General features: G+C 73.9%; 35 protein-coding genes. 16 read left to right on the top strand and 19 right to left on the bottom strand.

Going from position 1 to position 40,931, the window contains the following annotated elements; genetic code table 11:
- Position 1: 1 nt before the first annotated feature.
- The 6 genes from RM540_RS12670 to RM540_RS12645 all read right to left on the bottom strand — a co-directional run bounded on the left by RM540_RS12670 (position 2) and on the right by RM540_RS12645 (position 5,939).
- Complete coding sequence (locus tag RM540_RS12670; RefSeq protein ID WP_311664653.1) at positions 2-388, bottom strand: hypothetical protein; 387 nt, start codon at positions 386-388, stop codon at positions 2-4.
- A 62-nt stretch (positions 389-450) separates the two neighbouring features.
- Complete coding sequence (locus tag RM540_RS12665; protein WP_311664652.1) at positions 451-897, bottom strand: hypothetical protein; 447 nt, start codon at positions 895-897, stop codon at positions 451-453.
- Between the two features lie 273 nt (positions 898-1,170).
- Positions 1,171-2,754 carry an SLC5/6 family protein gene (locus RM540_RS12660; RefSeq protein ID WP_311664650.1) on the bottom strand — a complete coding sequence of 528 codons (1,584 nt, stop codon included), beginning with the start codon at positions 2,752-2,754 and terminating at the stop codon, positions 1,171-1,173.
- A gap of 144 nt (positions 2,755-2,898) precedes the next feature.
- A complete protein-coding gene (locus RM540_RS12655; protein WP_311664648.1) occupies positions 2,899-3,804 on the bottom strand; it encodes a penicillin-binding transpeptidase domain-containing protein in 906 nt (301 codons plus the stop codon).
- Between the two features lie 83 nt (positions 3,805-3,887).
- Positions 3,888-5,246, bottom strand: coding sequence for a hemolysin family protein (locus tag RM540_RS12650; RefSeq protein ID WP_311664646.1), 1,359 nt, complete (start codon positions 5,244-5,246; stop codon positions 3,888-3,890).
- A 165-nt stretch (positions 5,247-5,411) separates the two neighbouring features.
- On the bottom strand, positions 5,412-5,939 hold the full coding sequence (locus RM540_RS12645) for a single-stranded DNA-binding protein (RefSeq protein WP_311664644.1): 528 nt from the start codon (positions 5,937-5,939) through the stop codon (positions 5,412-5,414).
- Between the two features lie 531 nt (positions 5,940-6,470).
- Between RM540_RS12645 and mazG the strand changes: the two genes are divergently transcribed.
- Positions 6,471-7,370, top strand: coding sequence for a nucleoside triphosphate pyrophosphohydrolase (gene mazG, locus RM540_RS12640; protein WP_311664642.1), 900 nt, complete (start codon positions 6,471-6,473; stop codon positions 7,368-7,370).
- Positions 7,371-7,397: 27 nt separating this feature from the next.
- Here the strand turns inward: mazG and RM540_RS12635 are convergent, their stop codons facing one another.
- A complete protein-coding gene (locus RM540_RS12635; RefSeq protein ID WP_311664640.1) occupies positions 7,398-7,808 on the bottom strand; it encodes a hypothetical protein in 411 nt (136 codons plus the stop codon).
- A 377-nt stretch (positions 7,809-8,185) separates the two neighbouring features.
- On the opposite strand from RM540_RS12635, the gene RM540_RS12630 reads away from it, so the two are divergent.
- Positions 8,186-9,685, top strand: a complete 1,500-nt coding sequence (locus tag RM540_RS12630) for a SulP family inorganic anion transporter (protein WP_311664638.1) — start codon at positions 8,186-8,188, stop codon at positions 9,683-9,685.
- Between the two features lie 96 nt (positions 9,686-9,781).
- Here RM540_RS12630 and RM540_RS12625 read toward each other — a convergent pair whose 3' ends face one another.
- The 3 genes from RM540_RS12625 to RM540_RS12615 form a co-directional block, all read right to left on the bottom strand.
- Positions 9,782-11,221: a rhodanese-like domain-containing protein gene (locus RM540_RS12625; RefSeq protein WP_311664636.1), complete on the bottom strand. Its 1,440-nt coding sequence runs from the start codon at positions 11,219-11,221 to the stop codon at positions 9,782-9,784.
- Between the two features lie 88 nt (positions 11,222-11,309).
- On the bottom strand, positions 11,310-11,903 hold the full coding sequence (locus RM540_RS12620) for a YeeE/YedE family protein (RefSeq protein ID WP_311664634.1): 594 nt from the start codon (positions 11,901-11,903) through the stop codon (positions 11,310-11,312).
- Positions 11,904-11,907: 4 nt separating this feature from the next.
- Complete coding sequence (locus RM540_RS12615; RefSeq protein ID WP_311664632.1) at positions 11,908-12,474, bottom strand: YeeE/YedE family protein; 567 nt, start codon at positions 12,472-12,474, stop codon at positions 11,908-11,910.
- Between the two features lie 110 nt (positions 12,475-12,584).
- Between RM540_RS12615 and RM540_RS12610 the strand changes: the two genes are divergently transcribed.
- Complete coding sequence (locus RM540_RS12610; protein ID WP_311664629.1) at positions 12,585-12,908, top strand: ArsR/SmtB family transcription factor; 324 nt, start codon at positions 12,585-12,587, stop codon at positions 12,906-12,908.
- Between the two features lie 129 nt (positions 12,909-13,037).
- Here the strand turns inward: RM540_RS12610 and hisB are convergent, their stop codons facing one another.
- Positions 13,038-13,634, bottom strand: a complete 597-nt coding sequence (gene hisB, locus RM540_RS12605) for an imidazoleglycerol-phosphate dehydratase HisB (protein WP_311664627.1) — start codon at positions 13,632-13,634, stop codon at positions 13,038-13,040.
- A 38-nt stretch (positions 13,635-13,672) separates the two neighbouring features.
- Between hisB and RM540_RS12600 the strand changes: the two genes are divergently transcribed.
- The 3 genes from RM540_RS12600 (at position 13,673) to RM540_RS12590 (ending at position 17,808) form a co-directional block, all read left to right on the top strand.
- A complete protein-coding gene (locus RM540_RS12600) occupies positions 13,673-13,801 on the top strand; it encodes a hypothetical protein (protein WP_311664625.1) in 129 nt (42 codons plus the stop codon).
- 263 nt (positions 13,802-14,064) lie between these two features.
- Entirely contained in the window at positions 14,065-16,284 is a 2,220-nt protein-coding gene (locus tag RM540_RS12595) for a RecQ family ATP-dependent DNA helicase (RefSeq protein ID WP_311664623.1), read from the top strand.
- 363 nt (positions 16,285-16,647) lie between these two features.
- Entirely contained in the window at positions 16,648-17,808 is a 1,161-nt protein-coding gene (locus RM540_RS12590) for a nicotinate phosphoribosyltransferase (RefSeq protein ID WP_311664621.1), read from the top strand.
- Between the two features lie 72 nt (positions 17,809-17,880).
- Here the strand turns inward: RM540_RS12590 and RM540_RS12585 are convergent, their stop codons facing one another.
- Complete coding sequence (locus tag RM540_RS12585; RefSeq protein ID WP_311664619.1) at positions 17,881-18,819, bottom strand: SDR family NAD(P)-dependent oxidoreductase; 939 nt, start codon at positions 18,817-18,819, stop codon at positions 17,881-17,883.
- Between the two features lie 284 nt (positions 18,820-19,103).
- Here RM540_RS12585 and RM540_RS12580 point away from each other — a divergent pair, with 284 nt between their 5' ends.
- Genes RM540_RS12580 through RM540_RS12570 form a run of 3 tightly spaced genes read left to right on the top strand, consistent with a single transcriptional unit; the run spans position 19,104 to position 21,541 of the window.
- Positions 19,104-21,062 (top strand): DNA gyrase/topoisomerase IV subunit B, encoded by a 1,959-nt coding sequence (locus RM540_RS12580; RefSeq protein WP_311664617.1) that lies wholly within the window; start codon positions 19,104-19,106, stop codon positions 21,060-21,062.
- Positions 21,055-21,345, top strand: coding sequence for a hypothetical protein (locus tag RM540_RS12575; protein WP_311664615.1), 291 nt, complete (start codon positions 21,055-21,057; stop codon positions 21,343-21,345). Before RM540_RS12580 ends, RM540_RS12575 begins: the two co-directional genes overlap by 8 nt.
- On the top strand, positions 21,332-21,541 hold the full coding sequence (locus RM540_RS12570) for a hypothetical protein (RefSeq protein ID WP_311664612.1): 210 nt from the start codon (positions 21,332-21,334) through the stop codon (positions 21,539-21,541). Before RM540_RS12575 ends, RM540_RS12570 begins: the two co-directional genes overlap by 14 nt.
- A 17-nt stretch (positions 21,542-21,558) precedes the next feature.
- Here the strand turns inward: RM540_RS12570 and RM540_RS12565 are convergent, their stop codons facing one another.
- Positions 21,559-22,419 carry a DUF3667 domain-containing protein gene (locus tag RM540_RS12565; RefSeq protein WP_311664610.1) on the bottom strand — a complete coding sequence of 287 codons (861 nt, stop codon included), beginning with the start codon at positions 22,417-22,419 and terminating at the stop codon, positions 21,559-21,561.
- Positions 22,420-22,549: 130 nt separating this feature from the next.
- On the opposite strand from RM540_RS12565, the gene RM540_RS12560 reads away from it, so the two are divergent.
- The 5 genes from RM540_RS12560 to lepB (RM540_RS12540) all read left to right on the top strand — a co-directional run bounded on the left by RM540_RS12560 (position 22,550) and on the right by lepB (RM540_RS12540) (position 28,515).
- The gene (locus tag RM540_RS12560; protein ID WP_311664608.1) at positions 22,550-23,155 is read left to right on the top strand and encodes a Uma2 family endonuclease; all 606 of its coding nucleotides are present in this window, start codon (positions 22,550-22,552) and stop codon (positions 23,153-23,155) included.
- A 241-nt stretch (positions 23,156-23,396) separates the two neighbouring features.
- The gene (gene lepA / locus RM540_RS12555) at positions 23,397-25,193 is read left to right on the top strand and encodes a translation elongation factor 4 (protein WP_311664606.1); all 1,797 of its coding nucleotides are present in this window, start codon (positions 23,397-23,399) and stop codon (positions 25,191-25,193) included.
- Between the two features lie 132 nt (positions 25,194-25,325).
- Positions 25,326-26,078 carry a hypothetical protein gene (locus tag RM540_RS12550; protein WP_311664604.1) on the top strand — a complete coding sequence of 251 codons (753 nt, stop codon included), beginning with the start codon at positions 25,326-25,328 and terminating at the stop codon, positions 26,076-26,078.
- A 115-nt stretch (positions 26,079-26,193) separates the two neighbouring features.
- Positions 26,194-27,321: a signal peptidase I gene (lepB, locus tag RM540_RS12545; protein WP_311664602.1), complete on the top strand. Its 1,128-nt coding sequence runs from the start codon at positions 26,194-26,196 to the stop codon at positions 27,319-27,321.
- A gap of 75 nt (positions 27,322-27,396) precedes the next feature.
- Complete coding sequence (gene lepB, locus RM540_RS12540; protein WP_311664600.1) at positions 27,397-28,515, top strand: signal peptidase I; 1,119 nt, start codon at positions 27,397-27,399, stop codon at positions 28,513-28,515.
- A gap of 243 nt (positions 28,516-28,758) precedes the next feature.
- Here lepB (RM540_RS12540) and uvrC read toward each other — a convergent pair whose 3' ends face one another.
- A complete protein-coding gene (gene uvrC, locus RM540_RS12535; RefSeq protein WP_311664598.1) occupies positions 28,759-30,612 on the bottom strand; it encodes an excinuclease ABC subunit UvrC in 1,854 nt (617 codons plus the stop codon).
- A 184-nt stretch (positions 30,613-30,796) separates the two neighbouring features.
- A complete protein-coding gene (locus RM540_RS12530; protein ID WP_311664596.1) occupies positions 30,797-31,966 on the bottom strand; it encodes a VOC family protein in 1,170 nt (389 codons plus the stop codon).
- 271 nt (positions 31,967-32,237) lie between these two features.
- Here RM540_RS12530 and RM540_RS12525 point away from each other — a divergent pair, with 271 nt between their 5' ends.
- Both RM540_RS12525 and RM540_RS12520 read left to right on the top strand, forming a co-directional pair.
- Positions 32,238-33,341, top strand: coding sequence for a cation diffusion facilitator family transporter (locus RM540_RS12525; protein WP_311664594.1), 1,104 nt, complete (start codon positions 32,238-32,240; stop codon positions 33,339-33,341).
- Between the two features lie 42 nt (positions 33,342-33,383).
- Positions 33,384-34,754, top strand: a complete 1,371-nt coding sequence (locus RM540_RS12520) for an FAD-dependent oxidoreductase (protein WP_311664592.1) — start codon at positions 33,384-33,386, stop codon at positions 34,752-34,754.
- A 56-nt stretch (positions 34,755-34,810) separates the two neighbouring features.
- Here the strand turns inward: RM540_RS12520 and RM540_RS12515 are convergent, their stop codons facing one another.
- The 4 genes from RM540_RS12515 to RM540_RS12500 all read right to left on the bottom strand — a co-directional run bounded on the left by RM540_RS12515 (position 34,811) and on the right by RM540_RS12500 (position 40,578).
- Positions 34,811-36,118, bottom strand: coding sequence for a SpoIID/LytB domain-containing protein (locus tag RM540_RS12515; protein WP_311664590.1), 1,308 nt, complete (start codon positions 36,116-36,118; stop codon positions 34,811-34,813).
- Positions 36,119-36,229: 111 nt separating this feature from the next.
- Complete coding sequence (locus RM540_RS12510) at positions 36,230-37,060, bottom strand: LytR/AlgR family response regulator transcription factor (RefSeq protein WP_311664588.1); 831 nt, start codon at positions 37,058-37,060, stop codon at positions 36,230-36,232.
- Between the two features lie 64 nt (positions 37,061-37,124).
- Complete coding sequence (locus RM540_RS12505) at positions 37,125-39,785, bottom strand: histidine kinase (protein WP_311664586.1); 2,661 nt, start codon at positions 39,783-39,785, stop codon at positions 37,125-37,127.
- Positions 39,786-39,933: 148 nt separating this feature from the next.
- Complete coding sequence (locus tag RM540_RS12500; RefSeq protein WP_311664584.1) at positions 39,934-40,578, bottom strand: hypothetical protein; 645 nt, start codon at positions 40,576-40,578, stop codon at positions 39,934-39,936.
- Between the last annotated feature and the right edge of the window lie 353 nt (positions 40,579-40,931).

The following is a 40,931-nucleotide window of genomic DNA, read 5'->3' as shown; positions in this document are numbered from 1 at the left end:
CCTACAGCTCGATCAGCAGCGCCGCCAGCAGCACGCCGAGGGCGTCGGCGGCCAGGTCGCGCCACGAGAACAGCGGGTGGACCTCGCGGTTCACGTCGGCCGTCTCCTTGAGGAGCCCGAGGCCCAGCGCGACGCCGGCCGAGACCGGCAGCGCGCCGTCGTCCGACAGCCCCGCCTTGTTTACGAGGACGTACTGACCGCCCAGCGTGAGCAGGAAGGATGCGCCGGCGTGGAGCGCCTTGTCGCGGCCGAGCCAGTCGTCCGCCGGGCGGGGCGGTGGGGGCGCCGCGCTCGCCGGGGCGGGGCGGCCCGTGGTGTCGGCCAGCACCTGCGCCGCGGCGCCTGGGGCGCCGACCGCCCCGCTCGCGAGGAGCGCGGCGAGAAGCACGGCGCGGGCGGGGCGGCCGGGCGTGCGCGCTCGGTCGTTCGCCGGTCCCGCCCCGCCCCGGCTCACGTGTCCGGCCGGAGCGCCGGGTCGACCTCGATCCGGTGGCCGTCCGAGAGCAGCGCGCGCATCGAGACGGCGGCGCCGCCGAACAGGACGAGCCCCGCGAGCACCATCACGACGAGGCCGGCGAGCGGGGCGGACCGGAACCGGACCGACAGGTTCTGCGACGCCTTGCCGGCGGCGACCGACACCACGCCGGCTCGGTCGGGCGTGAACTCGAAGGCCGCCGTGCCCGGCGTGAACGTCTCGCTCACGGCCGAGATCGCGCCCGGTCGGTACACGACGGTGACCGAGTCGACGGGCTCCGAGAACGTGACGTAGACAGGCTCGCCGACCGTCGGGGCCTCGGGCTCGACCGAGACCACGCTCTGGGCCAGCGCGGGCGGGGCGGCCAGGCTCGCCCCGAGGGCGACGAGGAGGACGGCGAGCAGGCGGGCGGGGTGGCGCATGGAGGCCAGGTTAACACCGCCGCCCCGCCCCCCGCTACTCCGCCCCGCCCGGGCGGTCGGCGCCCCGCCCACATCGACTGCGGGCGGGGCGGTCGACGCGAAAGAGCCAGCCTGCCGTGCAGAGAGCGGGGTGGGCCAACGCACGGGCACCGCCCCGCCCGCTAGAGCTAACGTGCAGGTAGGTACAGGGTACTCGGTACGGGGTACGTGTGCACCGAGGTCAGATCGGTCCGTACCTCGTACTCGGTACCCTGTACCCACCCGAAGGGTGCCCTAGTGCTCGAACTGGGCCACGGCCGGCTCGGCCGGCTCCGGCGCCGAGTCGCGCGACGTGAAGTACGTCGCCACGGCCAGCGTGCCCACGATCCAGGCCAGCGGGATCACGACCGGGAACCAGTCGACGGCACCCAGCGGGTAGGTCGACCCGTAGAGAGGGCCGTCGACGAGGTCGATCCACAGGTTCCACACGATGACCGTCGCCAGGATAGCCGGGATGACGAACTTGAGCAAGACGTCGAACCACGCGCCGAGCTGGAGCGCGGCGTGCTCGTTCACGAACGCCCGCAGGTTCGCGGCCCCGAACACCCACCCGAGCAGGATCGTCTCGATCAGCCCGACCGTGAGCAGGCTGTAGCCGAACGCCCAGTGGTCGAGGATGTCGAGGAAGTTGAGGCCGACCGTCCCGTTCTCGCCGAGGCCCGGGTCGACGATCATCGGGAGCGTGGCGATGAGCGAGCCGACCACGCCCGGCACGGCCACGCACGCGAGGGCCGTCGCGCGCGGCGCGCCCGTCTTGTCGATGATGGCCGAGGCCATCCCCTCGACGAGCGAGATCGCGCTCGTCACGCCGGCCATGACGATGAGGAAGAAGAACGCGAACCCAAACGCCTTCACCGCGAACGGGAACGCCGAAATCCCCTGCGGGATGACGAAGAACGAGAGCGAGATCGAGGAGCCGGCCGGGTTGAGCGAGAACGCGAAGAGCATCGAGAAGATGGCGATGCCGGCGATGTACTCGAACCCGCAGTTGAGCAGGCTCACCATGAACGAGTTGTTGACCTGGTCCGAGTCCTTGGGCAGATAGCTCGCGTAGGCCGTCATGGTGCCCAGGCCCAGCGAGAGCGAGAAGAACATCTGGCTGAAGGCGCCCTTCCACACGTCGGGCTTCGAGATGCCGGAGAGGTCGGGCGTGAACAGGTACATCACGCCGTCCGTGCCGCCCGGCAGCGTCACGCCGCGGACGATGAGGACGATCATGAACAGCCACATGAGCGGGACCGCCACGCGGACCGTCTTCTCGATCGTCTCGGTCCCCTTCCAGAGCGCCAGGAGCGTCATCGCCCAGATGGCGATCACGGCCAGCATGGGCCACCACGTGGCGAGGATCTTGAAAAAGTAGACCTGCGCGTTCGGCCCGGCCGTCGGCTCCAGGAACGGCTCGAACGGGGCCGTCGCCCCGGGCTCCATGAGCCCGCCCAGCGCCGCGACCATCATGCACAGCGCCCACCCCAAGAGCGCCACGTAGTACATCGTGATAAAGAGCGCGCTCGTCAGTGACCACCACCCGACGAACTCGCCCCGCTTGCCGACGAGCGCCCGGAGCGCCATCGGGAAGCTCCGCCCGGTCCGCGTCCCGATCGAGAACTCGGCGATCATCACCGGGATGCCCATCACGAAGAGGGCGATGAAGTAGGGGAGGTAGAACGCCCCGCCCCCGAACTGGTAGGCGTTGGAGGCGAAGAAGACGATGTTGCCGAGCCCGATCGCCGAGCCGCTCGCGGCGAGCACGAACCCGAGCTTCGAGGACCAGATGCCGCGGTCGGCGGCGTCGGACGGGGGCGGGGTGGAGTCGGCCACAGGCAGCGTGTTGTCGGAGCGTGAAGCCCGAAGCTAGCACGCCGCCCCGCCCCCGGCGGCCCGTCGTCTGCCGCCCCGCCCCGGCGCCGAGGGCGGGGCGGGCTCCCGGCCGGTCTCGGCGGGTGCTACCGGTCTCGGCGGGCGCTACCGGGCGGGGCGGGGCAGGAGCCCCTCGCCCTCCAGGATCTCGCGGGCGACGGCCAGCCGCGCCGGGACCAGGTCGGCGGCGCCCGCTCCGGCGGCCTCGGCGTTGAGCGCGAACACGACGTCGCCGTCCGGCCGCTCGACCCATCCGATGAGCCAGCCGAGGTCGGGCCGCCCCGCCCGGAGCGCGAGGCCCGTCTTGGCCCGCAGCCGCACGCCGGCCGTGTCGACGAGCACCGGCGCCAGGTCGCGGACCGCCGCCTGCGTCTCGGGCGAGAACGCGAGGGCGCCGCGGCGGAGGCCGTCCACGAACGCCACCTCCTCGTCAGCCGAGACCGCGAGCGGGCCGAGCAGCCAGAACGTCTCCACGGAGTCGCCGACGAGGCCGTTCCCGTAGGGCTCGCGCGCGAACGCCGCCCGGTACCGCCCCGCCCCGACGCGGCGCGCGACGCGCTGGTAGAGCCAGACCGTCGAGTTTCGCATCCCGTCCCGGAGCGACTGGTCGCGGTTCCACGCCGGCACGCTGCGCTCGACGCCGTCCCACGCGAACGCCGAGTCGGGGTCGCCCACGACGCCCGTTTCGAGGGCTACGAGCGCGTTGTACAGCTTGAACGTCGAGGCCGGCACGAACCGCTCGGCCGCCCGGTCCGGGTTGTAGCGGCTGGTCCGCCCCGGCGGGTTGCGCCCCGGCGGGTTGCGCCCCGGCGGGTTGCGTCCCGCTCCGGGCTCGTAGAGCACGAACGTGCCCGTGAGGCCGCGGCGCTCGAACGCCCCGCCCCAGTCGGCGCGGACCGTGTCGGCCACCCCGCCCGCTGCGGCGTGAGCCGCGGGCGGGGCGGTCGCGGGCTCGGGGCGGGGCGGCGACCCGCAGGCGGCGATAATCAGGGCGGTGAGCAGAAGACGCACGGCGGGCGGGGCGGGGTGGAGGCGACAAGCTCGTCACCCGTCATCCGTCACCCGTCATCCGTCACCCGTCACCCGTCACCCGCTCACGAGCCCTCGGGCTCCGGCACGGGCAGGACCTCGACGCGGACCTCGCCGATCCGGTTGTCCTCGACGGCCGTGACCCGGAGCCGGAGCCGCTCGTAGTCGACCTCGTCGCCGGCCGAGGGGATGTCGCCGACGAGGTGGAGGATGAGGCCGCCCAGCGTCTCGAAGTCGAACGCGCCCGTGTCCAGGTCGACGCCGACCACCTCGGCCAGGTCGTCCAGGTCGACGCGCCCCTCGGCGCGCCAGACGCCGGGCTCGACGGCGTAGACGAGCGTGTCGTCCTCGGGGCTGTCGAGCTCGTCGCGGATCTCGCCGACCACCTCTTCCAGGAGGTCCTCGAGCGTGACCAGCCCGGCCGTCCCGCCGTACTCGTCGACGGCGATCGCCATGTGCGTGTTCGTCCGCTGGAAGTCGGCGAGCATGTCGTCGAGCGGCTTGGTCGGGGGCACGTAGAGCGGCTTCCGCGCCAGGGCCACCCAGTCGGGGACGGTCGCCGCCCCGCCCTCGCCGTCGACGTGGGGGAGCAGGTCCTTGGCGTAGACCACGCCGAGCACGCTGTCGAGGTGGTCGCGGTAGAGCGGGAACCGGCTGTGGCCGCTCTCGCGGATCATGTCGAGCGCCTCGTCGAGCGAGGCGTCGGCGCTCAGCGCCGTCATGTCGACGCGGCTGACCATGACCTCGCGGACGGTCGTCTCGCCGAACTCGACGATGGAGTGGATGAGCGCCCGCTCCTCCTCCTCAAGCGAGCCCTGCGCCTCGCCCACGTCGGCCATCGTCTTGATGTCGCTCGACGAGAGCGGCTCGGCCTCGGACCGGAACCGGGCCTGGAGCCCCGAGGCCATGTTCGCGAGCAGGTCGGCGAGCGGGGCGACGGCGGCGACGAGCGGGGTGAGCAGGCCGGCCACGCGCTCGGCGAACCACACGGGCTGCCGGCTGGCGACCAGCTTTGGGGCCACCTCGCTGACGACGAGGAGGACGAACGTGAGCCCGACCACGTTGGCCACGATCGCGGCCGTCGGGCTCCACCCGAACCCCGTCGCCGCCGCCAGGACGAGCTGCGTCGACAGGATGGCCGCGCCCACGTTGACGACCGTGTTCAGGAGCAGGACGGCCACGAGCAGCCGCCGCGGCCGGTCCAGCAGCCGCGCCACGCGCGCGGACGCCGAGGACCCCGACTCGAGGAGCCCCTCGCGCTCACCGGGCGTGATCGAGAACAGCGCCACCTCGGACCCCGAGAACAGGGCGGAGAAGACGAGGAGGAGCACGAACACGCCGATCTGCACGGCCAGCGCGACGGGGCTGGGGAGCGCGTCGGCGAGGAGGGCGGCCGCGAGGGCCGGACTAGAGGCGGGGTCCAAGGCGGGAGGACCGGGCAGTGCGACGGTCGGCCCGGGGCGCGGGTGCGGCCCTGGGCGGGGTGGGGCAAACCAACCTAGCGCCGAGAGGTTCGGGCGGGGCGCCCGAACAGACGCCGGGCGGCCGCCCGGAGGCCGCCGCCCAGCGAGAGCGCGTGTCCGGCCGGATCAGAAGGGGAGGTCGTCGTCGGGCTCGAACGAGTAGTCGTCGCCGCCGCCGGCCGGGGCCTGCTGCTGCTGGGGCCGGCCGCCGCCCTGCGGGCGCCCGCCGCCGTTGCCCTGGGCGTTGCCCTGGGGCTGGCGCTGCGGGCGGGGCGACTGGTCGTAGCCGTCGTTCGAGTCGTAGCCGCCGCCACCGCCGTCGCGGCCCCCGAGCATGGTCATCTCGCGGACCTTGACCTCGGTCGTGTACCGCGAGTTGCCGTCGCGGTCCTCCCACTGTCGGGTCTGGAGCTGGCCCTCGAAGTAGACCTGGGAGCCCTTCTTGAGGTACTCGCCGCAGATTTCGGCCAGCCGCGCCCACGCGACGACCGTGTGCCACTCGGTGTTTTCGACTTGGTTGCCGTCGCGGTCCTTGTAGGACTCGGACGTGGCCAGGCGCATGTTGCAGACGGCCGTGCCGCTGCCGGTGTACCGGAGCTCGGGGTCCTGCCCGAGGTTGCCGATGAGGATGACTTTGTTGACTCCGCGTGCCATGAGGCTGGGGGGGTGCGGGGGCGGGGTGGCGCTCCCTGGAACATGAATCCGCCGGTCCGTACGTCGGCCGGCCGTTCGGGCGCCGCGGTCGGTCGACCGCGGCGGGCAAGGATAGACACCGCCGGGGCGGCGGGGTAACCGTGCGTCGGCGAAAATACCGAGCGCGGGTGCCAGCGGCGCGTCACCGCTCGAGTCCCGCCGCCCCGCCCGGGACCGCCCCGCCCGTGGCGTCGTGCGCCACCGGGCGAATGCGGACACCACGCGTGGTGTCCCTACGAATCCGCCCCGCCCGACGGTGCTGCCCGGCGGCGTTGCGTGCAACGCCGCTACGGCGGCCGCCCCGCCCCGCCCTCGCGTTCTACGGGCGGGGTGGGGCATCTTCTGCCCGCTGCCCGCTGCCCGCTGCCCGCCGACATTCCGGCCGTCTCCCGCCCCGCCCGCGTGCCGTGACCGGGCGGGGTGGGCATCTTCCGCCTTCCGCCTTCCGCCTTCCGCCTTCCGCCTTCCGCCTTCCGCCTTCCGCCTTCCGCCGTGCCCACGCCGTTCCCCTACGACCTCGACGCCCTCGGGCTGAGCGACGCCGACCGCGCCGCGGCCCACCCCGCCCTCTACGCCGACTTCGTGGCCATCGTCCGGCGGCTCCGGCGCGAGTGCCCGTGGGACCGTGAGCAGACCCACGACAGCGTAAAGCACCTGACGATCGAGGAGGCCTACGAGTTCGTCGACGCCGTCGACGCCGGCGACCCGGCCGAGATGCAGAAGGAGCTGGGCGACCTGTTCCTCCACGTCCTCTTCCACGCCCACATCGCCGAGACCGAAGGGACGTTCGACGTGGCCGACGTGATGCGGGCCGAGATGACCAAGCTCGTCCGCCGCCACCCGCACGTCTTCGGCGACGAGGTCGTGGGCGGGGCGGGCGACGTGGCCCGCACCTGGGAGGCCGTCAAGCGCGCCGAGCGGGCCGAGGCCGCGGGCGGGGCTGCCAATGGGGGCGGGGCGGAGGCGCCGTCGGCGCTCGACGGCGTGCCCGACGCGCTCCCGGCCCTGCTCCGCGCCGAGCGGGTCCAGGCCAAGGCCGCCGCCGTCGGGTTCGACTTCCCCGACGCCGAGGGCGCGTGGGCCAAGGTCGACGAGGAGGCCGCCGAGGTCCGCGCGGCGGAGACGGCGGACGCGCTCGAGGACGAGGTGGGCGACCTCCTGTTCGCCGTCGTCAACTACGCCCGGCTCCGGGGCGTCGTGCCCGAAACGGCGCTCCGCCGGACGGTCGCCAAGTTCTCGCGGCGGTTCCGCCACGTCGAGGCCGCCCTCGCCGAGCGCGGCGCCCGCCCCGCCCAGGCCGGGTTGGACACGATGGACGCGCTGTGGGACGAGGCCAAGGCCGCCGAGCGGCGGGGCGCGGCCACGGAAGGCGCCGCGGGCGGGGCGGGGTGAGGCGGGCGGCGCCTAGCGCGCGCGGAGCTAGCGCGCCCGGAGGTCGGGGAGCGCGTCGACGCCGAGGAGCGCCGCCGCCGCCTGCGACGAGTCGGCGGCGACGACCGTCCGCCCCAGCGGCTTGACGAGGCGGGCGTAGAACTTGACCGAGAACAGGATGAGCGGCCGCGTGGCGACGATGACCGTCGTGCTCCCGTCGAGCGCCTCCCGCGTCCTCCGCTCGACGTCCAGCATCGTCGGGACGTCTTTCGGGACGAGGTCGACGCTCTCGGCGAAGCGGACGTCCCAGACCTCGGTAAACCCGGGGCGCCAGTCGGCGTGGCTCGTCAGGGCGAGGCTGAGCGCGACGATGTCCGGCGCCTGCACGCGGCCCGTCGGCTGGGCGATGCCGTACTCGTGGAGCGGGAACACGGCCGTCTCGGCGTCTCGGGAAGTCACGGGCCGAAGGGGGCGGGGCGGGAAAGGGGCAAGCAGGGCGCTCCCGTAAGTACGGAGCCTGGGCGGCTCTCCCAACGGGGGACGCGTGGAGACTGCGCGATTGAAAGGCCAAGGGACGGGAAAGCGCCCGCCGCCCCGCCCCACGGTTCGGCGTGACACGCTCCTGGAAGCGCTTCGGCCGGCGTAGTGTGCGGCAACGCGTTAAGACTACGCGTCGTGCCAGTCAAAGGTGGAGGAATATGCCCGGGCGGGGTGGACGTGGCCGTCTGGGACCATAGGTTCTGCTCCAGCCGCCGATACCCCCGTCGGCGCCCGGGACGCGCACCGTGTGCGCGTCCCGCTCTTGTGCCGCCCCGCCCGCGAGCCCCGCCCCGCCCTTGACGCTCCGCCTCCCCGCCTCCTTCTCGCCCGCCGTGCTCCGCGAGGAGTGGTTCGGGAACGTCCGCGCCGACCTGCTGGCCGGCGTCGTCGTGGCCCTGGCCTTGATCCCCGAGGCCATCGCCTTCTCGATCATCGCCGGCGTGGACCCGAAGGTGGGGCTCTACGCCTCGTTCACGATCGCGGTCACGACGGCGTTCGTGGGCGGCCGGCCCGGGATGATCTCGGCGGCGACGGGCGCCATGGCGCTCCTCATGATCACGCTCGTCCGCGACTACGGGCTCGAGTACCTGTTCGCGGCGACGATCCTGACCGGCGTCATCCAGTTCGCGTTCGGGGCGTTCCGGCTGGGGCGCGTGATGAAGTTCGTGCCCAAGGCCGTCATGGTCGGGTTCGTGAACGCGCTCGCCATCCTCATCTTCATGGCGCAGCTCCCGCAGTTTGCCGGGGCGGGGTGGCCGATGTACGCGTTCGTGGCCGCCGGGCTGGCCATCATCTACGGGGTCCCGCGGCTCACGACGGCCATCCCCTCGCCGCTCATCGCGATCGTCGTGCTCACGCTCGTGTCGCTCATGACCGGGTTCGGGCTCAAGACGGTCGGCGACATGGGCGAGCTCCCGACCGAGCTCCCGTTCTTCTCGCTCCCGGCGGTCCCGTTCGCGCTGGAGACGCTGGAGATCATCTTCCCGATCTCGTTCGCGCTCGCGCTCGTGGGCCTGATCGAGTCGCTCCTGACGGCGCAGATCGTCGACGAGCGGACGGACACGGGCTCGGACAAGAACCGCGAGGCGCGCGGCCAGGGCATCGCCAACGTGATCACGGGCTTTTTCGGCGGGATGGCCGGGTGCGCCATGATCGGGCAGTCGGTCATCAACGTGTCGTCGGGCGGGCGGGGCCGGCTCTCGACGTTCTCGGCCGGCGCCTTCCTGCTCGTGTTCATCCTGGTCCTGGGCGACTGGCTGGTGATGATCCCGATGGGCGCGCTCGTGGCCGTCATGATCATGGTCTCGATCGGGACGTTCGACTGGGGCTCGATCCTCGCCATCCGCCGCGCGCCCAAGGGCGAGACGGCCGTGATGCTGGTGACCGTCGCCACGGTCGTCTACACGCACGACCTGTCGATCGGCGTGCTCGTGGGCGTCGTGCTCAGCGCGCTCCTCTTTGCGCGGGCCGTCGCCGACCACGCGTTTATGGAGGTCCGCGAGAGCTCGGGCGGGCGCGAGCACACGTACGTCGTGACCGGCCAGCTCTTTTTCGTGACGGTCAACGGCTTCCTGGAGTTCTTCGACTACGACGAGGACGTCGACCGCGTGGTCCTCGACCTGTCGCAGTCGCACGTGTGGGACGGCTCGGCCGTCGCCGCCATCGACAAGGCCGTGCTCCGCTACCGCAAGCGCGGCGTCGAGGTCGAGGTCGTCGGCCTCAATGAGCGGAGCGCGTCGCTCCTGGAGCGGCTGGGCACGCACGACAAGCCGGGCGCCGAGCTCGCGCTCCACTAGCCGCCCTGCCCCGGGCAACTCTGGGCGGGGTGGATCGCCTAGGTCCCGCCCCGCCCGCTGCGACAGACGCGTCGGTGCGAGGTGGGGCGGGGTGGATCAGACGCCGGCCGGCTCGCCGGTCTCGACCGGGCCGACCTCGCGGTAGTGCGCGAACCCGTCGTTCACGTACGCCACGTCGTAGCCGCGCGAGGCCAGGAATGCGCCCGCGACGGCCGCCCGGGCGCCGCTCTGGCAGTGGACGTAGAGCGGGGACCCGTCGGGGACCTCGTCCAGCCGGTCCGCGAGGCGGGTGTGGGCGATGTGGGCGGCGCCGGGCACGTGGCCCGCGTCGACCTCGGCTTGGCGGCGGACGTCCAGCACGGCCGCCCCGCCCGCACGGCCAGCGACGGCCTCGAAGTCGACTTCGGGGATCGCGGCCGTGTCGCCGCCGCCGTGGGCGTAGGCCGCGAGCGTCTCGTACGTGGCGTACGCCACGACCCGGTCGAGCCCGATCCGCACCAGCGCCCGGACGGCCTCGCCCACCCCGCCCTCGGGGACGACGAGCACGAGCGGCGTCTCGGGGTCGGTCACGTACGACCCGACGACGGTCGAGAACGTGGACCCGAGCGGGGCGTAGAGCGCGCCCGGCAGGTGCGCCGCCATAAACGCCGACCGATCCGGCCGCGTGTCGACGACGACGGCCCCCGCGGGCGGGGCGGCCAGCTCGTCCGGCGCGAGCGCGCGCGGCGTCGGGAGCGCCGCCAGCGGGGGGACGCCGTCGCGGTTCTGGGCCTTCATCCGCGCGAAGTACAGCGGCGGCTCGGGCTGGCCGTCCAGGATGGCCTCGACGAACGCCGGCTCGCCGCGCCGCGCCGCGTCGATGGCGCCGTTAAAGCGGCGCTCGTACCCGACCGTCGACTGGGGCACCGCCCCGAGCGCCTTCCCGCACGCGCTGCCGGCCCCGTGGGCAGGCCACACCTGAACAAAGTCGTCGAGGTCGAGAAAGCGTTGGACGGAGGCGTAGAGCTGGCGGGCGGCGGGCTCCTGCGCGCCGGCCTGGCCGGCCGCCTGCTCCAACAGGTCCGGCCGGCCGAGGTCGCCGACGAACACGAAGTCGCCTGAGAGGAGGCCCATCGGCGCGTCCGCCCCGCCCCCGTGGTCGGTCACGAGGTAGGCCAGGTGCTCGGGCGTGTGGCCCGGCGAGTAGACGGCGCGGACCTCGACGTTCCCGACGGCGAACGTGTCGCCGTCGCGCAAGAACGTGACGTCGTCGCGGCCCTCGGCCCAGTCCGAGCCCCACCCCGCGCTCTCGCCCTCGGCCGAGAGGTAGAGCCGGGCGCCGGTGCGCTCGGCGAGGTCGCGCGCGCCCGAGAGGAAGTCGGCGTGGATGTGCGTCTCGGCGACGTGCGTGATCGTCAGCCCCTCCTCGGCGGCGAGCGCGAGGACGCGGTCGACGTCGCGCTCGGGGTCGACGACGAGGGCCTCGCCCGTCTTCTGGCAGCCGACGAGGTAGGCGTACTGGGCGAGCGAGGGGTCGTGGATTTGGCGGAGCAGCATGGGTCTTTTGAGGTCGGGCGGGGCGGGGTGGAGTCGGGCAGACAGTGGCGGCCACCCCGCCCGGCGGGAGGGCGGGGCGGGGAGAGGACTAGTGGGGCAGGCGGTCGCGGAGGAGGGCGTAGGCCCAGGTGCCCGCGAGGGCGGCGGCGAGCGCGGCGGCCATGACGGTCACGCCCCCGCCCAGGAGGGCGAACAGCGGGCCGGGGCACGCGCCCAGGAGCGCCCACCCCGCCCCGAACGTGAGCCCGCCCATCCAGTAGCGGGCGCCGGGCACGCGCGAGCCGCCCCACGCCTTCGGCTGGACGGCGATGGGCTCGCCGTGGATCGTCGTGACGCCAAACCGGCGGATCGCCCAGAGCCCCAGCGCGGCCGTCGCGACGGCCGAGCCGATGACGCCGTACATGTGGAAGGACTCGAACCGGAACATCTCGTAGATGCGGAACCACGAGATCACCTGTGCCTGCGTAAACACGAGCCCGAGCGCGGCGCCGAGGGCGCCGTAGAGCGCGAGCATGAGCGGCGCGTTCCCCTCGGCAAGCGCGCGCGGGCGCAGCGCCGCGGGGACCTGCTCGGCGTCGAGGCACTCGCCGGGGTCGGACGAACCCAGCGTGGGGGGGAGGCTGGCCGCCCGGCGGGGTGCGCCGTCGCCGCGGTCGAGCGGGGTGGGGATGTCGGTGCGCATGGGCTTATCCGAGAAGGGCGGGGAGGAGGAGGTGGACGACGGCGAGGCCGCCCACGAAAAAGCCGACGACGGCGACGAGCGACGGAACCTGGAGGTCGGCGAGCCCGGAGATGGCGTGGCCGCTCGTGCAGCCGCCGGCCCACCGGGCGCCGAACCCGACGAGGAACCCGCCGCCGAGCACCATGAGCGCGCCGGCCGGCGTGGCGAGCCCTGCCCACGAGATGAGTTGGGCCGGGACGACGCCGGCGAGGTCGGTCACGCCGAGGTCCGCGAGCGCGGCGACGGTGTCGGCGGAGAGCGCGAGCGGGGCGGCTGGGTCCGCGAACACGCGGAGGCCGAGAAAGCCGCCGACGGCGATCCCGAGGGCGAAGACCAGGTTCCACGTCCCGGTGCTCCGCCAGTCGTAGCGGAGGAACGCGGGGCGGGCGCGGCCCGCCGGGAGGGCGGCGCAGGCGTGGCGGAGGTTAGCGGACAGGCCGAACACCTTGCCGCCGACGACGAGGAGGGCGGGGACGATGAGCCCGATGAGCGGGCCGGCGACGTACCAGGGGAGGGGGGAGACGGCGTTCATGGGGCAGCGCACAACTGGTTGGTTGATCGTACAACTGACCGGTTGTCCACTTGTTCTCGAAGGGACGACAAAGACCCCCGTCCCTAGCTTCCGGCTCGCCCCGACGCCCCATGCCCGACGTCCCGCTCGTCCCGTCCACGCTCCTCGATGCCGCCGCGGCCCGGTTCCGCCTGCTCGGCGACCCAACGCGGCTCCGCCTCCTGCGCGCGCTCTACGACGCCGACGAGCGGACGGTCCAGGAGCTCGCGTCCGACACCGGGCAGAGCCACGCCAACACGTCGAAGCACCTCCGCCAGCTCGCCGAGGCCGGCGTGGTGGCCGGCCGCCGCGACGGGCTCCACGTCCATTACCGGATCACCGACCCCACGCTGAGGGCGCTCTGCGACCTCGTGTGCGACGCGCTCACGGACGAGGAGGACGGGCCGGCGTCGTAAGCGGCGGCGAGCCGCCCCGCCCCGCGCTCGCCACCCCGCCCAGGGTGGCCGCTCGTCCCCGCCCCGCTCCCGTCAAAGGGGCGGGGTGGGTGCGCTCGACCTGTCCCTTGCCTGCCTCCACGACTCCGCCTACAGCGCCTCCTTGGTGCTCGGGAGCCGGTCGCCCGTCGCGTCGCGGGCGACGGCGGCGCGGAGGGCGCGGGCGGCGGCCTTGAACACGGCCTCGACCTTGTGGTGGTCGTTCCGCCCGCGCAGCACGTCCAGGTGCAGCGTGAGCCGGGCGTGCTCGGCCACGCTCCACCAGAAGTGCTCGACGAGTTCGGTCGAGAGGTCGCCGACGGTGTCGCGGCGGAAGTCTCCCTCGAACACCAGGTACGCCCGGCCCGAGAGGTCGACGACGGCACGCGCGAGGGCCTCGTCCATCGGGACCGTCGCCTCGCCGTAGCGGGCGACGTAGGTCTTGTCGCCGAGCGCCTGCCCGAGCGCGCGCCCGAGGCAGATCCCGACGTCCTCGACCGTGTGGTGGTCGTCGACGTGGAGGTCGCCCTCGGCCTCGACGGTCAGCCCGAACTGGCCGTGGCGGGCGAACAGGTCGAGCATGTGGTCGAGGAACCCGACGCCGGTCGCGTTCCGGTAGGTGCCGCCGTCGAGGTCGAGCGTGAGGCGGACGGTCGTCTCGGCGGTCTGGCGCTCGACGGTGGCGGTGCGGGCGGGGAGGTCGGGCATGCGGCGGAAGGCGGAAGGCGGAAGGCGGAAGGCGGAAGATGCCCACCCCGCCCGGCCCCGGCACGCGGGCGGGGCGGAAGACGGCCGGAAGCTCGGCGACGGGCGAGGCGGTCGCGGAGGGCGCCGCCCCGCCCGCCGCGGCGCGGCCTGACGACGGGCACCCGTAGGGACACGACGCGCCGGGTCCGACGCAGGCGCACCCCAAGGGCGGGGCGGTTCTGGACGCCGCCGCCCCGCCCGTGGCGTGGTGCGCCGCCGGGCGAATGCGGACACCACGCGCGGTGTCCCTACGAATCCGTCCCGCCCAGCGTGCCCGCCCCGCCCAGTGTGCCCGCCCACAGCATGGGCGGGGCGGGCATCTCTGCCCGCTGACACCCGACCTGTCAGCCGGCCGCCGCACTCTGTAGCGGGGCCGACCGTTTCGTACCCTGTGCCCGCCCCCGAACCGACCGCCCCGCCCGTGCCCGCCGCCCCGACCGCCGCCCCGCCCGTTGCCCCCGGATACCAGCCCGAGGCCGTGCGGCGCGCGCTCCGCGAGCACTTCGGGTTCGACGACCTCCGCCCCGGCCAGGCCGACGCGCTCCGGCCCGTCCTCGACGGTCAGGACACGCTCGTCGTCATGCCGACGGGCGCCGGCAAGAGCCTCGTCTACCAACTCGGCGCGCTCCTCAAGCCCGACGGCGTGACGGTCGTGGTCTCGCCGCTCATCGCGCTCATGAAGGACCAGGTCGACGCGCTCACGCGGCGCGGCGTGGCCGCGGCCTACGTCAACTCGTCGCAGACGGCCGACGAGCAGCGCGACGTGCTCGCGCGGCTCCGCCGGGGCGAGCTGGCCATGATCTACGCGGCGCCTGAGCGGCTCCGCGTGCCGTCGTTCCAGCGGTCGCTGCGCGAGGCGCACGTCGCGCTGCTGGCCGTCGACGAGGCCCACTGCGTGTCGCAATGGGGCCACGACTTCCGCCCCGACTACCTCAACATCGCCGCCGCCCGCGAGGCCATGGGCAGCCCGCCGTGCGTGGCGCTCACGGCCACGGCCACGTCGCGCGTCCAGGACGACATCGCGGCCCAACTCCAGCTCCGCCACCCCGCCCACCTCGTCACCGGTTTCAACCGGCCGAACCTCCGGTTCGAGGTGAAGCAGACGGCGACCAAAAAGCAGAAGCGCCGCGTGCTGAAGCAGTTCCTGGACGAGCACCAGGGCGAGGCCGGGCTCATCTACGTCGGCACGCGGAAGGACTGCGAGGCCGTGGCCCAGTTCGTCCGCGACGAGACGGGCCGCCCGTGCGAGGCCTACCACGCCGGGCTCCCCGACGCCGAGAGGAGCCACGTCCAGGAGCAGTTTATCGCGGGGCGCCTCGACACGGTCGTCGCCACGAACGCGTTCGGGATGGGCGTCGACCGCGGCGACGTCCGGTTCGTGGCCCACTGGTCGATCCCCTCGAACCTCGAAGCCTACTACCAGGAGGCGGGGCGGGCGGGGCGGGACGGGCGGCCCGCGACGGCGCTCCTGCTCTACGCGCCGCAGGACCGCCAGCTCAAAGAGTGGTTTATCGAGCAGGGCGCGCCCACCGTCGACGACCTCCGCCGCGTCTGGGGCTACGTCAAGCGCGCCGCCAAGAACGCGGCCCCGCCCGAGGACGGCGAGCGCGCCGAGACGGACGGCGACTTCCTGCTCCGCATGTCGGACGCGCTCGGCATCCACGGGGCCAAGCTCCCCAACGTGCTCAGCCGGCTCCGCCGGGCCGGGGCGCTCGCCGAGCGCGAGGACCGGATGGGGGCGGGGCGGTGGGTGCCGCAGGCGTGGGACGCCACGGCCGTCAGCCAGGCGCTCAAGTCCATCGAGAAGCACAGCGGCGACCAGTCGGCCAGCCTCCTCGGCATCGTCCGCTACGCGCAGTCGTCGGACTGCCGGCGCCGCACGATCCTCGACCACTTCGGCGACGACGCGGCGACGGACGTCGACCCGGCCGAGTGCTGCGACGCCTGCCGCACGAACGCCCGCCTCAAGGGCGACGCGCCGGACGAGCTCCCGGACTGGGACGCGCTGCCCATGAACTCGCGCGTGGCGCTGGGGCTCTTGGACGCCGTCCGCCGCCTGCGGTGGCCGGTCGGCCGCGTCACGCTCGCCAAGATCCTGGCCGGGTCGAAGGCCAAGGGCATGGACAAGTACGAGCGGCACCCGTACTACGGCCGGCTCCAGACGATCGGCCAGGGCGCCGCCGACGGCATCTACAAGGACCTCCTGCTCAAGGGCTACCTCCGCATCGGCGGCGACGAGTACCCGGTCATCGAGCTCACGCCGCTGGGCGACCAGGCGCTCGACCACCGCGAGGCCATTGACGTCGAGGTCCCCGCCTTCGGCTCGGGCCGTCGCTCGGGCGGGGCGGCGCGGTCCTCGGGCGGCGTAGAGGCCGACGACCTGAGCGCCGAGGACGAGGCCCTCTTCGAGACCCTCCGCGCGTGGCGGACGGAGCAGGCGACCGAAAAGGCCGTCCCGCCCTACGTCGTCTTCAACGACAAGACGCTCCGCGCGCTCGCCGCGCACCGCCCGACGACGGACGCCGAGATGCTGGCGGTCAAGGGCGTCGGCCCGGCCAAGTGGGACGCCTACGGGGCGGACGTGCTGCGGATCGTGGCGGAGGCGGCCTGACCGCCCCGCCCGGGGAGCGCGTTTCTCCACCCCGCCCCCGCGCTCTGGGCGGGGAGGCTCGTGCAGGAGCGAGGGGCCTTCTGCTTTATCGGCGTACAGACTGGGCAGGGCGGGAAGAGTCCCCCTCCTAGCCAGGAGGGGATAGGGGTGGTTGTCGAATCGAGCGCCGGTCTCCCCCTCCACGCGAGAGACCTCTTGCCGCTGCACTCTGGGGCCGTGCGAGGCGGGAGGCACCCGGGGCGGGGCGGCGAGCGGCACCGCCCCGCCCCCGCGTCCGCCGCTGGCGCGGGCCTGGACCGGGCGGGGTGGCGATGGCACTTCTCCGCCGGCCGCGCGTCCCCGCTGCCCGCGCCCACACCCGCCATGCCCGACGACCGCGCCGCCGCCCTCCGCCGCGCCCTCGACCGCTTTCCCGCCTCGGTCTTCCACTTTGACCCGCGCATCCGCGAGGGGTGGCTGTCCGACCGCTACTTCGTCCGGGCCGCCGCCACGCTCGACCAGGCCGGCCGCGATCCGCACGTGACGATGCAGGTGTTTTCCAAGCGGGCGGGCGTCGTCGCCGGGGCGTTCGAGGGCGTGCGGCTGATCGAGACGCAGCTTGCCGACGGGTACGCGCCGTCGTCCGTGGCCGTCGACACGCTGCTCGACGGCGACTCGGTCGAGCCGTGGGAGACCGTGATGCTCCTCCGCGGGCCGTACCGGGCCTTCGCCCACCTCGAAACGCCGCTCCTGGGCACGCTCGCCCGCCGCTCGCTCGTGGCCTCGAACGTGCGGCGCGTGATCGACGCGGCGGCCGGCAAGCCGGTCATCTTCATGGGCGCCCGCCACGACGACTGGCGCGTGCAGACGCCGGACGGCTACGCCGCGATGGTGGGCGGGGCGGGGAGCGTGTCGAGCGACGCGGGCGGCGCGTGGTGGGGCGGGCGCGGGGCCGGGACGATGCCGCACGCGCTCATCGCGGCGTTCGGCGGCGACGTGGTCGAGGCGACGCTCGCCTTTACCCGGTACGTCCGCGCGCACGAGCCGAGCGTGGGCGTGGTCAGCCTCGTGGACTACCGCAACGACGTCGTCGCCGACGCGCTCGCGGTCGCCCGAGCGATGCGGGAGGCGTTCGGGGACGGCGCGCTCAGCGGCGTCCGCGTGGACACGAGCGAGAAGCTCGTCGACCGCTCGCTGGCCGAGCGCGCGCGCCGGGAGCCCGACGCGGCGCTCACCGGCGTCAACCCGCCCCTCGTGCGGCGGCTCCGCGAGGCGCTCGACGGGGAAGGCTTCGAGGCGGTCGGCATCATCGCCAGCGGCGGGTTCACGCCGCACAAGATCGAGCGGTTCGAGCAGGCCGGCGTGCCGGTCGCCGGCTACGGAGTCGGGTCGAGCCTGCTCGGGCACAACAAGGGCGAGGCCGACGGCCTCCTCGCGTCGTTCGACTTTACGGCCGACGTCGTAGAGCTCGACGGTCGGCCGGAGAGCAAGGTCGGCCGCGAGCTCCGGCCCAACGACCGGCTGGTCCCCGTCGAGTGGGCCTGACGGAGCGCGGCGCGGGCGGGGCGGTCTCGGAGGGCGCTGCTGGAACGTCGGCAGACGAGCGGGGCGGGGCGGTCAGTCTCCGGCGAGTCGGGCGAGCGCGTCCCACACCGCCCCGCCCACGGCCGGGTCGGCGGCCTGGCCCGGCGGCGCGGCCTCGTGGGGGCCGCGGAACCGCCCGCGCGTGACCCAGCGGCCCGTGCGCTGGCCGTAGCGCGGGGCCGTCGCGAGGAGGAACGGGCTCTCAGCGCCCTGCTCCGGCGAGAGGTAGAGGGGCGACGCCGCCTGCGCGAGCAGCCCCACGACGCCGCCCACGCCCCCGAACACGCCCGTGCGGACGACGCCCGGGTGGCAGGCGTTGGCCGTCACGCCCGCGCCTTCCAGGCGCCGCGCGAGCTCTAGCGTCCAGACCGTGGCGACCAGCTTGCTCTGGGCGTAGGCGCGGATCGACGAGTAGCGCTCGCGGCCCGTGCCGCGGAGCACCTCGGCCACGCCCTCCGGGCTCGCCGCCGGCAGGCGGGCCGCCTTCTGGGCCTCGCTGGAGACGGTGACGACGCGGGCGCCGTCGTGATCGGCCGCCGTGCGTTCCAGGAGCGGGCGGAGCGCCTCCGTGAGCACGAACGGCGCGAGCGCGTTGACGGCCACCGTCATCTCCGCCCCGCCCGCCGTCCGCTCCCGCGACGGCCGCACGAGCCCCGCGTTGTGGACGAGCACGTCGAGCCGGTCGGTCGCCTCGCGGACGCTGTCGGCCAGGCGTCGGACGGCGTCGGGGTTCGCGAGGTCGGCCTGGAACGCCTCGTGCGGGGCGCCGACGTCCATCCTGGCGTGCGCCCGCGCGAGCTTGTCGCCGTCTCGGCCGTGCAGGAGCACGCGCCACCCCGCCCGGCCCAGCTTCTGGGCGAGCGCGAGCCCGACGCCGCCGTTGGAGCCGGTGACGAGCGCCGTCGGCCGGTCGGCAAGGTCGACCGCGGGGGCGGGGCGGCGAGAGGGTTCGAGGCGCGGGTCGGTCTCCACGGGCGGGGCGGCGGGCGGGGCGGTCTAGGACGGCGCGGGCGGGGCGGAGTTGCTCTGTGTGGGTTCGAGGTTGCTTGGTTCGGGCGGGGCGGTGGACAACGCGGGGACAACCACCCCGCCCCGCCCTTGACACTGCGGGCGGGGCGGCCGTCATCTTTGCTGAACCCTGAACCCTGAACCCTGAACCCTGAACCCTGAACCCTGAACCCTGAACCCTGCCCCGTGCCGCGCGGATGTCACAGCGCCCCCGTTACCTTGGTCCCGAACGTCCCCCCACGCACGCTATGGCAGAAGTTCAGAACCGCCCGGTCGCCGCAGACACGTACACCGGCGCCGACATCCAGGTCCTGGAGGGCCTGGAGCCCGTCCGCAAGCGGCCCGGCATGTACATCGGCGGCACCGGCAAGGCCGGGCTCCACCACCTCGTCTGGGAGATCGTCGACAACGCGGTCGACGAGGCCACGAATGGCTACGCGACCCAGATCGAGGTCGTCCTGCACCGCGACGGGCGGACCGTCTCGGTGAGCGACAACGGCCGCGGCATCCCGGTCGACAAGCACCCGACGAAAAAGGTGCCGGCGCTCCAGGTCATCCTCACCACGCTCCACGCCGGCGGCAAGTTCGACGGGTCCAGCTACGTCACCTCGGGCGGGCTGCACGGCGTCGGGTCGTCGGTCGTGAACGCGCTCAGCGAAAGCCTCGTGGCGCAGGTCAAGCGCGACGGCAAGCTCTACGAGCAGCGGTACGCGCGCGGGCTCCCGGTCTCGAAGCTGAAGACGCTCCGCCAGAACGTCCGCGGGAGCGGTACGACGATCACGTTCACGCCGGACCCCGAGATCTTCGAGACGACCGACCTCGACGCCGAGACCATCAAGGGCAACCTGGAGGTCAAGACGTACCTCAACGGGGCGCTCCGGATCGTGTTCAAGGACGAGAAGGCCGGCGAACGCGTCGAGTACCACCACGAGGGCGGCATCGTCGAGTACCTCGACCACCTGGTGAAAGAGGCCGAGACGCGGCGCGTCCACCCCGACCCGTTCGTGATCCGCCAGGACGAGCTCGCCGACGGCCTCCGCACCGAGATCTGCTTTGTGTGGACCGAGGCGCCGCGCGAGCAGATCACGTCGTTCGTCAACGGCATCCCCACGCGCGACGGCGGGACGCACGAGCAGGGGCTGAAGGACGGCGTGACCAAGGCCGTCCGCAACTACATCGAGACGCACGACCTGGGCCAGCGCAAGCTCGAGCTCACGGCCGACGACGTCCGCGAGGGGCTCGTCGCCGTCGTCAACCTGTACCACGTCGACCCGCAGTTCCAGGGGCAGACGAAGGAGAAGCTGAACAACCCCGAGGTGCGAAGCGCGGTGAGTGGCGCCTTCCGCACCGAGTTCGAGCAGTACCTCAACGCCCACCCCTCGACGGCCGAGGCGATCGTGGCGCGCGTGATCCAGGCGGCCAAGGCGCGGCAGGCCTCGCGCGCCGCGGCGTCGAGCGTCCGCCGCAAGAGCGCCGTCAGCCACCGGCTCAACCTCCCGGGCAAGCTCGCCGACTGCGCCTCGACGGACCCGTCGGAGAGCGAGCTGTTCGTGGTCGAGGGCGACTCGGCCGGCGGCTCCGCCAAGCAGGGCCGCGACCGGACCACGCAGGCCATCCTCCCGCTCCGCGGCAAGGTCCTCAACGCCGAGCAGGCGACGAAGGCCAAGGTGCTCGCCAACAAGGAGCTCTCGAACATCGTCGACGCCCTGGGCTGCGGCGTGGGCGAGGACCTCGACCTGACCAAGCTTCGCTACCACAAGCTGATCTTGCTGATGGACGCCGACGCGGACGGCCTCCACATCGCGACGCTCCTGCTCACGTTCCTCTACCGCTACCTCCGCCCGCTCGTCGACGGCGGCTACGTCTACGTCGCGCAGCCCCCGCTCTTCCGCGTCGACGCGCTCAAGGAGACGCACTGGGCGCTCGACGAGGCCGACCGAGACAAGATCGTCCGACGGATCCAGAAGAAGAACCCCCGCACGACGATCGAAGTCCAACGCTTCAAGGGGCTGGGCGAGATGATGCCGCAGACGCTCAACGAGACGACGCTCGACCCGGCCAAGCGCCGGCTCCTCCGGGTCACGATCCCCGACGACGCCCGCGTGGCGACGGAGCTGGCGATCTCGGACCTCATGGGCAAGGACGCGGCGCCCCGCTTCCGGTTCATCATGGAGCAGGCGGCGACCGTCGAGGACCTCGATGTCTAGGCCGCCCCGCTCCGATGACGGCCGCCCCGCCCAGGGCGACGACCGCCCCGCCCGCGACGCCGGGTGGGGCGGGAACAGCCGGGGCGGGGTGGTGCGTGATTCGGCGTACTGGCTGAGCCGCCCTGTCGCCGAGCGGCTGGCTGAGGTCGAGCGCCTTCGGCGGGAGCGACACGGGCCGGAATACGGCAACCTCCAGATGGACACGTCCCATTGGGTCGTCTGGCAAGACGGCCGGGTCGTCGACGGCTCCGACTGGCGCGTGCGGGGGGATGACCCGGTCTGAACGCCTCGGTCTAACCGCCCTCGCGGGCGGGGTGGGGCTCGCGCTCACGAACGTCCTCGCGTGGGCGCTCGGGCGGGGCGTGGGCGTGTGGCGGCCGGCGCTCTCGGGGCTCCTGATGGTGGTCGGGCTGGCGCTGCTGGCCGTTGAGGTCGTCCGCGCGCGGCGGGACGCGAGCGAGGGCGGGGCGGGGGAGTAGGGCGGGCAGCCCGGGGCTCAGCCGGCGGCGTGAGCGGCTTGGATGGCGATGTAAATCCCGTAGCTAAAAGCGGCGACCATGAACAAGCCGAAGTAGAAGACCAGGGCGACTGTCATCGAGAGTCCGGCTAGGGCAAGCGTGCCCGGGTGGCGATCGTCCACGAACTGCGCCACGCCCCACACGGCGTAGACCAGGTACAGGACGAAGCTGAGCATTCCGATCCACGACAGTCCCGTCAACGCCATGAGCGGGGTGAGGACGAGGGCGCTTGGGAGGACGACGGCGGCCTCGACGTAGGCGGCGAAGACGGCGTATTCCGCGACGGTCCGACCCCGGTCGCCGAGGAGCCACCGGAGGAGCCCCGCGAATGGGAGGATGACGAGGACGGAGAAGTACGCGCCGTAGGTGTAGAGCACTCGCACCACCTCCGACATCACGCTGACGACGTCATCCATCTCCGACGTCATCTCGTCTCCGGCTGGCATCTGCGCTTCCATCTGCGCCCGCATCACCGCCTGAAGCGGCTCGTCGAGGAGCCCCGCGACCACAGCGTACACCGCGTACAGCACGAACAGCAGCGTGATCGGGTGCGTGTACGTCTGCCGCCGGCCCTCCACGAACGCCCGCGCGACGTACCCGGGCCGGAGCACCACGTCGAGGAGCGTCCGCCCGAGCCCGCGGTCGAGGTTCAGCCGGCGGACCCGGAAGTCGTGCCACAGCGAGCGGAACGTGAGCCGGTCCGCCACCGACTCGTGTTGGCCGCAGGCGTGGCAGTAGGCGCCGACCCGCCCCGCCCCGCACTGGAGGCAGTCGACGTCCCGTTCGGGGACGGGGTGGCCTGCCGTGGCGGCGAGGGCGGGCGGGGCGGTGTCGATCAAGGCGCTCTCCGTGAGTGGCCTGTGAAGATGCGGGGCGGGGCGGCCCGCGTCAAGGCGCCGCCCCGCCCGCGCCTCCGCTGGGCGTGGGCGGGGCGGTCCCTACCTTGACGTTCCCACCCCGCCCGGAGCCATGTCCGCTGTCCGCCCCGCCCGCATGACCGTCGAGGAGTACCTCGCCTTCGACGCCGCCGCGCCCGAGGGCGAACGCTACGAGTACTGGGACGGCGTGGTCGTTCCTGTCCACGGCTATGACGAGACGGGGACGGTGGCGATGGCCGGGGCGAGCCCGGCGCACAACCAGGTCGTGCTGAACCTCTCAGCCGCCCTCCACGGACCGATGACGCAGCGCGGGTGGCGGGGCGGGGTAGGCGATCAGCGCGTACGGACGGAGGCCGGCCGGTACAGCTACCCCGACCTCGTGTTCACGTGCGACGAGCCCCAGTACACCGACGACAACCCTGCCGTTCTCCTCAACCCGACGCTCCTCGTCGAGATCGTCTCGCCGTCGACCGTGGGGCGCGACCGCGGCGCGAAGCTCCGGGCGTACGCTGGGATCGAGAGCCTCGTCGAGTATTGGATCGTCGAGGTCGACGCCGCCGCGGTCACGCGGATCGTGCCCCAGCCCGAGGGCGGGGCGCTCCGGTTCGTCGAAGGCCTCGACGCCGTCGTCGAGAGCGCCGCGCTCGGCCTCGCCGTCCCGCTCGCCGACGTGTACCGGCTCGTCGACCTTCCTTGACGCCGCCCCGGCCGCGTGCGCCGGCCGCGGGGGCGGGGCGGAGGCGGCGGGCAACGGCTCCACCCCGCCCCCGGCCCAACCGCGGCGGGGCGGGGCGGCCGCCTCCAGGCTTCTGTGCCGGCGCGCCCACACGCAGGCGCTCCTGCGCGCGCCCCGAGCGCACCGGGATTTCCGCCGGGGCCGGCACGCCCGGCGCTAGTTTCACCGTTGACCGAAACCCGCGCCACCCCGCCCCGCCCTCGTGGACCAGAGCCGCATCAGGAACTTCTGCATCATCGCCCACATCGACCACGGCAAGTCGACGCTGGCCGACCGCCTCCTCGAGGCGACCGGCACGCTGACGTCGCGCGAGATGCAGGCGCAGGTGCTGGACTCGATGGACCTCGAGCGCGAGCGCGGCATCACGATCAAGAGCCACGCCATCCGCATGGGGTACCAGGCCCCGGACAAGGAGCGGTACGTGCTCAACCTCATCGACACGCCGGGCCACGTCGACTTCACCTACGAGGTGAGCCGCGCGCTCAACGCGTGCGAGGGCGCCATCCTGGTCGTCGACGCGGCGCAGGGGATCGAGGCGCAGACGATCTCGAACCTCTACATGGCGATCGGCCAGGACCTCGAGATCATCCCGGTCCTGAACAAGGTGGACCTGCCGAGCGCCGAGCCCGAGCTGGTCGCCCAGTCCATCACCGACCTCATTGGCGGCGACCCCGACGACGTCCTCCACGTGAGCGCGAAGACCGGGCAGGGCGTCGAGGCCGTGCTCGACCGGATCGTCGAGCGCGTGCCGGCCCCGACCGGCGACCCCGACGCCCCGCTCCAGGCGCTCATCTTCGACTCCACGTTCGACACCTACCGCGGGTCCGTCGTCTACGTCCGCGTCAAGGAGGGGACGCTCCGCAAGGGCGACGCCATCGAGTTCATGGCCACGGGCGCCCGGTACTTCGCCGAGGAGATCGGCCACCTCAAGATGGGGATGGAGCCGGTCGCGGAGCTTGGCCCGGGCGAGGTCGGCTACCTCATCGGCTCGGTCAAGGACGTGGCCGACACGCGCGTCGGCGACACCGTCACGCACCAGAAGGGCGGGGCGGACACGCAGCTCCCCGGCTACCGCGACGTGAAGCCGATGGTGTTCTCGGGCATCTACCCAACCGACTCGGCCGACTTCGAGGACCTCCGCGCCGCCCTCGAGAAGCTCCAGCTCAACGACGCCGCGCTCACGTACGAGCCCGAGACGTCGGCGGCGCTCGGGTTCGGGTTCCGGGTCGGCTTTCTCGGCATGCTCCACATGGAGGTCGTGCAGGAGCGGCTGGACCGCGAGTTCGGGCTCGACATCGTGACCACGATGCCCAACGTCCGCTACACGGTCGAGCTCTCGGGCGGGGAGGCGGTCGAGGTCGAGAACCCGTCGGAGATGCCCGACCCCGGCCAGATCCACGAGGTCCGCGAGCCCTACGTGAAGGCCGAGATCATCACGCCGACCGAGTACGTGGGTGCGCTCATGGGGCTCTGCCAGGACCGCCGCGGGACGTACCTCACGCAGGAGTACCTCACGACGGACCGCGTGAACCTCAAGTACGAGCTCCCGCTCGCCGAGATCGTCTTCGACTTCTACGACAAGCTCAAGTCGGTCAGCCGCGGCTACGCGTCGTTCGACTACGACTTTATCGACGAGCGGGCCTCGAAGCTGGTCAAGCTCGACGTGATGCTCAACGGCGACACGGTCGACGCGCTGAGCACGATCGTCCACCGCGAGAAGGCCTACGACATGGGGCGGCGGCTCTCGACGAAGCTCCGCGAGCTCATCCCGCGCCAGATGTTCGACGTGGCCATCCAGGCGGCGCTGGGCAACAAGGTCATCGCCCGCGAGACGGTCAAGGCGCTCCGCAAGGACGTGACGGCCAAGTGCTACGGCGGCGACATCTCGCGCAAGCGGAAGCTGCTGGAAAAACAGAAGGAGGGGAAAAAGCGGATGAAGCAGGTCGGCGCCGTCGAGGTCCCGCAGGAGGCGTTCCTGGCGGTCCTCTCGATGGAGTGAGGTAGGGACATGGGGACTGGGGACCGGGGACTGGAGCGGGGGGGCGGGGCGGGGTGGCTCCGCTCCGCGGCCGTCGTGCTCGTCCTCTTCTGCCTTCCCTCTCCGGGGTCCCCTGCCCCCCACGCCCAGAACGTGGTCGACCTGCTGCAGCGCCAGCGCAGCGCCGCGCGCGCGGCCGAGGCGCTCGCCGAGATCGGCCCGCGCGTGCCGCCCCGCCCGCCCCGCCCGGGCGGGGCGGGGGACCCCCACCTGGCGGCCTACGCGGCGTCGCGCGAGCGGCGGCAGGCGGCGTCGGACCTCGCGCGGCGCGCCCACGAGGCCCGCGCCGACAGCGCCATCCGCGTGGCCCGGATGGCCACGCTCCGGTGGGAGAAGGTGCGGCCGCGGGAGCAGGGGCCGTTCCTGGAGCAGTACGGCGAGGCGTTCTGGCTCTCGGCGCCGACGGGCGGGGCGGCCGCCATCGACACGACGTCGACGGCCGTGCTCCGGGGCCAGCTCCAGGCCGCCTTCGGCGACCCCACGCGGAACGGCGACGCCCAGAAGCGCTACGGCTACGGCGGCTCGGACCACGTCCAGTTCGAGTACTGGTTCGCCGTCAACGACACGATCCCCGTGCTCGTCCTCGACCTCGACGGCCCGTTCGGGCGCGGCCTCATGATCGCCGCCGACGAGGAGCAGGCGGCGTTCCTCCCCGCCCTCAAGGCCGACCTCGCGCGGCGCCTCGCCGCCGAGCGCCGGCCGGTCCCGTGGCTCGACTACTACCACTCGTTCGCGCGGCGGACGTGGTACCGCACGGGCTACAACGGGACCGAGTTCTACGTCCGCGAGGTGCGGCCGCCGCGGTGGGCCGGGGCGGCCGGCGACCGCTGGATCATCCACCGCTAGGGCCGCCAGCGTCCGCCCCGCCCGCACCCTGGGGCGGGGCGGCCCGTAGCTTCGACCGCCCCGCCCCCCACGGTCCGCCCTCCGGGTCCGCCCCGAGGGCTCGCCCCCTACCCGCTTGGCCACGACCACGACCCGACAGAACCGAAAACGGACGCCGCGCGGGGCGGACGGCCGGCGGCGCGAGGCGCCGGCCAAGCCGACGATGAAGGAGAACCTGTGGTTCTGGGCCAAGGCCATCGTCATCATCCTGCTGCTGCGGACGTTCATCTTCGAGCCGTTCCGCATCCCGTCCGAGTCGATGGAGGAGACGCTGCTCGTGGGCGACTTCCTCATCGTCTCGAAGCTGAACTACGGGCCGCGGACGCCGAGCACGATCGGCATCCCGTTCACGGGCGTCTACCTCCCGGGCGTCGAGCTCCCGCAGACCCGGCTGCCGGGGTTTTCCGAGCCCGAGCGCGGCGACGTGGCCGTGTTCAACTACCCGTCCGCCGTCGACGTCGAGCGCGGGGCGATTCCCGAGTCGACGCCCGTCGAGCGGCGGGCGCCCTACATCAAGCGGATCGTAGGGACGCCCGGCGACACGGTCGCGGTCCTCGACAAGGTCCTCCACATCGGCGGCGAGCCGGTCCCGCTCGGGCCGACGCTCAAGCAGCGGTGGCGCGTGACGGCGACCGGCGCCACGCGCCCGAACGCGCGGCAGCTCGCCGAGCTCGGCGTGACGCTCCTGCCCGGCAGCGACCGCCGCGACGGCGCCGCGATCGCCGAGCCCCGCGAGTACGACGTGTTCGCGACGCCGGTGGGCGTGGCCGCGCTCGAGGCGCTCCCCGAGGTGGCCCGCGTCGACCCGTTCGTGCTCGACGAGTCCTGGCGCGACCCGACGTTCGGGAAGAACCCCGACCACGTCCCGCCCTTCGTGGTCCCCGGCCGCGGCCTGACCGTCGTGCTCGACGAGCGGACGCTCCCGACCTACGCCGAGGCCATCGTCCGCTACGAGGGCCGCGACCTCACGCAGGGCGAGGGCGGGGCGGTGCTCATCGACGGCGTCCCGTCCGCGACCTACACGTTCGACCAGGACTACTACTTCGTCATGGGCGACTTCCGCGACAACTCGGTCGACAGCCGCTACTGGGGGTTCGTGCCCGAGACGCACCTCGTGGGGAAGGCGCTGTTCACGTTCCTCTCGTTCGAGCGCTACCTCCCGCCGATCCCCCGGCTCCGCCGCTTTTTCCAGCCGATCCCGTAGCGCCGCGCTGGGAAACGAGTGGGAACGAGTGGGCGGGGCGGCCCCGTTCCGTCGGCCCCCGACCGGACCCCGCCCGTGCTCGACGCCACCCCGCCCGACCGTTCGCCCGCCCCGCCCCGACCCGGGAGCGGGGCGGTGGGGGAGGCCGCCCCGCCGCTCGCCGCTGGCGACGGCGCGCCCGGCCCGAACGGGGCGCCTCCGGTGGCGCCGGGCGCCGACCGCCGCCAGGATAGACCTGCCGCGGGGCGGGGCGGGGCGGCCGAGCTGTGGGCGTGGCTCCGCGTCGTGGGCGGGGCAGTCCTCGTGGCCGTGCTCCTGCGCGCCGTCGCGTTCGAGGCGTTCCGCATCCCGTCGACGTCGATGGAGGACACGCTGCTCGTGGGCGACTTCGTGCTGGTCTCGAAGCTCCACTACGGGCCGCGCCTCTTCGGCGCGCGCCTGCCCGGGTTCGACGACCCCGACCGCGGCGACGTGGCCGTGTTCAACTACCCGCCGGGGCTCGACCCCGAGCCCGCGCGGCGGACGCCCTACATCAAGCGCGTCGTGGCGCTCCCCGGCGACACGCTCGCGATCCGGGCCAAGGAGGTCCGCATCGGGGCCGAGGCGCAGCCCGCCCCGCCCGTGGGGCGCCAGCTGTGGGAGGTCCGGCTGTCCCAGCCGCTCCCGCCCGACGCGCTCCTCGGGCTCGACGGCCGCATCGAGCGCCGGGCGGCCGGGCTCTGGCTGATCGAGGGGACGGCGGGGCAGGCCGACCGGCTCCGGGCGCTCCCCGGCGTCGACGCCGTCTATCCGCTCGTCCGCCCGCTGGGCGACGGGAGCGCGGCCTTCCCGGCGGCCTTCCACTTTAGCCTCGACGACTACGGCCCGATCGTCGTCCCCCGCGCCGGCGCCACGGTCCGTCTCGACGACGCCTCGTGGCCGGTCGTCCGCACGGTCATCGAGCGGTTCGAGGGCCACCGCGCCGAGCGCACGGCGCGCGGCTTCCTCGTCGACGGTGTCCCGGCCGAGACCTACACGTTCGCCCAGGACTACTACTTCGTCCTGGGCGACAACCGCGACGACTCGGCCGACAGCCGGACGTGGGGGTTCGTCCCCGAGGACCACCTCATCGGGAAGGCCGTCGCCGTCTACTTCTCGTGGGACGAGGCGGCCGGCGCGCCCCACTGGGACCGGATCGGGACGGCGGTGCGCTAGACGTCGGGGAGGTACGGGGTACCAGGTACAGGCCTGCTCCCTAGTGCAGGATCAAGAGGTCTTCTGCTTTATCAGCGTTCAGATTGAGCGGGGCGGGAGGAGTCTCCCTCCTGGACACGGCGCAGCCAGGAGGGGACACCCCGAAGGGACGGCGTAGCCAGGGGTGGTGGACGATGCGGGCGGGGTGGCGAGCGCCGCGCGGGTGGAACCGCCCCGCCCACGCCCAGGGCGCCCGCCCCGCCCTCAGGCCGCCTCGGGCGGGGCGGCGTCGTAGTGCGCGCGGATCTTGCGGGCCACCGACGGGCCGGTGACCGCGGCGATCTCGGCCTCGCCCGCGGCCTTGACCGCCTTGAGGCTCCCGAGCTCGGTGAGGAGCTTTTTGGCCGTCTTCGCGCCCACGCCCGGGATGTCGAGGAGCTCGCTGCGGAGGTCCTTGATCCGCCGCTGCTTCCGCTGCGCCGTCACCGCGAAGCGGTGGGCCTCGTCGCGGACGCGCTGGATGAGGCGGAGCGACGACGACGTGCGGGGGATGATCGTCGACTGGCTCTCGCCCGGGAAAAAGACCTCCTCCAGCCGCTTGGCCAGCCCCACGACGGGGAACTTGCCGTACACGTCGACGCGCTTGAGCGACTCGACGGACGACGAGAGCTGGCCTTTGCCGCCGTCGATGATCACGAGGTCCGGCCACGGGCCGTTCTCCTGCAGGAGCCGCGCGTAGCGGCGCTCGACGACCTCGCGCATCGACTGGAAGTCGTCGGGCTTGCCGTCCTCGACCGTCCGGATCTTGTAGGTCCGGTAGTCGCTCTTACGTGGCTTGCCGTCCTGGAAGACCACGCACGACGCGACGGTGCCGGTGCCGCCCAGGTGCGAGATGTCGAAGCACTCGATCCGGCGGGGCGGCTTCTTCAGGCGGAGGTCGCGCTGGAGCGCCATCACCGAGCGCGGGATCCGGTCCTCGTCGCGCTTCTCCTTCTGGAGCTGCCACTCGCCGAGGAGCAGGCGCGCGTTGGCCTCGACCATGTTCATGAGGTCGACCTTCTCTCCGCGTTGGGGCACACGGACTTCGACCCGTTTGCCTCGCGCGTCGCGGAGGTACTCCTCGACGGCCGACGGCATGGCGAGCTCCGACGCCAGGTACACCTCGTCGGGGAAGAACGTGGCGCCGGCGTAGTGGTCGTCGACGAACCGCTGCATGAGGTCGGCGTCCTCGGCCCCCTCGATGCCGCGGAGCACCTTGTGCTGGCGGCCCACGATCTTCCCCTCGCGGACCTTGAACAGGACGCCGACGGCCACGTCGTCCTCGCGCTCGACGGCGAGCGCGAACAGGTCGCGGTCGACCTGCTCGTCGGTCACCACCTTCTGCTTTTCGCTGTACTTCTTGAGCGCGGCGATCCGGTCGCGGTACTCGGCGGCCTCCTCGAACTTCTTGTCGGCGGCGAGCGAGGCCATCTCGTCCTGGAGGAGCGCCCGGAGCTCGCCGGTCTTGCCTTCGAGGAGCGTCTTGATCTGCTCGATGGTCGTGTTGTAGTGGGCCTCGGTCTCGTAGCCCACGCACGGCGCCGCGCACCGCTGGATGTGGTAGTCCAGACACGGCTGGAACTTGCCGGCCTCGATGGCCGCCTCGCTGAGGTGGAGCGAGCACGACCGGAGCTTGAACAGGTCCTTGATCGTCTTGAGGACGAGCTTCATCGCCTTGGCGTCCGTGTACGGCCCGTAGTAGAGCGAGCCGTCGCGGCGGACGGTGCGTGTGGGGAAGACGCGGGGGAAGCGCTCGTTCTTGACGCAGATGAACGGGTAGCTTTTGTCGTCCTTCAGGAGGACGTTGTAGCGCGGCTTGAGCCGCTTGATCAGGTTGTTCTCGAGGATGAGCGCCTCGGCCTCGGTGTCGGTCACGATGACCTCGACGTCGACCACCTTTTTGACGAGGGCCTGGATGCGCCCCTCGCGCGGGCGGCCGTCCTGGAAGTAGCTCCTGACGCGGCTGCGCAGGTTTTTGGCCTTGCCCACGTAGAGCGTCGTGCCCTCGGCGTCCTGGTGCTGGTAGACGCCGGGCGACGTGGGCAGGTGCTTGAGCTTGTCGGCGAGCGCTTCGGTCACGGGGCGGGGCGGGCACGGGGCGGGGCGGCCACCCCGTCCGCAACCAATCTGGCGGGCGGACCCAACGGGCGGGGCGGGGCGGAGTGGCGTACGCGGGACCGCCCAGGTTCGTGCCCGCCGGTGACGGCGGCGCGTCACGCCACCCTGCCCGCGTCACGACACTCGGCGCGGGCGGGGCGGAAGGCTACGCGAGCAGGAAGTCCGCCACCCCGCCCGCGAACGTCGGCACGTCGACGCCCTGGATGGGGTGGTCGAGGCCGGGGAGGATCTGGAGCCGCGCGTCCGGGACCGCGCGCCAGAGGCCGACCGCGTGGCGGACGTCGAAGTAGCGGTCGCGGTCGCCGGCGGAGACCAGCGTGGGGCACGCGATCCGGGCGAGGTCGGCGTCCTCCAGCCAGGCGTCCGGGAGGCCGCGCGTGAAGGCGACGAGGTCGGCCACGAGGCCGCGCCACCCCGCCCCGTGCGTCTCCTCCAGGCGCCGCGCCCAGAACGGGGTCGCCTCGGCCATCCGCTCCGGGGCCATCGGCCCGACCATCGCCTCGACCTCGGCCTGGTTCCACTGCACGTTCGCGCCGTGGACGGCGAGGCGCCCGACGAGGGCGGGGCGGGCGAGCGCGGCGGCGAGCGCGACCGCCCCGCCCATCGAGAACCCGAACACGCGGGCGGGGCGGTCCAGCGAGTCCAGGAGCGCGACGGCGTCGGCCGTGTAGGTCTCCCACGTCGGCGGTCCGTCGGGCGGGGTGGCGGCGCTCCGCCCGTGGCCGGCAAAATCGAGCGCGTGCACGTGGAACGTCCGCTCCCACACGCGGACGAGCCGGTCGGTCTCCAACTCCGTCGAGCCCAGCGCCCCGTGCAGGACCACGAGCGGCGGGCCGTCGTCGGGACCCGACACCTGGACGGCGCGGTCGCCGGTGTCGGTCGCCAGCGTCGTCCACGCCGGGGCGGGGCGGACGCTCTGGACCAGCTCGACGAGCACGCCGGCCGTGTCTTTGGGGTGGAGGAACACGATGCGTTTGCCGTCGGCACCGGGCTTGGGGGCGTCGGCGAGGGGGCGGAAGCCCGCCGCGCGCACGCGCTCCATCTCGGCCTCCAGGTCGCCGACCTCGAAGGCGAGGTGGTGGACGCCCGGGCCACGCTTCGCCACGAACGTCGCCACGGGCGAGTCGTCGCGGGTCGCCTCCAGGAGCTCCAGCTTGGGCGCCGCCCCGCCCTGGCCGCCGTCGCCGAAGAACGTCGTCGCCACGCCCTCGCGCTCGACCGCCTCGGTCTTGTACGGCGCCGCGTCGAGCAGGCGCCGGAAGACGGCTTCTTGTTCGGGGTCCGACAGCGCGATGCCGACGTGGTCGAGGGTCATGGGATTTTTGGGGGGAGAGAGGGACGGTGGAAAAACGGGGCGGGGCGGGAAAGGTTGGCGCAACCGGCCGGCAACCGGCGCCCGTAGGGACACGACTCGTCGTGTCCGGGGTGAGCGGGGCGGCTTGGGCAGGCACCGCCCCGCTCAGTGCCGCCCCGCCCATGTCAGGCGCCTCGGCCGCGGCCGCCGTGGCCGAGGTGGGCGGGGCTGTTCTGGATGGCGTCACCGCCCCGCCCGCCGCCGCCCGTGCGCCGCGCCCCGACGGCGTTGCATGCAACGCCGCTACGTCGGCCGCCCCGCCCACGCCTGGGCGGGGCGGTTGTCGTCGCTGCCCGCTGCCCGCCCGAAACCCCCCGGCGGGCGGGGCGGTCCAAGCGCCATGCTCCTCCACGCCGGCCACGAGCCCCGCCCCGCCCCGCCCGCGAGCGCCGCGGAGCGGGCGGACGTCCAGCGGCAGCAGCGCGTGGCGATGGCGGCCAGCCTCGTCGTCGCGGTCGTCATGCTGGTCGGGAAGCTCGCGGCGTACGGGCTAACGGGCTCGACGGCCATCTTCTCCGACGCGCTCGAGTCGGTGGTCCACCTGTTCGCGACGGCCGTCGCCGGGTTCAGCCTGTGGTACGCGGCCCAGCCGCCGGACCGGGCGCACCCGTACGGGCACGGCAAGATCGCCTACGTCTCGGCCGGGCTGGAGGGCGCGCTCATCCTGGTCGCCGCGCTCGCGATTGGCTACGAAGCCATCCGGGCGCTCATCGTCGGGCCGGAGCTCCAGAACCTGGGCGTGGGCCTCGCGATCACGGCCGCGCTCGCGCTCGTCAACCTCGTGCTCGGCGCGACGCTCGTGCGCGTCGGGAAGCGGACGAACGCGCTCGTCCTCGTCGCCAACGGCCACCACGTCCTCACCGACATGTGGACGAGCCTGGGCGTGCTCGCCGGCGTCGGCCTCGTCGTCGTGACCGGGATCGAGTGGCTGGACCCGGTCGTCGCGCTCCTCGCCGGCTCCAACATCCTGTGGACGAGCGGGCGCCTCATCCGCGACGCCTACGGCGGGCTGATGGAGCGCGCCGACGACGCCGAGACGGCGCGCGTCCTGGACGTGCTGGCGGCGGCCGAGGCCGAGGGGCTGATCCAGGGCCATCACCACGTCCGCCACCGGCGCGTGAACGACCAGGTGTGGCTGGAGCAGCACCTCCTGCTCCCCGACGCGCTCCGCCTCGACGACGCCCACGAGCGGGCGTCCCAGGTCGAGGCCCGGCAGCGGGCGCTGTTCCCCCAGAGCCGCGTGCAGATCACGTCGCACCTCGAACCCACGTCGCACCGCCACTCGGCCGGCGTCCCCCACGACGACGTGGCCGACTCGCTCGCCGAGCGGGCGTAGGTTCGACCGCCCCGCCCGCGACTCCACCACCCCGCCCGTCCCATGCGCATCGCCGTTGTCGGCGGCCTCGCGGCCGGCCCCGCCGCCGCCGCCGAGGCCAAGCGCCAGGCGCCGGACGCCGAGGTCGTGATGTTCGAAGAGGGCCGCCACGTCTCGATCGGGACGTGCGAGATCCCGTACTACATCGCCGGCCACCTGGGCGGGGCGGACGCGCTCGTCGTGAACACGGCCGAGAAACTCGAACGCAGCCGGGGGTTCGAGGTCCGCCTGCGCGAGCGCGTGACGGCGCTCGACGCCCGGGCGGGGCGGCTCGTGGTCGACGCGCTCGATTACGGGGCGCAGCGCGAGGAGCGGTTCGACCGGGTGATCCTGGCGACCGGCGCCCGCGCGCGGCGGCTGGGCGTGCCCGGCGAGGACGCCGCGGGCGTGTTCGTCATCCGCGACTTGGAAGACGCCCAGGCCGTCCGGCTCTGGCTGGAGACCGAGTCCGTCCGCCACGTGGTCGTGGCCGGCGGCGGCTACATCGGGGTCGAGATGGCGGAGGCCGTCCGCGACCGTGGCCTCCAGGCGACGATCCTCGACCCGTCCGGCCGCGTCCTCAACAACACGGTCGCGTGCGAGGCCAGCGACCTCATGGACCGGGCCGTCGCCGCGGCCGGCGTCGCGGTCCGCGCTGAGAAGCCGACCGAGATCCTCGCGGACAGGGCGGGGCGGGTGCGCGCGGTCCGCACGGACGCGGGCGAGCTCGTCGGCTGCCAGATGGTCGTCGTGTCGATCGGCGTCGAGCCGCGGACCGAGCTCGCCGTCGCGGCCGGCGCCCGCGTGGGCGAGATGGGCGGGCTGGCCGTCGACGACCGCATGAAGACGTCGCTCGCCAACGTCTGGGCCTGCGGCGACGTAGCCGAGGTCCCGCGCGCGCCGGACGGCCGGCGCGTCCTGTGGCCGCTCGCGCCGACCGGCCGGCGCTCGGCGCGCGTGGCGGCCCGCAACGCGGCCTCGCGCGGCGGCCGGGCCGACACGTTCCGCCCCATCGCGGGCGGCGTCGCGGTCAAAGCGTTCGGGATCGAGGTGGGCTCCGTCGGCCTGTCACTCGCCCAGGCGGCGGACGCCGGGCTCGACGCCGTCGCCGCCGACGTCCGCCACTGGACGCGCACGGCGGCCTTCCCCGGCTCGTGCCCCATCGACGTCCGCCTCGTCGTCGAGCGCGGGGCGGGGCGGCTCCTGGGTGGCCAGATCGTGTCGGCCGAGGGCGCCGCGCTCCGGGCCGACGTGCTCGTCCCGCTCGTCCAGGCCGGGGCCACGGCGCGCGAGTTGGCTGAGGACCTCGACTTGGTCTACAACCCGCCGGTCGCGCCGGCGGTCGACCCGTTGAAGGTTGCCGCGAGCGTGGCCGTGCGCCGGGCGGGGCGGTAGGGTTCGCCGCCACCCCGCCCGCTACGAGCGGGGCGGGAAACACGGCCGCCCCGCCCCTACCACGCCACGCGCCGCTTTGTCGGCTCCGCCCTGGCCGGCGCCTCCCGGCGCGGCGCCGGCCGCCGACGGACCACCACCCCGCTCGCCGCGGGCGGGGCGGCGTAGGCTGGCGGGGCGTAGGCCGGGGCCACGGGCGGGGCGGGGCGGTCGAGGGTCGCGTAGCGCTCGCCGCCGGTGCCCGCGAGCGCCGTCCCCGCGAAGTAGAAGGCGAGGATGTCGCGGTAGGACCGGCCCGCCAGCGCCTGCCCGCGCGCGCCGTACTGGCTCATGCCGACGCCGTGGCCGAAGCCGCCGCCCGTGAACACGTACGCGCCCCCGTCGCGGGCGACCTCGAACCGCGTGCTCCGGATCGTCTTGGCGCCGAGCACGGCGTTGACCGCGCTGCGGAACTGGCTCCCCGAGATCGTCGGCCGCCCCGCCCCGTCGAGCGCGATCTCCTGGACGCGTCCCGTCCGCGACTGGCGGACGACCGAGAAGCCCGTCACGCGCCCGCCGAAGCGGTCCGAGAGCGCGGCGTGGAGGCGGCCCGCGTCGACGGTCGCCTCCCACGCGTGGTGCGGCGAGGCGGCGTCGTACGGGTCGGCCACGCCGCGGAGGTAGGGGAGCGGGGCGCCGTTCCAGACGGCCTCGTTGTCGGCCGTGTGGCCGCCCGACGACGAAAAGTAGGGCGTCTCGGCGAGCGCGCCGCCGTAGCGGAGCACCTCGCCCCGCGTCTCGGCCGCCGCCCGCCGCGAGGTCTCGGTCTCGGCGCCAGCGCCTCGGTACACCTGCGAGCCCGTGTGGTCGTCGAGGTCGTAGGCCCCAGCCGCCCCGCCCCGGCGGAGCGCGTAGGTCCGCGCGATGACGGCCTGCGCCTTGGCCCCCTCGATCTCCCGGAACGGGTACTCCGACGCGACCACGCTCGACACATAAGCTTCGAGTGGGGTCTCGTTGACGAGCTCCAGGCGCCCGCCGGCCGCCGTCGCCTCCAGCGCTCCGGCGTAGCGGCGGTCCGTTCGCCCCGCTCGGACGCGGACGCCCGGGCCGGCGACGACCACGCGGCCGCCCCGCCCGCGCAGGCCGCCGCCCTCGACCTCGACGCCCGACGCGCGCGGCACGACGCGGAGCGCGGCGCCCGGGCCGAGCGTCCCCACGGTCCGGCCGTCGACGACGACGGCTAGCGGGGCGGTGTCGGCCGACACCTCGACCGCGCGCGGCGCCTCGCGGGAGAGGACGCGGACGCGGACCGCCGGCTCTTGGGCCAGGGCCGGCCCGGCGGACAACACGAGGGCGACCAGGAGCGGGGCGGTGAGGCGGAACGGCATGGGACGGGAGGGCGACCGGGCGGCGCCCTCGGTGGGGGACAGGTGGCAGTGTACGGCGCGCGGCGCGGCGGCCGGCACAGCGAATCCCCCAGGCCGCCCCGCCCGGCGGTCCTACAGGCTGAGCCGGTCGCGGAGCTCGCGCGAGCGCGAGCGGCTGGCCGTCACCTCGTGGCCGCCCGTGAGAACGATCTTGTACCGGCCCGAAAACCAGGGGACCATCTCGCGGACGCACGTGAGGTTGACGAGCGCGCTCCGGTGGACACGCATGAACCGTGCCGGGTCGAGCCGCGCCTCCAGCGCGTCGAGCGTGAACCCGACGAGATGCCGCCCGATGCCCGCCCCGCCCTCGCGGCCCTCCTGGCGGACGTACAGGTTCGTGATGCCGTCCGACACCTCGGCCGCGATCACGTCGCCGGCCGAGACCACGACCAGCCGGTCGACGCCCTGGACCGTGAACCGCTCGATCGGCGGCCCCGTGTCGCCGTCCGGGGGCGGGGCGGCGGCCTGCTCGTCGAGCGTGTCGAGGAGCGCGGCCAGCCGCTCGTCGCGCTCCTCGCTGTCGCCCCGGCGGTCCTCGACGCGGGCGAGCGCCTCCTCCAGCCGCTCGGCGTCGATCGGCTTCAGGAGGTAGTCGGTCGCGTTCGCGCGGAAGGCGCGGAGGGCGTACTCGTCGTAGGCCGTCGTGAACACGACGTCCGGCCGCCGCTCCGCCGCCACGCGCTCGACCACGTCGAACCCGTCGACCTCGGGCATGCGGACGTCGAGGAACGCGAGGTCGAACGGGCGCTCGGCTTCGGCCAGCCGCTCCAGGGCCTCGACCCCGTCGGCGGCTTCGACCGGCGCCTCGATCCGGCCGTCCTCGACGAACCCGTCGAGCAGGCGGCGGAGCCGGGACCGGGCCGGGGCCTCGTCGTCGACGATCAACACGCGGAGGGCACTCATGGGCAGCAGGGGCGGGGTGGGGGAGAGGGGCGGGCGGGACAGGCCGCGCGGGCGGGGCGGCGAGTCACGGGACGACACGGGGCGACACGGGCGCGAGCACGTCCCCAACCGCCCCACCTCGCCCGTTCGCGTCTTCGTTCGCGCCCGGCGCCTCAGGCGGGGCGGCCGGCGGGGCGTCAGGGCGGGGCGGCGCGAGCGGGACGACGAGCGAGGCCAGCGTGCCCGGGTCGCGCGGGGCCAGCGTCAGGCGCGCGCCGTCGCCGTAGAGCTGGCGGAGCCGGTCGGACACGTTGCGCAGGCCGACGCCGTAGAACGCCGTGGGGTCCGCGGCCGCGCCGTCGCCCGCCGCCCCGCCCGCGTCCGCCCCGCCCGCAGGCGGCGGCGCCACGGCGAGCCCGGCGCCCGTGTCGCGGACGTCGACCACGAGCGCGCCGCCCTCGACGCGTGCGCGGACCGAGACGCGGCCGCCACCCCGCTTCTGCTCGACCCCGTGCTTGACCGCGTTCTCGACGAGCGTCTGGACCGCGAACGCCGGCACCTCGGCGTCCGCCGCGCCCGCCTCGACGTCGACCTCGACCTCAATGGCGTCGCCGAACCGGGCCTTCTCGACGGCCAGGTACCGGCGCACCAGGCGGAGCTCGTCGCGGAGGGGGACGAGCGCGCGGCCGCTCGCCGTAAGTACGTCGCGGAACAGGCCGGCCAGATGCTCGACCGTCCGCTCGGCCTCGTCCGGCCGCTCGCCGATGAGCGCGGCGACGGTGTTGAGGGCGTTGAACAGGAAGTGCGGGTTGATCTGGGCGCGGAGCGTGGCGAGCTCGGCCTCGGCCGTCTGGCGCACGAGCGCCCGCTCGCGCTCGAGCAGCCGGAGCCGCTCGACGGCGAGGGCGAGCCCGCCGGCCAGCGCCTTCAGCCGGTCGACGTCTTCGGTGTTGTAGACCGTGAACCGTCGGGCCTTCCGACCGAGCACGACGAGCCCGACCGCCCCGCCCTGCCCCGTCGTCACGGGCACGGCGAGGGCGGCGCCCAGCCGGTCCAGCCGCTCGGCGTAGCCCCGCGGCAGCGCCGACTCGTTGAGCTCCTCGTTCCACGACCACACGCGGCCCTCGTCGCGGACGCGCGCCCAGACCTGCTCGAGGTCGGCCTCCTCGAACGTCGGCGCCTCGGGCCGGAACCGCGCCCGGACCCACCGCTCGGCCGGCGTCCCGGCCCCGGCCAACAGGAACACGACGGCCGAGCGCGCCCCGAGCGCGCGGCCTACGGACTCGACCGTCTCGGCCGCGAGCGCGTCGACGTCGACGGCGAACCGGATCCGGTCGCCCAGCCGGTCCAGCCGTCGCCGCGCCCGCTGCCGCTCGGTGCGGAACGCCCGCTGCACCTGCTCCCGGACCATCGGCGCCGTCCGCTCGGCGACCAGGAGCAGGACCACGACGAGCACGCCGAGCGCGACCGGGTGGGACCCGCCCGGGAGCACGGCGTCGAGCGCGAGCGAGCCCAGCGACACGGCCACGAACGCGCCGGCGAGCACGGCCACGGCCGAGAGCCCGCGCAGCAGGAGCACGTCGAACTGCCCGTAGCGGAGCGTCGAGAGCGACACGAGCGCGACCGGGAGCAGCGAGAACAGCTGGAACGCGACCACGAACCACGCCGTCGGCACGTCCTGCGGCCCCGGCGCGACGCGCGCGGCGACGAGCGCGGCGCCGGCGACCGAGAGCGCGAACACGAACGCGCTCCCCGCCCGGCTCCACCGCGGGGGCGGGGCGGCGTCGGGCGGGGCGGCCGCCGGGCGCCCGAACGAGAGCGCGGTCGCGGCGGCCACGTAGACGCACACGTAGAACAGGATGGGGATCGCGAACGCGTCCGGCGGGAGCGGCCCCACGTGCCCGACGACGGTCGCCAGCGTCACGCCCACGCCGAGGACGGCGGCCGGCACGACGAGCACCCACCGCCCCGCCCCCAGCCCCGCCGCCTGCCGCGACGAGCGGATGCCCTGGTCGAGGAGCAGGAGCGGGTAGGCGATCCACCCGCCCAGCGCCGCCAGCGTGAGCGCGTCGAACGCGACGCCCGCGAGCGCCGCCCCGCCCGAGGCCGGTCCGGCCGGCGGCGGCCCCCAGACCTCGACCCACAGCAGGCGCACGAGGTTGCCGGCCACCCACACGAGCGCGGCCCCGATGAGCAGCTGCGAGCGCCGCGCGCGCGGGCTCCGCGGCGCGAGCGGGGCGACGGTGAGGTAGGCCAGCAGGTGCAGGAACGCGGCGACGGCGAACCCCCACCCGGCCGCCGCCCACAGCCGCCCTTGGACCGGGTACAGGAACGTCGGGTACCGCTCGACGCGAACGTCAAGCGCGCGCTCGACGCCGCCCCGCTCGACGCCGTAGGCGAGCACGGCCCCGGTCGCCCGCTCGACGTCGCGCTCGACGCTGGCGGCCGAGGCGACCGGGCGGAGGTCGAGCGTGAGCAGGCGGTCCCCCTCGCGGAGCCCGGCCGCCGCCGCCGGCCCGCGCGGGAACACGTAGGCCGCCCGGACCGCCCCGCTCGCGGTGGGCGGGGCGGCGTCTTCCCAGCGGACGCCGTCGAACCCACGCGGCGGGCTCTCCTCGAGCCCCAGCCCGACCGTCCCCGTGTACTCGACCCACGCGCGCCCGATCTGGGCGAGCGGGTACAGGGCCAGCGCCGCGAGCGCCACGGCGAGCGCCCGGACGAGCAGACGGTGGGCCGGCGGCGACATGCGGGGAATCTAGACCGCCCCGCCCCCGCGAGGGGCGGCGGCCTCGCGCGCGCTCCATGGGCGGGGCGGGGTGCGGACCCGTAACGACAACGCGCCCGGCCCCACCGAAGGGGGCCGGGCGCGCAGGCCTTGGGAGCGCGTCGGGGGGTTAGCTCCGCGTGATCCGGCCGCAGGCGACCGGGAGCGTGGCCTGGCTCGGGAGGCCCGGGAGCGTGCCGACCGAGGCCGGAAGCTCGTCGTTCGTCCCGTGGATCACGATCACGTAGTCGTCGAGGTCGACGATCCCGTCTGCACCGAGCGTGCCGATGGGGTCGCTCGTGTCACTGTCGTCCTTGACGAGGGCGGAGCGGAGCGCGACCACCGAGGTCGACTCCGAGTAGTCGATGGAGGTGCCGGTGGGGAAGCCGGAGACGTTCTGCGCCTGCGTCGAGATGTCGTCGTCGAGCGGCAGGAGGATGGCGCCGTAGCGCGGGAGCCCTTCGAGCACGTCCACGAAGCCGTCCGCGTTGGCGTCGTCGGCCATCGTCGGGCACACGGCCTGAGCGGTCACGGTGCCGCCCGGCGCGCCGTGGATGTGCTGGGGGTGCACGGTGGCGTCGAGATCGTCGGCGTCGATCTCGACGGTAAAGTCGTTGTCGTCCATCGTGAGCTCGGCGGTGCCGGTCACGCCGCTGTTGTTGAGGGCGGTAAACTGGACGTCGTAGGTGGTCTCGTCGTCGTCGTTCGAGTCACAGCCCGAGAGCACGGGCAGGGCGACGAGGGCGGCGAGGAGCGGAAAGGCGAGTGTCTTCACAGGGAGGGGGGACCCAGCGGGTCTGTGGTGGAGGGGGTGTCCCAGGGCCGCACGGAGCGGATCGGGGGATTCGAGTTATCAACGTGGAGCAGGGGCGCGGTGTTGAAGAGGGCGTCTGAATTCCCTGAGATCCGCCCCTCGTGACGCCGCTCAGAGGGGTGGGGACGCCGTTGTGCCCCACCCCGCCCGCACGAGGGGCGCCGCCGCTCGGCGCCGGCCGGTCGCCACCCCGCCCGGACGGACGGGGCGGGGCGGGCGCGCACGTCGGCGGGGGCGGGGTGGTCGCCTCGCGGCCGAGGACGTAGAGGGCACGCAGCCCGGAGAGCCCACCGAGACCCGCATCCCGTACCGAG

Source organism: Rubrivirga litoralis, from assembly GCF_031846415.1.
Lineage (GTDB): Bacteria > Bacteroidota > Rhodothermia > Rhodothermales > Rubricoccaceae > Rubrivirga > Rubrivirga litoralis.
Note: the sequence above shows the minus strand (reverse complement) of the source record. Positions and strands in the feature narration are given on the sequence as shown.

Bases quoted from the DNA above. Each gene is read 5' to 3' on its own strand.
- RM540_RS12665 (WP_311664652.1), bottom strand. From the start codon at position 897: ATGCGCCACCCCGCCCGCCTGCTCGCCGTCCTCCTCGTCGCCCTCGGG.
- RM540_RS12645 (WP_311664644.1), bottom strand. From the start codon at position 5,939: ATGGCACGCGGAGTCAACAAAGTCATCCTCATCGGCAACCTCGGGCAG.
- RM540_RS12625 (WP_311664636.1), bottom strand. From the start codon at position 11,221: ATGCTGCTCCGCCAAATCCACGACCCCTCGCTCGCCCAGTACGCCTAC.
- RM540_RS12620 (WP_311664634.1), bottom strand. From the start codon at position 11,903: ATGCGCACCGACATCCCCACCCCGCTCGACCGCGGCGACGGCGCACCC.
- RM540_RS12615 (WP_311664632.1), bottom strand. From the start codon at position 12,474: ATGAACGCCGTCTCCCCCCTCCCCTGGTACGTCGCCGGCCCGCTCATC.
- RM540_RS12610 (WP_311664629.1), top strand. From the start codon at position 12,585: ATGCCCGACGTCCCGCTCGTCCCGTCCACGCTCCTCGATGCCGCCGCG.
- hisB (WP_311664627.1), bottom strand. From the start codon at position 13,634: ATGCCCGACCTCCCCGCCCGCACCGCCACCGTCGAGCGCCAGACCGCC.
- RM540_RS12600 (WP_311664625.1), top strand. From the start codon at position 13,673: ATGCCCACCCCGCCCGGCCCCGGCACGCGGGCGGGGCGGAAGACGGCC.
- RM540_RS12590 (WP_311664621.1), top strand. From the start codon at position 16,648: ATGCCCGACGACCGCGCCGCCGCCCTCCGCCGCGCCCTCGACCGCTTT.
- RM540_RS12580 (WP_311664617.1), top strand. From the start codon at position 19,104: ATGGCAGAAGTTCAGAACCGCCCGGTCGCCGCAGACACGTACACCGGC.
- RM540_RS12575 (WP_311664615.1), top strand. From the start codon at position 21,055: ATGTCTAGGCCGCCCCGCTCCGATGACGGCCGCCCCGCCCAGGGCGAC.
- RM540_RS12570 (WP_311664612.1), top strand. From the start codon at position 21,332: ATGACCCGGTCTGAACGCCTCGGTCTAACCGCCCTCGCGGGCGGGGTG.
- RM540_RS12560 (WP_311664608.1), top strand. From the start codon at position 22,550: ATGTCCGCTGTCCGCCCCGCCCGCATGACCGTCGAGGAGTACCTCGCC.
- RM540_RS12530 (WP_311664596.1), bottom strand. From the start codon at position 31,966: ATGACCCTCGACCACGTCGGCATCGCGCTGTCGGACCCCGAACAAGAA.
- RM540_RS12525 (WP_311664594.1), top strand. From the start codon at position 32,238: ATGCAACGCCGCTACGTCGGCCGCCCCGCCCACGCCTGGGCGGGGCGG.
- RM540_RS12520 (WP_311664592.1), top strand. From the start codon at position 33,384: ATGCGCATCGCCGTTGTCGGCGGCCTCGCGGCCGGCCCCGCCGCCGCC.
- RM540_RS12515 (WP_311664590.1), bottom strand. From the start codon at position 36,118: ATGCCGTTCCGCCTCACCGCCCCGCTCCTGGTCGCCCTCGTGTTGTCC.
- RM540_RS12510 (WP_311664588.1), bottom strand. From the start codon at position 37,060: ATGAGTGCCCTCCGCGTGTTGATCGTCGACGACGAGGCCCCGGCCCGG.
- RM540_RS12505 (WP_311664586.1), bottom strand. From the start codon at position 39,785: ATGTCGCCGCCGGCCCACCGTCTGCTCGTCCGGGCGCTCGCCGTGGCG.